Here is a 57,671-nt window from a genome sequence, read left to right on the forward strand (position 1 = left end):
GGGCCTCAAGCCCCCAATCCCTGCAATCTCAAATGCCGCCGCAACCGGAAAACTGACTCCTGCTCAATCGCTTAGAGCCTTGTTCACGGACGACTAAAGCCGTTCGGCACGCCTTTTGCGTAGTTCGCTGGTAAATTTGGGAGAACTGTAGGTGCTAAACGTAGTGCTGGATGTTCCGCCGGGGATGTCCCGATCGGTGTTGAACTACGTCGGGCCGACGTTGCCGGGATGAATGTTACGCGGCCCTCGAGACGTGGGCAACGGGCTTGATCGTCATGCGATCGTGGTGAGCTTGAAGGGCTGCACGCAGAACCGACAATTGCTTATGCGCCTTCAATCGTCGAAAGCCCTTGTTGGCCTCGATCATGCCGGCCGCGACCCATCGCAAGGCCATACCGGCATCCCGCCAGCGTTTGACGTTGCGCGTGACGCGGCGAATGGTGCCCATCATGTTCTCGGCGATGTTGGTACAGGCGAGCGATCGACGAAGCTCCTTCGGCAGCTTCAACCGGACGACAGTCAGGATTTCGTCGAGGCCTTCGAGGATGCTGGCCGCGACGCCGGGCCATTGCTGGTCGAGGCGACGCGCGAGATTGCGGATCAATTTTTCAGCCTTGTCGGCGTCATCGAGCTCCCACGCCTGGCGCAGCACCCGACGGGTGGGCGCATGATGCTCTTTCGGCAGGCGTTCCATGATGTTGCGCGCCTTGTGGATCTGGCAGCGCTGGATCGCAGCGGCCGAACCGAAGGTGCGGCGGATCGCCTTCGACAACGCTTTCGCGCCGTCGGCGATGAACAGTCTTGGCATCGTCGGGTCGAGCCCGCGCGAGACCAGGTTGTCCAGCAGGGCCTGAACCGTTGCGGCATTCTCGGTCGCCCCTTCCACCAGCGCCAGCGGATGCTTGTTGCCTTCGCCGTCAACTCCGATCGCGGCGACCAGCACGAGATCGTCGCCGAGATGCAGCCCGTCGATTTGGACCACCAGAAGGTCGAGCGCGGACAGATCGGCAGCCATGAAGTCAGCCAGCCGCGCCGCCGACAGCGCTACGAACCTCCGCGAGGCCGCCGACTTCGAAACCCCCGATCCGGGCGGTGCCGGCACGTCACCTTCGGGCAGCCGGACGGCGCGGCCGAACCGGCGCGTCGACACATTGATCAGCATCAGGTTCATCGCCCAGCGACCGAGCCAATCCTCCTGCGCCGCCGTTTCCCAGCTCGGGATCGTGACCTCGCCGCCATCCACGCCCCGGACCCGCGGGCGCTCGACCTCGATCTTGCCGCCGTGGAAGCCGATCCGTCCCCGCGTTCGGCCCCAACGGTGCGCCCGCCGCGCCGCGTCGCGATCGTGGCGCGGCCCGCAGGCCGCCGTGACATCCGCCTCCATCATCGTGCCGAGCGCCTCGATCCCTGCCGCAAGGCAGAACCGATCGAAGCTCGCCCGCACTTCTGCAAACGCTTCGTCCACAGCCCCGGTCGCCGGCGAACCAGCCGGTGTGATATCTCTCGTCATGGCGTTGCTCTCCTTTGTGGAATCAGCACCCCGAGCCTACCGGCTCAAGGTGGGCAACGCCGACCTCTTCAGAAATTCAACAGAACCCGGGACATCCCCTGTTCCGCTGGTCAGCCAACAACATGACTATGACGGTCAATTGAACATGCGACGAAACTATGCCGGAAATATACGACCGCATGGGAATGACAATTGTTGGTATGCTTGCGCTTGTATGCTGTCGTACTACTTTCGCCCGGGGCCTCGGCTGGGTCTGCCGTCCGTTTGGCGGGCTGACGTAGGCATCAACGGTTACCAGTTTGATTGGTTGGCGCGCACCGAAGAATTAGAGAGGCTCGAAAAGCCAGATGACGGATTTACGCGTGATTTTATCGCAGAGACGCTGACCACACGAGGGCCAATCTGGGCTGCGCTGCGTCTGCCGTCACGCTCCGGGAACGAAATACAACCGAATGGGCATATAGTAGTGTTGACTGGTCTGATAGGAAACATGTTGTGCTACAATGATCCGTCTTACCCAGCGCGTGGAGTGATCTACTTCTGTGATTTTTTATTCGTCGACCTTTTCGTCAAGAATAGCGATTGGCTGTGAACACCCCTCGGGGCCGCAGGGCTCTCCGCTGCGAACCCCGAGCGAAGACACCTCAGTCCTGCTTTCGTGTCCGATTGGCGACATGTAAGTCCGGAAGCCGCCGCCGAGGGCGCGAGTGGTTGGCCGGGCATGGCGTTAAAGAGCGCTGCTTTTTGCCTCCCTTCATCGCATACGGTTGACGCGAGCGGTACTCAAGCAAGTCAAGCGCCCCGTCCCGCGACACGGGACGTGGGATCGTCGCGGAGGAGGGCCGGAACCCTGCGGCAAAGGCGTCAACTCGTTTGCGACCGGTTGCTCGGGCCAGGTCTTTTCGCGGCTCGACCCAACTGCAGGAGGGTCAGCCGCCGTGAGGCCTTGGGCGTCCGTAGCATTGCGGTTGCTAGCTGCGCAATGGTCGCTCAAAGCGGGTTTCGCGGGTGACACGACTGGCTTCGCACCAACCGTCGCGATAAGAAAAGGAGGATTAGCGAATGAGGTTTCCGCCATAGCGAGCGCTGTTCTGGCTGACAGCGGTGGGCAGATCATTGCACGGCTTTGTCGCAGCGCGCCGGAGCTCGAATAGCCTTTAGCCTGTCGCGGAACGTCCCGACCGGACGTGGCTCCCCGAAGTGAGCAATTGCTCAGCAACGACGACGAAAATCAGATCCAGGCACTCGATGCCGAGCAGCCAGTTTGCAGATGATGCGTGGAGTGCCGCAGCGATCGTACGCGCGCGATAGTACAACGCTCTTGCTTGCAACACTTGATGTCGCGCCAAGTGCGTCATCAACAAACCTACCGAAGGCATCGAGCCCAGTGCCTGAAGTCACCGATAACGCGGCCGTCGAGAAACTCGCCAAAGACGTAGATCGCCGGACCGCCGAGCCGTCTTGGTCTGGCAGGTCTTCGTCCTTTCATCGATTGAGGATACAATTCCGGTGTCGGACCGCGTGCGTCCGGCGTGGAAGCGACGCTTACCGATTCAGCAACGATGGACGACACAGACAGCATCCGTTTGAGAATGTCCAGTGTCCAACAGCCGCAGCGCTTCTGTCAGGTTGAGAACACCTGCCGCTTTTCGCCGAACCCAAGGTTTTCGATACGTAATCAGCCGCTTAAATGAGGGCATGCCATTGGCACGGCCGTTGCTATTGAGATCCGGCAACACTGTTTGGCTGAGTACACGCAGATGCGCAAGACGAGCGATGCTCTTCCGTCCTCAGGGCCGCGTGCCTCGATCCTGAGAGAGAATGCCGGCGCGTCCTCCGCGCGATCTGAGAACGCTCGAAAAGATCTTCGCTCTTCGTGCACTAAACGCGCCCAAACCAGTCAATCAGCTCCACACCAATGGCGCGGGACAGGTGACGTCAACGATGGTGCTGCACGGAAGTCTAAAGCGACGATCGAATATTGATGTGCGCTAAGTGAGTGAGCCTGAGGGGACCGGATGCATCTCATACTCGAAGTCGTCGGAGAGCAGGCTGAACCGCTAGGTCGTAACGCTAGACAGGCGTTTGGACCAGAAGGTGGCTCCCTGGGGCGGGGGCTCGGCTGCAACTGGCAGCTTCCCGATCGAACCAACACGCTGTCAGCACGCCACGCACTGATCGCATTCAATGGCATTGGCTTCAACATCACCGACACCAGCACTAATGGTGTCTACATCAACACCGTTGACGCGCCGTTAGGACGTGGCAATACAGCACCGTTGGCCGATGGCGATACACTCTACATGGCGCATTACATCATCTCTGTCATGATTGAGAACGATCCTGTCGAGGAACGTCAAGGGCTCGGCCTGACAGGCTCGAACGCAGTGCGTCCCGGCGGTGCAACACGGACCTTGCCGTCGCCTTTGCTCACCCAAGAGGTTCTAACAGCACATGATTCGACTGGCGGACTACTAGAGGGCGTTGCGAATGTTCAACTCGACCCATTAATGGCGCCTGCTAACACCGAATTGTTCTCCTATTCAGCTGCGGAAGGGAAGCCGCAAGCCGTCGTTTCGCCCCGAGCGACTCATCCATTGTGCTTGCCTGAAGACGAAACGCTCGCCAACGACACAGGCTCTGTCGAGCCGAATGTGCTGGCAGATGTTCCTCCGCGGCCCTCGAGCTCGGCCATCGCGGACGTGCATCCGTTGGGCAAACTTCCACGAGTTCTGTTGTCGTCGGCGGCCGCCCCGCTTGTCGAGCCATCGAATTCGCCTCCACGGTCGCTCTCGGATGAAAGTTGTGCACCGTCGAATGCTCGACCTGCATCACCCATTCCCGAGGACCTCGACCTCAGCGATCTGTTGCCGGGAGCCGCCTCGTGCCGGATGCCATTGGTGCCCTCGCAGCGAGAAAATGCGCGTCTCGATAAATCGAACGAAGCGCTGCACATCGCGCCGAAGCAGCTCGCTCCTCCCTCGACGAATGATCTCGGGAAATTACGGGATCCTGGCTCGAGGTCGCCCTCGCTCGATGAGCGGGACCTTGATCGGCTGGCGAGCCTGAAGGAAGCTGCTGCGCAACGCGTCGTCGCCTCTCCCGAGGTGAGCAACGCGACAAGGAGCAGGGCGCCGCAGTTGCCGGCGACCTCTCCATCCGACGCAGACGAACTCCAGGCGTTCTGGGACGCGCTCGGATTCAGTCCGGACCTTGTGCCACCAGCGCAGCATCAAGAGTTCTTTGCCGAACTCGGCCGTGCGATCGCCGAGATGGCGAACGGCCTGCATTCGATCCTGACGGCGCGGGCCACGGTGGAGAATGAGTGCCAAATCGGGTCGGTGCAGACACGCGCTGGGAACGACAATGCATTACAGTTCATGAAGAGCAGTCACGCCCTGCGCGAGGCGCTCGCAAAAGATCACGGAATCCTGCTGCTCTCCCGGTCTGTACGCGCGGGCTTCGACGACATAAAGGCGTATGAAGTCGCGGCCATAGCGGCGATGAGGGGGGCGGTCAGCAATGTGCTAACACACATGAGTCCTCAGCGTATCGAGAGCGACGGTGCTAATAGCGGGCTGTTCGGAACACGCATCACTAAGGCCAAATTGTGGGACAGATTTGTGGAACTGCACGCATCCATGATCAGTGACATTGACCGAACTGCTCGCTCTTACATCGCTGAAGAGTTTGCTAGAAGCTACGAATCGCAATTCTCCGCGCCTGGCCAGAATGCAGGGAAAACGGCGTAATGGCGCCGTCAAACACACCTCAGCGGTTGTCCGCCCTTGCCGGTGCATTGCTGTTGGCTGCTGCGGCCAGCAGTTGTTCGACTGATAAGAGCTCGAAGACGACGCCAATCAAATTCGTGATCGAGGCCGATGAGCTCGTCAATCCAAACGCGCACGGCAAACCGTCGCCGGTTGTGGTCCGTATCTATGAGCTGAAGTCAACCGCGAGTTTCACGCAAGCGCAATTCTTTGAGCTGTTCGACGATGGTGCCAAACGCCTCGGCCCCGATCTGGTGGCTACGCGTGAGTACGAGCTGTCCCCTGGCGGTAGAGTCGATTTCGAACGCAACACGCCGATCGAGACTCGAAGTGTCGGTGTGATTGCCGGCTTCTCCGGCAACGATGCGCAGTGGCGCACAACTGCCGAAATCAAGCCTGATCGTGACAATAGGATTTTGGTCAAACTGACCGCACAGGCTGTTACCATCGAGGAGGAGGCCAGCCGAAACTGGTGGAAAATCTTCTGACCGGCTCGTGGTGACCGCTTACGGCCGCCGGGCAGATACATCATTGGCAAACTCAGCGAAGAGGCGCTTGAAATAGTGTCTACGACAAGCAAACCGATCTGGTCCGAAGGAATGTTGGTGCGGCCGCAGCACTTTCAGCAGTACGACCGCTGGATCGAGCAACTGGTCGAGAACCGCGTTGCTGGTTTGGTCGGCTACGGCTGGGGCGTTCGAAAAATTGCCTTTGACCGCAATCTTCTGGCGCTTGGCCAAGTCGCCCTGACTGAACTTGAAGCCATTATGCCCGACGGCACGGCCCTTCGTTTACCTGAGCATGTCCGCCTTCCGATCGGACGAATCCCTCCACCCGCGGCGAGAAACCTGCTGGTCAAGATCACGGTGGGTACACGCCGGCAGGCCGGCAGCGACGTCGCTTCCGGGGATGCACTTGCGCGCCGCCACGATCAGGAGGTCTTGCAGGTCCGGAATGCGAGCGCGCCGGAAAAGGCTCCGATCGACATCAGGGTTGCGCCGCTAATAACACATCTCATGTTCGACGGCGAGGAACAGGGTGATCTGATCACGCTTCCTATTTGCCGCATCCGTGAGATCGCTCCGGCCGGTGCGATCACTTTATCCGACACCTACGTTCCGCCGGCCATCGACATTCATGCAGTCCAGCCGCTCATCGCGCTGTTGAACGAGGCCAGATCGTTGCTGCGGACGCGCGCAGAGGCGCTTGCTGCGCGCGCGGATCCCTCGCGCGCGACGACAGACGGAGCGGGACTGATTGATCTTATCACTTTGTCGATTGTGAACGGGGCAGAAGCCGAGTTCGACCACTTCGCAGCAACACGTGGGCACCATCCTGAAACCCTCTTCCGCGCGGTGCTTGGTCTTGCAGGGCAGCTGTCGAGTTTCGTTGGCGACCGCCGCCCACCGCAAGAGATGCCTCCCTATCGGCATGAGGATCTCGAGAGCTGCTTCACGCCGTTGTCTGATACTCTGCACAAGCTGCTGTCTTTCGTGATCGAGAGCACCGCAATATCGCTCCCCTTGCAGGATCGAGGCTACGGCATCCTGATTGGGCTGATCACCGACCGTACCTTGTTCCAGAACGCTCGTTTCGTTCTCGTCGCTGTGGGAAGCGTACCGACCGAGAAGTTGCGTAACCAGCTTCCGGCGCAGATGAAAGTAGGCTCGGTCGAGCAGATTCGCGATCTCGTTAATCTTCAACTCCCGGGTGTTCCGATTCGCGCCCTCGCGGTGGCGCCACGCGAGTTGCCTTACATCCAGAATGCTGTCTATTTCGAACTGGACCAGTCGGTGGAGCTGTGGCGCATCTTGCCGCGCTCGGCGGCCTTTGCTTTCCACGCCAGCGGTGACTACTCGGATCTCCACCTCGAGTTCTGGGCCATCCGTGGAAAACGGGCGTGATGGGCTCGAAACAGATGGATGAACCAACAGTCATTGGACGAAGGCCAGTCGGTCCAACCCGTAACACTCAAAGCGGGCAACCTTGCGCTTTCGTTGCACCGAAGGTCGCGGCTCCAACGGGTCCTCATACGTCGTCGCCTGTATTTGAATCAGACGAGGTATGGGCAGAAGACCATACCGAGATAGTTGTGCAAAATCTCTTCGAGCCAAAGGCAGTGGAGGACGCCTTAGTCGCGGCCGCGACCCCGCTCCTTTTGGTCGTCGCGCAGCTTCGTGTCGTCAACAATGCCGATATCTCCGCGCTGCGTCGCGGGATTGTCGAGCAAATCCGTCGCTTCGAGGAGCGTGCCACCAAAGAAGAAGCGGGCGGAGGCGATATAAGAGCCGCCCGTTACGTGATATGCGCGCTGCTGGACGAGGCGGTAATGACCACGCGCTGGGGCGGTGAAAGCGCATGGAGTGACAACAGCTTGCTCAACCAGTTCCACAACGAGACGTGGGGAGGCGAGAAGGTCTTCCAAATACTCGAGCGCGTCCAGGCAAAGCCGGCCAAGTACCTCGCGTTGCTTAAGCTCATCAACATCAGCTTGTTGATGGGATTCGAGGGCAAATATCGCGTGATGGAAGGGGGGCGCGAACGGCTTGAAGACCTGCGTTCCGACGTTCAACGTCTCTTGCGGGGCTATACCAGGGCACCACCCGCCGAACTATCGATCCGATGGCGCGGCATCAAAGTACGTACGGGCGTGCGCCCCTACGTGCCATTGTGGACCATCTTCGTCGCTGCCGCCTTTGTTATGCTGACCGGCTACAGTTTCGTCCGTTGGCGACTATCGGACGAACTCGCGCCCCTCGAGCAGCTGCTCTTCGTGATCGGGCAGTCCGGGCGGCGTTAATGTGGAGGTGCAGATGTTTGGTGCTCAATTCGCGGCACTCTTCTCGGTTCGAGGCATCACCACGCTGATCGCCTTGTTGCTGGTCAGCGCGTTCATTTGGGTAGGCGGGCCTTACCTTGACCTGTTCGGTCAACATCCGTTCGGCTCGGTGACTGTTCGCGCCGCCACAATCGCCTGCTTCTTTCTGGCGGTGGTCGTCATCATCTTTGTCCGTTCTTGGCTGGCGCGCCGTGCCAACCGGCGGGTCATCAAGTCGCTGATGGAGAGCGAAGGCCTCGTCACGACCTCCAAAAATCGTAGTCAGGAGGAGGTCGAGCTGATCCGGGCACGCTTCGAGGACGCGCTTAAGGTCCTGCGCGATGAGGTGTTCGCCGGCAAGATCGGACCAAGCTCTCTCTTCGAATTGCCCTGGTACGTCATCATTGGGCCATCGGGCGCCGGCAAGACGACGATCCTGCGCAACTCGGGCCTCCAATTTCCGTTGGCCGAACGGCTCGGCGCCCACCCGGTGGCGGGCCTCGGCGGCACGCGAAGCTGCGAGTGGTGGTTTACCGAAGAAGCAGTCTTGATCGACACGGCAGGTCGTTACACGAGCCAGGATACGGATGCCGAGGTCGATCGTGCGGCGTGGCACGGCTTTCTCAATCTTCTCACAATGCATCGACGCCGGCGGCCGATCAACGGCATCTTGGTTGCGATCAGCCTGTCCGATCTCTTGATGCGCCATGAGAACGGGCGCAGGCTCGCCCAGTCGATTCGATCGCGGATACAGGAGCTTCTGAAGACGTTTGGCATGCGCATTCCGGTCTATGTTGTGGTGACCAAGTGTGATCTCGTGCCTGGCTTCGCTGAATATTTCGACGATCTCGACGATGAGGGCCGCGCGCAGGTCTGGGGCAAGACCTTTCCTCTCGAGGGGCCAGGCGATCACATTGATGACGTCGTAACCCGTGAGATCGAGGAACTTGCCGAGCGGCTCGAGGGCCAATTAGCCTTTCGCATGCATGACGAACGTAATCCCAATCGTCGTGCAATGATGTATATATTTCCGAAAGAGTTGCGGAGCATCCGGACCGCGGTCGCTGGCTTCGTGAGCGAGGTATTCCGGTCGAGCCGCGTCGAAGTACAACCGATGCTGCGCGGAATCTACCTGACAAGTGCTGCCCAGGAAGGGATGCCGATTGAGAGGATCAGCGCTGCGGTCAGAAGGAATTGCGGTCTGCGCGCAGTCCTGCCCACGTCGTCAATCGGACCGGGAAAGGGATTCTTCATCAAGCAGTTGCTGGCCGACGTGATCTTTGCCGAGCAGGGACTGGTCGGCCGCAATCTCAAACTCGAATGCAAGCTCGCGATGAAGCACTATGGTGGCTATTTCGCGGCGGTCATACTGGCGGTAGCCGCATTGACCCAGTGGTACGACGCCTTCGCCCGCAGCGAAGCGCGCATCACTGAAATCAAAATGGCCGCACAGACACTGCAAGGACGCCTCAAGGAAGTACGCGAGCCGCTGGACCTGAAGCAGCTCTTGCCGACCCTCAATGCCGCGCGCCGGCTGCGTCTGGCTGCCGGCGAGAACACTTGGTACACTTGGCTCGGTGCCGTCGGAATTTCGGCGACCCCGGTGCTCGTGCCAGCTGCGCAACAGGCCTATGATCAGATTCTGGTCGATCGCCTGCTGCCGGTTTTTGCCAGCAGGCTTGCCTTTCGCATCGAAGACCTATCGCGTATTGGCAATGATGCTCTGCTGGACCAAGCCAAGGAAATGTTCCGCACGTATTTGAGGCTGAGCGATCCGAGGCATTTCGATCGCGGCAAAGTCGAACAGGCTGCGCGTAGCGAAGTGGCGCGTGCATTTGCGCTCGACGAGACATCAGCGGGCGAGCTAATGGAGCATTTTTCACGCCTCATAGAGTTGCTGCCGAAGCCCATCGCGAGTGACCGGACATTCGTAGTTGCGGTGGGCTCGCGGCTGATGGAACGTCCCCCGGTCGAGCAGATCTACGCCCGGCTTTTGCGCGAAGGCGCTCAGAACACGCAGCTCCGGCCAATCCACCTGGTCAGTCTACTGGGGGCGGGCCAGCTTGAGATAAAACCCCAGGCTGTGCTCCCTACTTTTGACCAGCAAGGGCTACCTTCTTCGGACGGCACTGCGATCATCCCGGGCATCTTCACACGAGATGGTTGGATCGATTTCGTGCTGCCGCAGCTTCCAATCATCGTCCAGGACGAGCAAAGCGGCGACTGGGTCCTCGCCGGTAGCTCGTTCGACGAGGCGGATACACAGCAGGTGGTGCGCAAGGTCATCGATCGCTATGTTGCCGATTACATTCGCATTTGGACAAACGCGCTGAGCAGCGTCCGCGTCCGCAAGTTCGACGATATGCAGCGCGCCTCGGGGATCCTGCGCGGGTTGGCCGGCCCGCAAAGCACCCTGCAGCAGATCATTTCCCTCGTGCGCGACAATACGAACCTGCCGCCGCCCGGAGAGCAGAACGCGGCCAGGGCGGGCGAGACAGCGGTCAGCATGTTCTCTGCGGCACCCGGCGACGGTTCCTGGCCGGGAACACGAATTACGGAAGCCTTCCGGCCTCTGGTCCAACTCGGCATAGGCGGGGCCTCGGGAGAGCCGGCCGGTATGGATCGCATCCGGGATCTTTTCGGCGGTCTGTATGCAACGGTGGCCGGTATCGCGACCGCACCGGATCCCGGCCAGGCCGCATTTCAGCTCGTTCAGCGGCGCGTCAAGGACCCGAACAACGATGCCTTCGGCACCTTGCGCGCCGACTCGGCGCTACAACCCGAGTTGGTCCGGACCATCATGAACGACATCGCGCGTTCAACATGGAGCGTCTTGCTTCAACAGGCCCACGGGCATCTCAATGCCGTTTGGATGTGGAAAGTGGTGCCGGTCTGCCAAACTGGCATCTACCAGCGTTATCCATTTTTCTCGGGAGCGACCGAGGACGTAACATTAAAGGACTTCAGCGATCTCTTTCGTCCCGCTGGCATCCTCGATGACTTTTTTCAGGATTACCTGTCGCCATTCGTCGTCGAGGGCAGGACCGGCCTTGAGCCGGCGACGATTGACGGCGCGGCGGCGCCGATCCATGCGGATGCTCTGGCTCAATTTCAGCGCGCGCGAGAAATTCGCAAGTCCTTCTTCAGCGGTTCTGGCGCCGCACCGGCCGTGAAGTTCAGCATCAAGCCGGTCTACCTCGCCCCCAAACTGCTCCGCGCGACTTTTGTCATGGATGGCAGGGAGATCGTCTATCGTCATGAGCCGTCCCGTGCCTACGACATTGAATGGCCGACTCGAAACGATGCAAGCACGGCCTCCATCACCCTTGTCTTAGTGGATGGGACTGAGGAGAAGATAGAGCGCTCAGGCCCTTGGGCTCTCTTCCGTCTCCTCGACGCCTCGCGGCCCGCCTCGCGTGGCGCTCCCGACCGCTTCACCATCGCGATCGGTGGATCTCACCGGCCCAAGGTAACCTATGAACTGCGGGCGGAAAGTGTAAGCAATCCCTTCAGTTTACATGTCCTTCGTTCGTTCCAATGTCCGGATCACCTATGATAGGAGCGCCGTGAGAGTTCTTTTCAGTGTTTTTGGGAAGAGCCGCGAAAATGACGGTGGCACCACCGTGGAGCGAGCGCTCAGCTCGGCCGCAACGCTCGCACGCCGTCGCCCGGTAGCGGCGAGTGAGCTGCGCGACACTTCCCAGCTTTGCCGCAACCGCATCGATACGAAAGTGCTGTATCAGGAGCTCAAGGGACTGTTGGCGGTCCACATTCTGACGGGCATCGTCCTGCCTTGCGCTCCAGCGGAACAGGCTAACAAGGATGCGAGTGCGATCGTCGAACGTTTGGGCGAGGTTGCATTGTGAGTACGGCCGCCTTGGGATACGTGCTGGGCGGTCGTTTCGACCTAGTAGAGGTCATCGGCGAGGGCGGCACCAGCACCGTCTATCGCGCGATTGATCGGATCGGCCTATGGGCGCGTGAGCAAAATCCCGAGGTCGCAGTGAAGGTCATCCAACCGCATTCGAAGATGCGCCCGAAATTAGTGCAGTTGCTGCACGGCGAGGCGCGCCTTTTGCGCGACTTCGTGCACCAGAATTTGGTGCGAATCTACGATTCCGACTACGACGGCAAGTACCATTACATGGTCATGGAGCTCTTAAAAGGCCGCTCGCTAGCGCAGATCCTGGCCGATCGTCAGGGACAGCCGCTGTCACCCTCTGTATCCTTTCATATCGTCAACGCCGCCGGGCAGGGGCTCACCCACATGCACAACTTAGGTATCGTCCATGGTGACCTCAAACCGGGAAACATCTTCATGACCTCGACGGGCGAGATCAAGATTGTGGATTTTGGGACAGTCGTCACGCTGGGCGGCCCGCCGCAATGCGACAGGGCGAAAGCTGTGCTGGATCAAATTGGACTCCTGACACCGGCTTATGCTTCCCCAGAGATGCTGATGGGTGAGCCACGGGCGGAAAGTGACGATGTCTACTCTCTCGCGGTGGTCGCGTATCTGGCCCTGACCGGCAAGCACCCGTATGCGCGGTGGCCGGCCGACGAAGCACTCAAGGCAAATCTCAGACCGGCGCAGTCCCCGATTATTTCGTCAGCGCAATGGCGGGTGCTCGCTTCGGGCCTTGCCCTAAATCGCCGCGACCGGATACAAACCGTCGGTGAGTTCGTTCAAAGTCTTGGTCGGCCGCCCTGGTTCTACCGATTGTGCGGTCAGCGTATGCCAATGTCCGAGTGAGAGTAGGCGCGCGCGAAGTTACTCGCAGAAAAAGCCCGAATGCGACGTCATGAGGAGCGCACAGTCTCGCTCTTTTGGGTGCTCATCGGCAACTGGAGAGAGGATCTCTTTCCGCTGCCAGAATTCGCTGAAACGCCGCAGTTCAAATTGTTCGATAGCCGCGGAGGAAGTTTTGGCGCTCGGATTATGGCGCGGCTGACCCGTATTGGAATTGGCCGGCTAGTGTTCCGATGCTGACGAACGATTCACGAATCGGCTCAGACCTGCCAATCTGGGCCGATGAGGACGATCGGACGGATTTCGATCAGCTGTGCTGATCGCGAAGGATTGGAGGGACTGGTCCGAAACCGGAACGCGCCCCAGAAGGTGGTTTGGAGAGCGCAGATCGTGCTTTTGGCCAGCGATTGCGACGGCCGTGGGCAAGAGCCTTCTGACAATACGCCGCTGGCGCCGCCGCTATGTTGGCAAGGGAGCGGACAAGCTTTTGAAGGACGCAACCCGGCCTTCGCGCGTCAAGCGGTTGAGCCCTGAGAAGATCAAGAAAGTGGTGCGGACGCTGCACGAGAGGCCTTCGAAGGCAACGCATTGGAGCGGCGCAGCATGGCGGCGGCAGCCGGCATTTCCTACAGCAGCGTCCAAGGGATCAACGGATCTGGCGTGCGGCGGGCTGAAGTCGCATCGACACGTTCAAGGTCTCGCGCGACAAGCACTTCGCCGCGAAGGTCGAGGATATGATCTGGCTCTATCTCGATCCGCCGGACAGGCGCTGGTTCTCTGAGTCGATGAAAAAGAGCCAGATTTAAGCCCTCGACCGCCCTCAGCCTGGCCTGCCGATGATGAAGGGCCGCGCCGGAACGACGACCCATGACTATAAGCACGATGGCACAGGAGCTGTTTGCAGTGCTCAGCATGCTGGACGGCAAGGTCATCGGGGCGTGCATGGCACGCCATCAGCATCGGGAGTTTCTGCGCTTTCCAAGCTGATTGACCAACAGATCAGGGTCTCGACCTTCACCTCCTCGTCGCCAACTATGCCACGCATAAGACCCCGGCCGTGAAACGCTGGCTCAAGGCACATCCGCGCTTCCACATGCACTTTGCGCCCACCTCGGCGTCCTGGCTCAACATGGTTGAGCGCTTCTTTGCCGAAATCCCCCGAAACCGCATCCGCCGCGGGAGCGTCGCTGAGCTGAAAGGCCCCATCATGCAATACCTGGAAAACCACTATGCCGATCCCAAACCGTCCGTCTGGAACCAAGTCTGCGAGCCAAATCTTCGAAAAGTCGCCCGGGCGAAACAAGCGTTAGATTCACGACATTAGATCAAGCGATCTCTGTATATGAGCGACACGTACGAGGCGAACACATCCGCTGCCAGGGAGCCAAACCCTGGCCTTGGCCCGCGCCGGGAGGCAAATCGATCGCTTGTTGCACCGGGAATCTGTGAGCTGGCCATGCGGATAGTTTATAAGATGGCAATGCCGATCGTCTGCTCCACTTCAGACTTGCAGCCCAACCGTTCCTTTGGCAAGCTTAGCGTCGATGGATGACAAGGATGCAGCCGCCTGGTCCCGTTTCGGCTGTGTACCGCTCACCCTGGATGTAGAAGCGAGGCATTGGAACTTCAGGGGTCGGCAGAAGTCTGAACGCTCGCAGTATGCCGATCAGGAAGTCGTCGGCCACGCGGGGGCCGTGAATCCAGTCATTGCCGACGCTCGCCCCGATATCGGGGAATGGCTCGATTTCATTCATCTGCTGGGCTCGAGGCAGGGGCTGCAGTCCCAACTCGCTGTATCCAGGGGTGAGAATAAAGTTTTTGCCTTCCGGATTATTTGGAGTCACGGGCACCCGCCCTGCCCACAATACCGCAGCATAGCGCATACCGTTGATGAGCACACTTTCTGGCCGCAACACCGCCGGAAGGAGGCCGCTTTCGCGCAATTCCGCGATCAGTGGGTCCGGCGCTAGGCCGCCCCTCCAACCGGGGAGGACATAAGCTCCGAAGTCACGCTCGGCTTGCCTAGCCCCTGCTGCCAGGTACGGGCGATCCGACGGCATTGTGGGCGCCAGTGGTGATGACGATGGCCCGGTGACTTCGAAGCCCTGAAACATCGCACCGCGCGTACGGGCCCAGTCCTCGAATTGAACGTGGCGCTGAAAATCCCGAAGCATATCTCGCAAATTCAGGAGACGATTACGAATTCCGCCAATCGCGGGTGCGTAGCGCCCTATACAGTCGGCTGCATAGGCTTGCACGTCGGCATCCAACGACGGCAGCGCAATCCGGTCCACCATTGGGGGTCTGTTGGTCTCGCGGATCCACTCGAGGAAGTCGTACAAATCCCCTGCAGCATGGTCGGCGCCGCGCGAACGGCGGTTCGGGAGCTTCTCTCTAAGCCAATCCCAAAAGTCCTGATGAAACGGCATGTCCACCTCACACGGGCCGCGCACCTGATTGGAGCCCCTGCTGCTTTCGCCGCCACCGCTGCTATCGCTGTTGTCGGTGATATCGTTGCTATTGCGGCTACTTGACGAGGGCCCGGCTCCATCAAAGCCCTGAAACATCAGACTCCTCTCACGTGCCCACTTCTCCAAATGCAGGTCCCGAAGCATATCTCGCAAGTTCAGGAGACGATTACGAAACCCGCCAATCTCCGGTGCATCGCGCCCTATATAGTCGGCTGCATAGGCTTGCACGTCGGTATCCAATGACGGCCGCGTAATCCGGTCGGCGATCGGGGGTCTGTCAGTCTCACGGATCCACCCGAGGAAATCGTGCATATCGCCTGCTGCAACGTCGGCGCGGGGGGAGCGGCGCTCCGGGAGCTTCCAAGCAAACCAGTCCCAGAAGTGCTCATAAAGCTGCATATCCGCCGCATAGAGGGGGAGCCACTGATCCGAGCCGCCGCTGCTGTCACTCACGCGAACCTCGGGTAAAAGGTGCAACTGCAGCGGTAAGGCATGCGCGCTCGATGCGAAGCGCACGTCGCGTGAGTTTGGTTTGGGAGCCGTCCTGCCAGATGCTCCGAATTGAAAAGCAGCACGATTCGCCACCGCTCCAGCTTGTTTGCGATCAATCTTAACCGCCGACACTTCGTCGTTCGGCAGGGCGATGGATGTTGCGATGACGAATCCGACGAGATTGACCATCGACTTCTCGAGACCGGTTCTCGCGTTACGAGTCGATCGCGGCCGTATAATCCCGATCGACGAGAAGCTCAAGTCGGCGGCCATCTGCGGCGCACCCTCTGCCCCTCGGATCCTTTCCTTGTCTGCGCAGGGACCGGAGCCATGTTGTCTTGCCGCGTTGCAGTGTCAGCGCTTCGATAGCTTCGGGATTGTCTCGGGCTCGCCTCCAAGGCGGTCCGAAAACAGCAGTCACAATCCTCAGTGCCGCGTCTAGCCTGAAGTGGTGATAACACGGCCCCTTAGGAGCTCAAGGACGCAGCGCGTTTCTGAAGTGCACAGGCTAACACACGAGATGCCCAGAAGTGAACCAGACCAATCTGCACTGTCTGTTCGGTCACAAACACTTTTGTTTAACGATCGACATGTCTGTTTGCTGCGCGGTCTTAGAACCGAAGTACCGGTTCAATGCTGTGGCCCACCAAATAGGCTCGCCATCAGCCGTCGAAAGGCCTCTCTGTGGTGGCCTCACGCGGCACGTTCCGTGCTGATCGTCGTGGACCGGTCCCTCTGCAGGTTAGTTCGAAAAATAGCTGATCTTGTCGAGCGATGAATCATGAGATGCCTCCGAAAGACCTTGTTAGGGTGCGTTCAGCTCGATTGTTGTTCAGAGTCTGACAGTGTGGGGCCGTCGCCCTTGTCAGGTTGAACACTTGTTCGGTACATCTCAGCTATTTCAAGGCGATCAATAGCTCAAATCAGGAGACGTCATTGGCACGGCTGTTGCTATTGAGATGTAGCGACACCAACTGGCAAGGACACGCAAAGGAGCAAGGCAAACGATGCTCTCTTTCACTTGAACCCGTGCTCATCGCCTTAAGAGCGAAAACCGGCGTATCTGCATCTGAGAGCGCATACACCAAGCGCGCGGGTCTGCCGATCGGCTTTGCAACTATGGTGCGAAGGAAGAGAGCAATGTTCGCGCCGCAGGAATTCGAATGCGACACCCGGATGTCGAATCCGTGCTGATAAGCAAGGCTCACGTTGTGAGATCCAGCTTGCGCTCCGAGCCGCTGCAGAGAACGATGAACTCTTCAGAACCATGCGCCAGATGCGCCGTTCGGACATTCATAACGGCGCCCTAGGCGATTGCGATACACGATGGATGGCAACGAGACACCGGGCCGGCCTTCCACCATCTCGCCAGCAGACGGCGGGTGTCGCTTCAGGGCTTAAACTGCCACGATCGAGCCGGTCGGCGAGTTCGTCCCGCATCTCGGCAGGCCGTGTTCGGCTTTATTAAGTTCTGCTGTCGGCGCAGTTTGCGGCCGTAACGACTAAGCTAGGTGAGATATCGCTAGCATTCAGTGTTTCGGGCTCACAAACGACTTTCGCTCCCCAGCACCCGTGACAAGCAAGCCTAACACTGCCTGAGTTCGACATGGTGCACAGATGAACAACGACTCCAATCTCAATATTGATCTGGACATTTGCAGCAAGCCCAATATTGAGCTCGACGTGGAGGGGTTCGAGGGCACGGAGTGCATTTCACTGCCGTTCAGTTACGTGATCTATGCCACCACATCGAACAATGTCGATACGGGCTTTTTGATAGGCGAGCGCGCCAAGCTGTCTGTCAAAACCGCGTGCGGGCGATGGCTTGCCTCGGGCCTGTGCGCCCAAGTCGAGGAACTCGATCCGACGGTGACTGGCCTACGAGTGCTCCAGTTCGTCCTACGGCCGCGCTTTGCCGTTGCCGAGCTCTCCATCGCGAGCCGCATTTATGGCCCTGGCCAACCCATGGGCGTCGATGACATCATCAAACAGCAGTTGAACAAGGTGAGCATCAGCGTTCCCACCGAATACAATCTCGATCGCTATCCCAAGCGAAGTTATGTTGTGCAATACAATGAAAGTGATTTGATGTTCATTTCCCGCCTTTGCGAACGAAACGGAATTTTTTACTTCTTCAAACAGGAAGAAGACGGTGACATCGTCGTCTTCGGCGATAAGAATCTGGCCTTCCCCAAGGTCGGGTTCGGCGCCAAGTCGGCGCTTCTCTATGCGCGCCAATACGAGCGCAAGACATCTCGAGGCGTCGACGAAAGCGCCGTTCGGTCATTCCGGCAGCGCCGGGTTCTCTCGACAAAGACCATCGCGCTCCACGATTACGATGAAACCGTGCCTTCCGTCGTGTCCGTCGATAAGCAGGTCGGACAAGGCAGCGGTTTCTTGGGCAAAGCCTCGCGCTTCGGCGGGCATTTTGCGAACGAAGCAGAAGCGGCCACGCTGGCCCGGATCCGAGCCGAGCAGATCTGCGCCGGCCAGACAATGTACATCGCCCACAGCGACGCACCGGAGCTGCGAGCTGGCGTGATCTTCGAACTGCAGGGCCATCCCCGTTTCGATGGTGAATATCTCGTCATCGCCGCGGATCACTCGGCCTATCGCCCGGCACCGACCGGATTCCGCGCGTTCGCTCAGGATGGGCGTGCCTACCAGAACATGGTCCATTGCATCCGCTCGGACGTGCCTTATCGACCGGTTGTGATGACGCCTGTGCCTCTGGGCGTCGGCCTCCACACCGCCACAGTCGATGGAGAAGCTTGGAACGGGCGGGCCGAGATCGACGACCACGGCCGCTACAAGGTGCAGTTGGCATTCGCCGAAGAACTGGCAAAAGGACGTGGCAGCGACTACGTGCGCAAGCTCGAACCTTATGTAGGTCCGAATAAAACCGGCTTGCATTGTCCGTTAGTCCCCGGAACTGAAGTTCTGGTCGGCTACTTGAACGGCGATATTGATCGGCCTGTCGTGATCGGGGCGGTCCACAACCCCGATATGAAGCCAGGAGTGACTTCGGAAGCGCCTTTGTTCAATCGCCTCAAGTCGCAATCTGGCGCCACGATCGAGATTTACGACGGACCTGCATGATCTTTTCACCTCATGGCGGCTTATGACCGCCTGGCGGCCAGCGACTCACGAGATCGACCCGCTAATGGAAGCGGTCGCCCATGCGGCACGCGCGACCATCCTGCCGGCAGTGTCGATCAACATACTCTCGCCGTCGACCGATGGCATTCGTTCGCAACGGCTTCGTGACGGACGAGAATTGCGTCTCAAATTATCCACGCGCTGTCTCGATCAGAAACAACGTGGTCCTCGCACGGTGATCGTCTACGCGTTGCTGGGCAATGCAGTTGTCGACAACCGCATAGGGTACCAGGTGAGGGGACAGGCTGTACTCGATGTTGCCACGCGTGCCTTTCTAGACATCGACTGTCAATTGGAACAGGTCGCCCCTGTCATGCCGTGACGGATTGCTGTCTTGATTGCGATGACTCTTCGCGTGATGGGTGCCGGTGCCTGGAGACCTGCCCAGCCCCAATTGACTATCACGTCCGGTAGGCCCGAAAATCCGTGTCGGTTGCACACGGCTCTTGGCACGGATGTTGCGAGGGTCATCGGGCAAGTATGTGCCGGGTATGCCAGAGACCGGGGAGACGAACGTGTCACTTGAAGCCTACATGACAATCAAGGGAAAGAAGCAGGGCGATATCTCCAAGGATGCGTCCAAGCTGGACAGCATCGGGCAGGTCGCCAAGGGGGCCTCTGATAAGCAAGGGAGGATCACCGTGGTCGCCTTCACCAGCGGCGTCGTCGTTCCGCGCGACACGACGAGCGGTGTCGCCACAGGCTCTCGCAACCACCAGCCTGTGCTATTCACGAAATTCTTCGATCGGGCCTCGCCGCTGCTATGGCAGGCGCTGGCCACCAACGAGGTGCTCGAAAACCTGGTCTGCGAGTTCTACCGCACCGATCCAGGGGGCATGCCGCAGCCGCAGAACTTCTTCAAAATAACCTGGAAGAACGCGACGTTAGTCGAGGGCAAGGCTTATGTGCCGCTGACAATCAATCCGCAGAACAACTTCTTTCAGAACATGGAAGACTGGTCGTTCACCTACAAAGAAGTGAAATGGGAGCACGTTCCCGGCAGCACCAGCGGCGAGGATAAATGGTGACAACGCCGCGACGTTCGCGCTGCCGCGGTTTTGCGGCGCCGACGCGCTATGCTCCCGCCAAACCAAGGGCGGAAATTTTGTCGCAAGCACCGTCCGGGAAATGGCGGATGCAGGGCGTACATTCGAGGCGTCGCGGAGCTCCCGGTTGGCTATGCCGGGTCTGCTTGATGGCAATGTGTAGACAGTGCTTGCTCAACAGATGTTAGATAGGCGGCTAGCATTGGCTACCATTGCTGATTGTTGCATTGAGGCTGAACCGATCGAGCAAGCGAGCTCATATGCCTGCTGATCAGACAAATTGTCCGACGTACAACGTCGACATGCGACAAAGATACCCCGGTCCCATTGACGGTTTTGGGCGTCCCATGTACCAAATGGGCTCGTGTTCGGACCGAGTATCGCGCGTGTAGCCGAACAGGGTCTCACAATCGTATTGTTGATTCTACGTCATGGGTCGTGATTGACGGACATGAAGAAGAATTGCTCGCGGAAATCGGCGCGCGGGGACGTGCACTGCTGGCCGTGTTGATGCGCTGCGTCGTTGCAGGCAGATGATGCCCGTGGTCTTTGGCCAGGCCAAAGGAAATGCCCATCGTTATCAATAACGCGGCGACGATGCCCATGTCGGTGCCGACCTATGTATAGCATCGGCGCAGTGCGGGTCGATCGTGGGTCGCGCTAAAAATACGTGAGACTGTCTCCGATCGGGCTTTTGAAGCAGCGATATTGGCGTCCGGCCAGGTTCAGCGGTCGAGACAAGAAATCACTGCCGCCGTCGGGAAGCCTGAAGTCGGACCCTACGAAACGAAGCGTCCTACGCCGCAAGCCGATACGAGCTGGTAGATCCGGCGAAGCGTCTCCTTGCCCGTGAACTCGAGGCGCGCTAAAATGGCGCATTGGAGCGGGGTTGCCGAGCTTGAGAGGCGGATCAAGGAGCGGCGCGCCGCATCGCCGGAAAGTGCAAGGATCGACCGCGCCCTGCTCCTGCAACTTGAGATGATCTGCCGCGGGTTCGGAATGCACCGTCAACGGACACACGCACCAAGCAGCGGCTGGTTCACATCGTGGTTCGGGAGATTGTTTGCCCTCACCCTAAGAGACGGTCGTCGACGTCCAGGCTCATCGGATTCACCCGAATCCGCAACGCCGCCCGCTCCGTGCTGGCGCATTTATTGCGTCTGCAATGAGGTGACGCAACAGCGCGGACTTGGCGCCTTGGTTGACAGCAAGAGCCGAGAATTCTGCCGCGATGTCGGCGGCGACACGAAGCGAGATCAGAACCATCTGCTCCAGTCCCAATCGCGATGTAACACATCGCTCGCGCGAAGCCTACGGCATCGATGCCACTTCGCTAACCTGTCGTAGGAGCGGTGACTGCCTTGGCCCTCACTCAATCTCGGCAGACGAGCGACACACATTGTGCTATGTGCTCTCTGTAGAGATCGCAGCCAGCCTTCGGTCAATTGATTCCTTAAAGCTCTCTCGCGCCTCGAATGCTCGCGAAGGAATCAGAAGTGATTCTTTCCGCTCAAGCCGATCAGCAGACACAGATAGATATGGGTAATAGAAGAAGAGCGTTAGGGACGATTTGCAGTCCAGACGAGCTGTTCAGCCGCCCTTAAGCTGCGGTATGAGAATAACGTTGACGCCTAGCGGATTGTTAAGGGTCACCTCCCTTGTCCCCGCAGCCAACTGCGCCATGTAGGAATGACCGTGGATGTAAAGACTTGTCGTTGCCTGCAACGGCCTCGGGAACGCGGCCATTCTATTCAGGACGCCAAGCAGGACGTCCGGGGCCGCTTGGGGACCATGGTTCCAGCTCGGGCCTACTATGTTCGTGAAATCATGATCTAATCTCCTAGTCGTCACATCGGACGCCGGACGTGACAGCTGCCGCGACAGGTCCAAACGACTCGACCCGCCGGCTAACGTCCGCTCGACCTTCCCTTTCGAGCCGCTAGGCTCCCCCACATTCCGCGGACCGAACGGGCCGGCGAGTTTCTCAGTCGGAGTTTTCTTCAACTCCGTAACGAAGTCCTCGCTCCATCGCGCGATGGGATATGCTTTAAGTCTCGCCATCATGTCGCGCCAGCGCGAAATGCGCTCGCCAGGCGACATCGACATTGCCGTCGAAATCTTGTCTGCGATGTCGTCGATGTTGTTCGGATCGACGAGCAGCGCCTGCTCCAGCTCTTTGGCAGCGCCAGCAAATTTAGACAAGATCAGCACGCCGGGATCTTTCGGATCTTGCGCCGCGACATATTCTTTCGCCACCAGATTCATGCCATCACGCAACGGCGTTACCAATGCAACCTCCGCGGCGCGGTACAGACTCGCAAGTGCGGCTTGGCTGAAGCCCTCTTTGACATAGCTAATCGGAATCCAGTTGTCCTTACGATGGCGGCTGTTGATGTCGCAGACGAGATCCGAGACATCGTTCTGCAACCGCTTGTAGATCGGATTCCCGATGCGGGACGGGATCGCGATCTGCAATAGCGAGATACTCCGCTTCAGATCGGGCTTTTGGGTCCATAGGCGATCTAAAGCATGTAGGCGTTCTTCGATACCCTTGGAGTAATCGATCCGGTCGACGCCGATTGCTATCCTTTCACTGTTGAGGCCGTGTCGTATGTAAGAGATCAAAGGCTCCGAGACGGCGTCCGCGCTCCATTGCGTGAACGTGTCCACATCAATGCCTATCGGAAACACTTGGCACCGGGTTTGGCAATGACCACAGGTCGCAACATAGCCGTTGATGTTTACCATGGGATCGGTGCCGAGATACTCGAGAAAGTTGGTCCGGTCCTCCTCGGTCTGAAAGCCGATCAGGTCGTAATCCAACATCGCCCCGATCAGTTCGTCATGATGGCGCACACTCTCTATTATAGCGCGCGGCGGCCATGGCGTGTGCAGGAAAAAACCGATGGGCTTTTTGATGTCGAGCTTGCGCAGCTCCTTGCCGAGAGCAAGGAAATGATAATCGTGCACCCAGAACGCCGTCGCCTCTTTGATCCGGTCCAGTTCTTGCGCCATGATGGCGTTGATCTTGCGATAGCTATCGTAATCCTCCTCCGAGGCGCCGGCGCGAGCCAAGTCTGCGCGCCAATGCAAGGCCGGCCATAGTGCCGAATTGGCAAAACCGTCGTAGTAGCGGCGATAATCCTCGGCGGGCACATCCAGCCTTACAAGCCTGCCTCCGCCGTGCGTCTCGGTAGGCGGCTCCTTCTCATGACCATCGTCCAATTGGCCCGAGAACCCCACCCAGATTGCTCCGGATTTGTGCACCACGGGGAGCAGCGCCGCTGCAAGACCGCCTATCTTGGGTTCATTGACATCGCTGCTGGCAACCCGGTTCGACACGACGACGAGGGTCACAAGTCATCCTTTTGCGTCTGAGCTACCGTTACCCTTCCGTTCAATAAATATGGCTTGATCATCGCCTCAAGAAAGATGAACCAAAATGACGCACGCGCTCAGGCATTCGGTCTTGCTACTTGGATCGCGCGGCCCATTCGGTAAGCTTGATCACTTGCGATCCGCAGCCTGGTACCCGACCGGCATCGACGATTTGCCTTCCTCGACTGCGACCAAACACAGCGCGTCGGCTAGAATGACGGGCGGGCCACGCAATGTAGTGATTCCGGCTCCCAGTGCACCAACAGCTTCGTCTCCAGAGGGCAGATTTCCAACGACAGCGAAGCGCTTGGTTTTCTGCAAACCGGAGCGCTTGTCCATTTCGGCAATCGCCGCAAACCCCGACGCAGTCTTCCATCTGGTCGCGCGAGCGGGTTCCGAGCCGATGAGGGCGCCACAGAAGCAAGTCGCGGCTTTCTTGATCAATCTCCTGCAGTTCGGATCGGCCATCTACGCCCCCCTCTGCTGACTTGGCTACCCACCTGATTTGGCAGGTGACACAAAGACGCGTCCGCATGGGCGGACCGAAAGTCCGTCATGTTTGAGAAATATAGCTAAGAAGCGACAATTGTCTCGGCGGGTCTTATGCCTATTATTGTAAAGCCGCGCACATTGGGTCTTTTGACGAAATGCGAGCGCCATCCGCCAGGGGCGAGCCTCGTCATTTCCGTTTTCGCGATGTTCGACCTGGCCAACCCGGGTGCGGGCCGTCTGGAAGGCGAGCAGGACCTCTGGGTTATGGCAGCGAAGGAGCTTCCGCCCGGCAACCCTCTCGACATCGGCATGCCCAAGCCGCAAGCGGAAGTGCTCATCGGCGGACATGCCGCGGCACCAGAGGGGCGGCTGACCGAGCGCATGATGTTGGGCTGGACCGTCGGGTCGATGCAGAAGCACCTTCTGGTGACGGGCGACCGCTATTGGCAGATGGCAGCCTCCGGCTGACGACCGACAGCCGTGCAACCGTTCCGTCAAATACCGCTAACGCGGCAACGCGCGTTGGGGGCTCGGCTACTGGCAACCGGCTCGAGCGACTTGATCGGCGATGAAAGTATCACGTCTAATAGACAATCACGTTGTTCTTCATGCGCTTTTGGGCGATGGTGACATCTGCATTTGGCAGAGCAGTCGAGCAGTGGACCAGGGCCGCTCATTATCCAACAAGAGACAAAGCCTCGGTCAAAGGCTGCGCTCTCCGGGGTGACCGCGGCACCGTCATGGCCAACTTCCCGTTCTTAGAGCGCGACCGAAATCGTTCTTGAAGTGGCAACATGCGGTCACGTCCCGCGTTATCATTGCTGGAACGAACCGTCTTTTTCAACCTATCGGATTTGATGTCCAGAGTCTCAGGAAGCATGCACGCGATGATCGGACGTAATTCGCGTTGCGGTTCAGACTGCCTCGATAGCGGCGCTCGCTAATGCACGACTCCTTACGGCGTCAACTCTGCTTCGAGAGATATCTGCCACCGTAATACTCTCGCGAGGCCTTCCGACACACCGTCTCGTAGAACTCATCCGCGTCTTCGATGGTGTAACCAGCACCAGCGAAGCAGCCACGTGCCGTCTCCTGGAGCGTATGCCGTATTGACGTCGTGTCTTCGTAGACGGCGTTCAGACACGCGATGATGACTATAACGTCCTCCTTTGGAAGGCGTGGCTGTCCACTCATCAAGCGCGCGTGATTGATGCAGGCAACGGCATTGGCGCACGTGAACGAGTCACCCAGCCCCGAGCAGTCTTCGAATCCATTGCCTTGCTCGTTCAACTTGACGTGCGCGATGGGCAGATATTTCATGTCATCGATGTCCGGGTGGTTAAAGTCCTGGCCTATCGCGCGATCATGACCCGCTCGCCATTTCTGAAACCAGGTGTCGAGTTGGTGCAGTCCTGGCCCAACCCAGCTTTTGTTGCGTTTGAGCAGATTCTTATTTGGATCCTCGAACATAAGAGTCGCATCGAGCCTGTCGGTTTCCGCCCGTGACAGCCAGCCGTGCTCGCGCAAGGTCTGCATCACGACGTTCTCAGCGTGGCCCCAATGCGGATCCGCAGCGTACACCTGCCTGAAGTTCAGGATGGTCTGCCCAGCCGCGAACTGGGCCTCCTCTCTGAGGCCGCGGTGCTTCTTGAGCAGTGGCTCCAGCCTCTCGACGCATCGCTTGAAAGTTAGTCCCTTCTCGCCTTGGAAGGCGCCCCGGAAGTGCTGCACGCCCTTGTTCACGAAGGGCTGAGTGACCGATCGCGAAGTGTAGCCGTAAGCGCCAGTTGTCTCGTTAAGCACGCCCGTCAATGCGTACTTGTTCTTTCTGTCGTATAAGGGACTGTTCGTCAGGTCCGGATCCTTCGGCACCTTCGGCGGTTTATACTTGGCCACGCACTCGTCCTTGACAAGATGGCCCTTCATGCAACTCAGGTTCAGAAGTAGCGAAGCGTGCGCCGGCATGGAATCGACCAGGTGCGCAACGTGCACGTAAGTCGCCGCCCGGTAGTCGATCATCGTTACGAACAGGTTCATACCGCAGGTGCGGATTGGGTTGAGGGGACGTTCATTGAAACGCCGAGTGTCAGGGTCGGTGGCGTGATACGATGTGTAATACTCCCTCGCCTTCGCCAGAGCCAACCTGAGCCGTTCGTTACTGGTGAAGCCCTTCTTCCCGTCGTGCAGTGACGTGGTCGAAAGGAAGAAGTCGTTTGCGACCTCATTATAGGCGTAGCCCGCGCCAACAAGGCACAATCCGCATTTTACTGCGCTCGCAAAGTTTGGCCCGCGCCCCCTTTCGCCTCCACTATTCGTTCCCTTTTCGACCTGTCGCATTGCAGCGCTCCCCGAAGCTGGAGTTGCCCCGCCCCCGGCAAAGAGCCGATGAGGTGAAAGCCCCTCTCCATTGAGCGCAGTCATCGCATTCGCGGCCTCGGCCAGTCCGCCGACCATTTGCCAAACCTGGGAGCGAAGCGTAGCAAGTGAATGGCCCGCTTGGTGAGACGCACTGAGTGTACTTGGGGCCTCTGCCTGGCCGCCAACGATCAGCCAAACCCGGGAACGAAGAGAAGCAAGCGAGATTTCGTGGAACGCGGTCATCGCACTTAAGGCCTCACGCCGTCCATGAACGATCCACCGGTTGAGTCTCGGACGGCGCGGAGGCTGGTCTTCCCAATTCGCATCTCATGATGGTGAATCACTGATCGTGACGCAGGCTCACCGGTACGATCCCGGCACCCCTGCCGCTACATGCGCTCGATATAGTGGTCCGAACAGATCGACTTGATCGTACCGCGAGATCTCAAGCCGCCTAACGAACCGGTGTATATTCCCCGCGTATCTACGTTGTGCGTTGGACAATTCGTCCGACTCGCAGACCTCCTGTTCGAGCACCTCGTTGGCAGCAGCGACGAGCCCCGATCGAAGAACTTGGCGAAGAGCACCGGCTGGTGGTTGCGGGCCCGTGGCGACACCACTCGTCATGTCACGCGGAACGATGGTGAAGGCAATTCTTTCCTTCCGGCTTGCAGGCTTCCTTGGATATATCGCCTGCTTCTTCCCCTTGATTGTCATGTAGGCTTCAAGAGACACTTTCGTCGCCCAGTTTCTGGCATACGCGCTCAGCCGTTCGGTCTTGCTACTTGGATCGCGCGGCCCATTCGGTAAGCTTGATCACTTGCGATCCGCAGCCTGGTACCCGGCCGACATCGACGATTTGCCTTCCTCGACTGCGACCAAACACAGCGCGTCGGCTAGAATGACGGGCGGGCCACGCAATGTAGTGATTCCGGCTCCCAGTGCACCAACAGCTTCGTCTCCAGAGGGCAGATTTCCAACGACAGCGAAGCGCTTGGTTTTCTGCAAACCGGAGCGCTTGTCCATTTCGGCAATCGCCGCAAGCCCCGACGCAGTCTTCCATCTGGTCGCGCGAGCGGGTTCCGAGCCGATGAGGGCGCCACAGAAGCAAGTCGCGGCTTTCTTGATCAATCTCCTGCAGTTCGGATCGGCCATCTACGCCCCACTCTGCTGACTTGGCTACCCACCTGATTTGGCAGGTGACACAAAGACGCGTCAGCATGGGCGGACCGAAAGTCCGTCATGTCTGAGAAATATAGCTAGGAAGTGACAATTGTCTCGGCGGGTCTCATGCCCATTCTTGTAAAGCCGCGCACATTGGGCCTTTTGACGAAATGCGAGCGCCGTCCGCCAGGGGCGAGCCTCATCATTTCCGTTTTCGCGATGTTCGACCTGGCTAACCCGGGCGCGGACCGTCTGGAAGGCGAGCAGGACCTCTGGGTTATGGCGGCGAAGGAGCTTCCGCCCGGCAACCCTCTCGATATCGGCATGCCCAAGCCGCAAGCGGAAGTGCTCATCGGCGGACATGCTGCGGCACCAGAGGGGCGGCCGACCGAGCGCATGATGTTGGGCTGGACCGTCGGGTCGATGCAGAAGCACCTTCTGGTGACGGGCGACCGCTATTGGCAGATGGCAGCCTCCGGCTGGCGACCGACAGCCGTGCAACCGTTCCATCAAATACCGCTAACGCGCCAACGCGCGTTTGGGGGGCCCGACTACGCTGCGAACCGACTCGGCGCCGGCCATGAGGCTCTCCGCCGCAGCATGGCCGGCGAATTGGTGGCCCTGCCCAACCTCGAAAGCCCCGAGCATGCGATTCAGTTCATTGACACAAGCGCACCGCCTGCAACGTTCGGACCAATGGCGCTTGATGATAGGGAGCGTCTGCAATACGCGGGAACCTATGACGCTGCGTGGCTGAAATCAGTCGCGCCAGCTCTGGCGACCGACGCTGATCCGCGCCTTTTTCTATTCGCTCCGCCAGACCAGCGCATGACCGGCTTTATCTGCGGCGGAGAACCCTATGCGCTGCAGAACTTCTCGGCGGAGCATCCGTTCATTGAAGGTCGCCTACCGGCCTTTCGCGTGCGCTGCTTCATCGGCTGGAGCGATGCGGCGCGGGGCGTCTCGGAACTGCAGACGCGCATCGATACCCTGTGGCTGTTCGCGGGCGCCCGCCGCGGCATCATGATCTACCGCACCTCGATTGCCATGCAGGAATTGGACGGTGGTGACGTTGGCGACATTATGGTCGCCTACGAACGACAAAGTGAGCCCGCGCGTCCGTTAGATCATTATCTGACCGTCCGGCAGTTGCGGCTCGCCCCGGAGACGGCCGCACGCTATGCCTTTTCGGAACATCAACTCACCCCTGGGCCTTCGGTTGCCGAACGCGAGCGCCGCGCAACGCGGCGGCGCCAACTGGCCGAACAGCGTACAGAGCGGAAGATGGCCTCCATGCGCTGGGCGCTCGATCGGGAACTCGCGCGAATTGACCTTCCGCCTTCGCTGCGCCCCGCGATCGAGATACCATCCATCGAACCCTCGAGTATTCCGGAACTGTTGCCCGAAGAACTCGAGAGCGGCGAGATCGAATTGGCCGAGATCCTCGACGCGTTGGAGAAAGTACAGGAGAAGGCGGAATCCGACATCGACAAGCTCGCAGCGCAATACGAACCCGCACGCGCAGCCCATGGAAAGATTGCCGACGGAAACGCCGCATCGAACGATATCGACGCGTTGCTTGCCGCGCTCTCTTGCACGGACGCTGCGCCGTCGATGGACGCGACCCTAGAGGGAGATCTGCCGCTGCCGGTGGACATTGATCCGGCCTTCCTAGGCGATATCAAAGACAGGCTCACGCGCGCTAAGAACCGGCGCGGCAACCTCGTCGGCGCGGCACAGCAGCCGTTCGATGAGCAACAGCAACTCGAGCTTGCACATGCTCGTTTTTTTAACCTGGCGGCTGGCCGGCCGCTAGAGCCGATACGCAACGCTATAGCGGACGACGCCTTTTCACTTCCCGATATTCCGACGTTGGTCCTGCCGGAAGAAGCGCGCAGCGTCGCCCCGGAGGCGCCGCCGCGCCTGTCGATTGACGAGATACTGGCGCAGATCGAGAGCGCCGGTACACCGTCTGAGACCGCAGCACGTCTGCGGGCCGGCTTCGCCGATGCAGAAGCGGCGCTCAAAAAGGTCCTTTCTTCACTAGCCGCCGATGAGCGTCCGCCATTCGAGGCCTTGAGTGCAACCCGTCAAGCGGCAACCGCCGATGGACCCGAAGCAGCGATCGCCGCGGCCAAAACGGAATCTACGAAGGCGCTGACTGCCCTGCAGGCCGAGATCGACCAAGCGGAAGGTCCATTGGCAGCCGGCATGGCCGCGGCCAGGCTTGCCTCACCCAAGCCGCTCAGACCAGAAACCATGCTGGCGCCAGCTGTCGCGCGGGCGCTGGGGGATCTGGTGGAAGAGGAATTTCGGCGCGGCGGCACGGTTGCCGGACGCGATCTGGCCGGCGCCGACCTCTCCAGGCGACGATTCACGAACGCGGACTTCTCCGGTGCCTTTCTCGAACGCGCGAATCTAAACGGGACCGATCTCTCCGGCGCCAAACTCATGAAAGCCACACTATCAGGCGCGGCGCTCATCAACGCTGATTTAAGTACGACCGACCTGACCGAAGCAAATCTTGGTGAAGCCGACTGCCGCGGAACGCGTTTCGCGGGGAGCCTGCTTGTGCGAAGCAATCTTCTCGGCGCGCGCATGGCGGGCGCTTCCTTCGACCGAGCGCGTCTTATCGAGCTGCAAATTTTGGGGGTGCCGATGATCGCGGCAACCTTCCGCTCAGCGCAGCTGGATCAATGCTGCTTTATCCAAGCCACCCTCCATAATACCATTTGGGAGGACGCCATCCTCCGGCGGGTGCAATTCATCGATTTATCGTTGTCCGGCGCGAGCTTTGCTAACGCGCGAGTCGAGCAAACCTGCTTTCTCAGGGTGACAGCGCCCCAACTCGATCTCAGCAGCTCGCAATTAGACCAAGTCAGCTTCATCGGCGACATCGATCTGCGCGACGCCCACTTCGGCCGCAGCAGCGCCGAGGCGCTTTCCTTTCAGGCAGCCGACCTCAGCGGCAGCGACTTCACCCTGGCCCGAATAAATGGTGTCTATTTTGGTAAGTCGACTCTCGCCCGCGCCTCCTTCCGAATGACATCGCTGAAACGCGCGGTCTTCACCGGCAACAATCTGCGCGGCGCCGACTTCTATGCCGCCAACCTACTCGAGGCACATCTCAATCAGACCGACCTGACCGGCGCCAGCCTGCGCCATGCAAATCTCTATGGTGCCGACCTGATGGGCTCTGCTTTAGTCGCCGCCGATTTGAGCAACGCCAATATCGATCGTACCGTTATGATGGTCCCGCGTCATGTCAGTTGATCTGCTATTGCAGTCGATCGCCCATAATTTCCCCGTACGCGACGCTCGCATCGATGGCCAGATGCTATCTGGACTGAGCCTGAATGATGGCGTTGTGCTAAGTTCCTCCTTTCGCGACAGCAGCTTCTCGGGCGCCTCCCTGACTGGCATGATGTTTCATGACTGCGACTTCAACGCTGCTTCCTTCGCCGACGCTCGCTTCGAAAAATGCACGTTCGTTGGTTGCCGTGCTGCCGGATCTGACTGGCGACGAGCAGGCTTCACCCAGTCGACGTTCATGTCATCGGATTTGGGCCTTAGCGACTTCAGCGAGACGCGGTTTACCCAGACGACAGCGATGCGTTGCGTCTTGGACCACACCGTCCTGCGCGGCGCGATTCTATCTCAAAGCGCTATCATGGATTGCGGGCTTGCCGAGGTCGTGCTCGACAATGCCACGCTTACGAACGCCGCCATCACGCAAGCTGATTTGCGTAGTGCGCGGGTCACGGGAATGCGTTGCGACACGATCGTTTTCTCGGAATGCGATCTGTCGGAGCGAGATCTCACCGGGCTGATGCTTGCCCGAGCGAACCTGAGCGGCGCCAAGCTCAACCGCACAAACCTGTCCGGCGTCGACCTCTCCGGCTCAATTTTGACTGGTGCGAGCCTCGTGGGTGCCGACCTCTCCAACACGACCGCCCCGAACACACTTTTTGTTAGGGCTGACCTGCGAGCGGCCCAGCTGCGTAATGCCAATTTGACGCAGTGCGTTTTCACAGAGGCGCGCCTCGATGGCTGCGATCTCTCGGGCGCACAACTGGAGATGGCGGTTTTCACGGGTGCATCGGCCAGGTTCGTTTCATTTGCCGGTGCCGACATGTCCTACGCGCTGATGCATCATGCCAAGGTCGATGGCAGCGACTTTTCCGGTTCGCGCTTTCTGCGCACTGACTTTCATTGTGCGTCGACCGGCGGCCGTCTATTCGTGCCCCAGCAAGGCAACGCACTGCATACCGTATCTGAACGCGCTATCGCCGAACTCTACGATGCGAGCCGCATCGTCCCGTTCAAAGGAGGGTGTTAACCGATGACCTTTGTCAATGCAAATGGCCCGATGCCGGCGGTGGATTACGGCTTTCCCGACGTCTGCAACACACCATTCGGCCCTGTCGTCGTGCCTACCCCCTATCCGAACATCGCGACGAACACGGCGGCCATTCCCACGCAGTCTCGTTGTCTCATCATGTGCATGCCTGCGCACAACATGACGACCGAGCGTCCGGTATCGTACGGTGACAATGCGGGTTTGGCCCTCGGCGTCATCTCTGGCCTTGTCATGGGTCCTGGGCGCGCCAAGGCCGGGTCCGACAATTTGTCGATCGGCGGGGCCCCGGCAACCAAAATGGGGATGCCGACGAAACAGAATGGAGCCAATCCGAACGCGTTCGGAGTTTCACTATCGCCCTCTCAAACCCGCTTGATGGCGCAGCGCTAATGCGCCGACAGTCCTACGATTAGGGAGCCTACTATGCCAAATGCCTACACGCGACTGTTCGTCCCAGAAACACCAGTCTCTCCCGTGACGAAATCAACCTATCTGCGCCTCGGTTCTTATTCGGAGGAAGAGGCAAATATTGTCACTGGACTGACGACGACTGTCGACCAGGGCCTTGCTGGCACGAGTCAGTACGAAAGCGACAACACCGGCATGCTTGCCTTCACCAATACGGACTTTCAGGCAAACGTTGAAGGTGCCGCATTGATGAAAATCGGTCGCGGTCAGACCACGGAGGTCATGAACGGCAACTCCCAACATAAGGTCTCGGAAGGTACTTATGATATCTCCGCCGAGAAGGGCATATCAATCACGGCTGGCGCTAACGGGACGCCCGCCGATATCACGCTCACGGCCTCGAACCGCGTCAAGCTAATCAACAAAGGCAACAAGTCGGAAACTACCACCGGTGACGTGGAAAAGCGGACGATGGGCAACACCAAGGAGCTCTTCCTAGGCACCAAATTCACTTGCATGAGTGGCGCAGCTACCAAGCTGACGATGGCCCACAAAGTATCCATTTTTCTCGGAGAAGCCTTCACGTACAAGGTCTCCCGCGAATGTTGCGTCAATCTCAGTGATTTTAACTCGATAACGGTCGGCAACAGACTTGATGTTGTCCAGGGAAACGACATCAAGCAAGTGATCGGAAACTCGACCAAATCTGTCTTTGGCCCCGACTTCAAATCGGCCGATAGTGATACCAAGATTCTCAGAAGAAGCAATTTCAAACTCGCGCCAGTTGACGATTTGAAGGTGGTCGGCCGCGACGGCAAGGTCAGCAAGACCAGCGTGTCCGTCACAGAAGAAGAATTGAGAAAGGGAAAGCTGAATACTGAACAGTACGATGTTGTGAACCGAACAGCGGAGATCGTGTCCAGCACCGGCAAGGACGAAGTCATACAAAAGAATTCGATAAATTTCATGTAGCCGACTGGAGAGCGGGAATGACGATGACAATCCGCGTCACAAACAGCGACAGCTTGGCGATGGCCGAGCGCTTGCTTGAACCTGGACATCACACAGCCCATGTAGTGTCAGTCAGCGATGACGGCAGTGTGATGGAGGTCGAAGTCGCTGGCGCTCGTCACACGGCGACGGTGGCTGTTGGCTGCCTGATCCGGCCTATACCACGGGACAGAGTGCTGCTCTTCGCTAACGTGGAGCAAGCCTTTGTCGTGACCGTGCTCGAGCGGGCGGCTTCCAATGATGGCATGCTCGGCTTACCAGGATGTCGCAACATATCGATTGAGGGCGAGACCATCACCGTCGCCGCGCGCCAGCGCATATCCTTGCGCGCCGATAGTATCGATCTGCAGGCTACGTTGTTTGCCGTGCTCGCGAACAAAGGCACCTGGATCGGCAAGCTCTACACGTTAATCGCGGACCGTGTCCGATGCTCGGCGCGGACCCAGGAAACGAGCGCCGAGTTGCTTACGGTGAAGGCTGGCGAACGTGTCTCGGTGATCGAGCGTATCGACTCATTGCAGACCGAAACCCAGGTTATCAGGGTCACCGGCATTGCCTCCGAGATAGCCCACAGCAAAGTCATCGCGGTGAGCGAGGATCTACGCCTCGACGGCAAACGCGTGACGGTTGCATAATGCGCATGCCGACCACTGGCGTGCCCGGCCCGACCCGACAAGATCGGCTTAGGACGGCGCAGGAGTTTATTGCGGCCGGCCGTCTCGAGGAAGCGGAGGCGCTGTTGGAGCAGGTCGTCGCCACAAGCGATCCGGATACGCTCAGTGCAAAGGCCGCAGTAGCGCTCGCACGGCAACGCACGGAATCGGCGTTCGAGCTGCTGGTGGAGGCGGCGACCGGTCATCCCGATCACGCTGGGCTTGCTACTAACCTCGGGATCGCCTATGTGCTGCTCGGCAGGTTTGACGAGGCGGTTATTTGCCTCAAACGCGCAGCGGCGCTCGCCCCACGCAGCCAGGAGATCAAGCTCACGCTGGCTCATGCGCTGGAGAGCCGCGGTGACGTTGCTGAAGCCCGCGCGATTACAAAGGCTGTTGTCCAAGACGAGCCGGGCAATGCGCGCGCCCTCCTTCAGCTCGGCACACTCGATATCGGCTTGCGCGATTACTCGTCGGCCGAGATCGCCCTGCTTCGTGCCCTGGAGCTTGTTCCCAACGATCCCGATACGCTGCGCAATTTGTCGGTACTCTTGTTTGAATGTGGCCGCTTCGAGGAGGCGCTGAATGTTGCGGAACACGCGCATCTGCGCGCGCCGCTCGACACGGCCGGGCTCTCGCATCTGGCTTATTGCCGTGCCGCGATGGGACTTTGGGCGGAAGCGGAAGCAACCTGCAGGAGATTGCTCGCCTATGCACCGACCCATCTTGGCGCGCGCGAAATCCTTACCCGCGTCATGATTGCCAATGGCCAGGAGGAACGCGCAATTGCGGAGCTCACAACGTTCGTACGCGCGCACAAATCGCGCCCTGCTGCTGCGCTTCTTCTGGCCGACATCTTGCGGTTCGTTGGACGGTTTGATGAAGCCCTAACGCTCGCCAGCTACGTCTCGCGAACGCAACCTCACGATGAAGCGGCTAAATCTCTCGCGACCGCGCTTGAACTGACGCTCGGTCGCTTCCCGAGGCCCGAGCCGGCTGCCTTGGGAGTTGGGATGCGAGTAATCGTGCCACCGAGGACTGGCGCCCTCGAATTCATCGCACTCGCTCGTCTCTTGCGTCGGGCGACGAGCCAGCAATATGTGCATGTTGTCGCGGAGCCACGTTACCAGGCTCTTCTTAGGAATGTAGCCGAGCAGGCCATTCTCGATGAGCCGAGGTCCGGGCTCTCAACTATCCCGCTGCAATCCTTATTGCGCATTCTGTCGACGGACTCGCGGAACATTGCCGTTGATGTTCCCTACCTGCGGCCCGACGCCGAGCTGTCAGCGAAATGGCGGGATGCCTTGGCCGCCTTTCCAAGGCCTTGGGTTGGCATCGTGTGGGAGGGCGGCGCTCTCGGCCTATCGATGGAGCAGATCGCCGCCGTGATTCCTCACTCGGTGACGCCGGTCAGTTTGATGACCGACGCGCGACGGCATGACATGAGGCGATGGAGCCGTCCGATCGATGTTGGTGTGCATATCGAAGAGCCTGCGGAATTCATTGCGGCGATCGCCAATCTCGACGCCGTGGTCGGGCCCGACAGCTTCGCCATCCATATCGCCGGAGCGCTCGGCCTTAAAGGGGTAGTCTTTGTTCCGCGCGGTTATCCCTGGTATTGGGCTCAGGCGGATGGCAAGCCACTGTGGTATCCTTCATTCGAGGTTGTCGTGCAGGAGCGGCTCGGCGATTGGTCCGGCCCGATCGACGACGGTCGGCTTCGGCTCGAGACCCTGCTGCGCACACAAACGATTGACTGAGCGGCAAGCCCTTGCTCGTCGGTGGACTGGGGAAAATGTCGACGAATGGGTTTGGTGGCGTACCAACAGCAGCTAGCTGAGAAGCCGAGGCAAGCCGAGCAAGCGGCGCAGCCGCGGTGAGCAGCGCGCCCCCCGAGATCATCCGCAGGAAATTACCCTCACGCCTCTTCCGACAACCTGGACGACCTGTTCGAGAAAGCCGCTGAAAAGTCTGACCGGCAGCGAAGACCCTGAGAGAGCCTACTCTGTCTTCGTAAGTTGGCGAATGATCTCGGGCGTCTGGGACGTATGATTAGAGCAGACGACGCATCCTTGCGCGCACACGCCGAAAGTATTGACTTCATGACCACCACATGATTGGCGCGATGGGCATGTTTCTTCGATTTCGCAAGGGCTGCTGGCTCGATGGTCGGTGTCAAGTCCTTGCCCCTCTAAGGCCGACGATGATCTCATCGAAGCTGCCTGTGGTCTGAGTCGGAGAACTACCAGGACTGATGGTGACAAGCTTCGAAAGCTTGCAAAACAGTTCATTGAGGACCTGAAAGACCTAGCAAGCTGCTGAAAAAGTGGTTTTGCGAGTTGGACGGAGTGTGATTCCGTGCATGTGTCTGATTCCGTTCGGCTGGGGGACGCGATGCGCGGGGCAGATCAGCGGTCGGAAGGCATATACAGCTACCTGCCGTTGGAGCAGCGCGTTCCAGCGGATCACCCGTTGCGTGCGATCCGCGACTTGGCCGACGCGGCGCTGAAGGATCTGTCGCGACTTTGCCAGACTGTACGCCCGCCATGGCCGACCGTCGATTCCGCCGCAGCGGCTGTCGCGGGCGCTGCTGCTGCAGGCGTACGGCCCGTTGCCGTTCTCGATCATCAGATGCCCCATGTGGCAGAGCTTGGCCTCGTTGCCAGCGGCCTTGCGAAACAAGCGGGCGTCGGGGTCGTTCGAAGAACGCGTGTCGTGCTTGCGCTTCTCGCCACGGAAGTCGCGCTCGACATTGCGTCCCTGACCGCTGCCCGACTGCTTTTCGCTCCACATGGCCAAGCTTCGCAAGCAACGGTTCTTACCGCTGGATCCGAGCGTCGAGCCGCGACTGGAAGGCTCGTGTCGCGAACGAGACCTGCTGCTCGGGCGCAGCCCGGATGCGTTCTTCGTGACCTGTGAGGGGCATCGTCTCGGCGATTGCGGGGCGCGTTACCACTTCGCGCATGTATACCAGCAGAGCGGGCTAAGGCTTCAGTTCGTTCGGGTTCTGCGACGCTCGAATAAGGGGTTGGCATTTCGAAGTACGCCGGAGCGGCTTGCGATCTGGACTCGGCCGCGTTGTACGCATGTCAGTTCGATGTCGGCGAGGCGGTCCAGATCCGCCACCACACGTCAATCCCTCATAGGCCCTCATCCCGTTCGCGCGCCTTCGGTGCAGCGCCGAGACCAGCCTGTTCAACTGATCGCTCTTCTTCCTCAGGTCGCCAGTGGCCGTCGACCAGTGCTTTTCGCTGACGAGATTGCGCTCGCGCCAGGCGGTCGAGAGTTGCTCCAGCATGCTCGACTTCTCGTCTTTGGTCGAGTGCACCTCGAGACAGTAGTTGCCCAGCCCGGTGGCCTGCGTTCGCCGCCTGACGCCTTTGAGCGCTTCTGCGAGACGAACAGCACCATCTTCTCGTGTGCGAGGCAGTTGGCGATAGTCTGGATTCTTGCCCCGGCGGGCCGAACATACATAGTCCGCGCCGCGCTTGGGGCAACGACAGTAGCGATCTGCAAAGAATCGGCCGAGAGCGGCGCGAACAGTTCGATCGGATCGATGATCTCGCCGATGGTTCGCGCATCGATGAAGCTCGCCCCGGACCATCGTAGCTGTGGGTCGGGGGTATCCATCGGGTGACGCGCGACGGGATTGGGCTTGAGCAAATCTGTGCGGTCGACGAGATCCTTCCACATCAGGTACTTAATGAAGGACAACGTCGCGAGCGTGATCGGCTCGGTGACTTCCCAGCCATTGATGCTCTTAATGTGGCCGCGGACATCTTCGAGCTGGCGAGGCGGATCGGCTCACTCTGAAATGAGTGGGTTTGAGTTGGGCCGGTGCTCTCCGACTTGTCGGCCGAACTCAATCCGCGGGCTGCTGAAATACGAGCTTAAGAAATTCGGCGGAAGCTGATCTGGATGATCGGGCTTGCAACGATGCTCATGGGCCTGTTTGCCTCACTGTCGGGTTGCCGCATCGCCAAAACAGTCGTGTCGGTGACGGCAGCCATGCGCCAGCTCGGCGACGGCCGGTGCGATGTGGTTCTGCCGGCTAGGGGTTCTAGGAAATAGCCTCCATGTAGAAGGTACCGAGTCTGATGTCTTTCGAATGCGGGAGCTTCTCCTTCTGCACGATCAACATGTTGCCTCAGGCAATTTTAAGCGTGTCGCCGCCGATCTCCCGGTTGCAAGGGCAGAGCTCATGAGTCTGTATCGCATCCAGAACGCGTAGCGTGTCCTTTGGGCTCCGGCCGACATTGAGGCTTGTCGCATAGACATGCTGGATCGTGTTCTCAGGATCGACGATGAAGGTGTAGCGATGCGCGATGCCATCACGCGAGCGGACTCCAAGGCCATCGACCAGCGCGCCCTTGGAGTCGGCAAACTGCCAGATCGATAGACGGTGCAGGTCCTTGTGCTCACGCCGCCAGGCGAGCTTGCAGAACTCGTTATCGGTCGAGCCACCAAGTACGATTGCATTGCGATCGGCGAAATCCTTGGAAAGGCGGGCAAACTCAGCGATTTCGGTTGGGCAGACGAATGTAAAATCCTTCGGGTAAAAGAAGATGACTTTCCATTTGCCTGGAAAGCTCCTCTCAGTCAGCGTCTCGAAGGCGCTCTGCCCGTTCTCCTGGTGCAGGTGAAAGCCGGGCTTCACGCCTGTGATGTCGAACGGCGGCAACTTACTTCCAATTCCAGACATATTGTCCTCACAGCAACATCGCGTCACGCGGAACTGCGTTCCGGGACTAGCCAAGCAAGCGATATGCCACCCGATCAGACGGCAAGTACCCACCGTGCCGGTCGACATCCGCCTTCGATGGCGGTGTCCTCGAACCCGATCTGCACTGTATGATCTCCTCAATCGCCTTGGGCTAAGGCCCGGCGTTCCCCGTTCTGCGCTCTTTCGCCGGGCGGTCGTAATGGAACAAACGCGCCAAGGCTTTGTCCGGTTTCCGTCAAAGCCCTTGCCGCTGTCGTCTCCGGCACGGCATCCGGTCTCGGACGCCGCGCAATTAGTCGAGCATGGTCAGGCGCTTGACGCACCCGCGAACGAAATGGCATGCCGGTTGCTAAATGGATGCAGCAACAACGAGTGAGGGCTGAGGGCACGCCGACGCCGATGGCGAGCGATGGCCTCCTTCCCGAAACCCGTGTGCCCACGTTTCTGAGAGAGAAACAGCCTCGCGCGTTCGGCGCGAAAAAGTTGGCAATCGGTTGATGGAGAGCAACATGTCTTCGCTGAGACAAATCGCGTTTTATGGCAAGGGTGGCATCGGTAAATCGACGACGTCGCAAAATACGCTGGCGGCCCTTGCTGAGCTGGGCCAAAAGATTCTGATCGTCGGTTGTGATCCCAAAGCAGACTCGACCCGCCTTATCCTGCACGCCAAAGCGCAGGACACCATTCTGAGCCTGGCGGCGAATGCCGGCAGCGTCGAGGACCTCGAAATCGAGGACGTCATCAAGCTCGGCTACAAGGACATTCGATGCGTCGAGTCCGGCGGTCCGGAGCCGGGGGTCGGGTGCGCCGGAAGAGGCGTGATCACTTCCATTAACTTCCTGGAGGAAAATGGCGCCTATGAGAACATCGACTACGTCTCTTACGACGTGCTCGGCGACGTCGTCTGCGGCGGCTTCGCGATGCCTATCCGCGAAAACAAGGCACAGGAAATCTACATCGTGATGTCCGGCGAGATGATGGCGATGTATGCCGCCAACAACATCTCCAAGGGTATTCTGAAGTATGCGAATTCCGGCGGCGTGCGCCTCGGCGGCCTGATCTGCAACGAGCGGCAGACCGACAAGGAGCTGGAGCTTGCAGATGCTCTTGCCAAGAAGCTCGGCAGCAAGCTGATCTACTTCGTGCCGCGCGACAACGTCGTTCAGCACGCGGAGCTGCGCCGCATGACGGTGCTGGAGTACGCGCCAGATTCCAAGCAGGCGGATCACTATCGCAATCTCGCGACCAAGATCCACAATAATGCTGGACAAGGCGCTATCCCGACGCCAATCAGCATGGACGAGCTCGAGGATATGCTCATGGAGCACGGCATCATCAAGCCCGTCGACGAGAGCTTGGTCGGCAAGACCGCCGCCGAGCTCGCCGCTGTTTCGGCATAATTCATGTTGTCGTTGTCGGCCTTCTCGATCCGGGAAGGCCGACATCGTCCACTCAGATGCTGGGGGACCCTCATGATTGGTACACAAAGGAAATTGGCCGATACGGTGTTACCTCCTCTATCGGCAGCTCACGTCGCCGAGCAGCGCGATGGAAGTAAGCTCTACGGCCTTCTGACTGGCAGCCATCCAACAGAAGTCGACATCAGCGATAATTACGATTTCGATCGCCATGTGCTCGCTTGCGTTCTCGCCGCATCCGCTATGGATGGCGGCCAACTTCCCGAACGGGCTGGCCTGACTAACCAGGAGCTCAATGCGCTCCTAGTGCAATACTTCCCGTCCAGCCCGGTCAGAAGGTGTACTTGGCGCGAACAGCCCGCGTTAGCGGCTCCTGACGAGACAATTATGGTGCGCGACCTCCTGCTTGCGCAACGCTCCACCCATAGCGAGGTCGGCGGCTGGTTGGCGACGATGATCGCGCGGCGCGCCATGGAGCCCAATCACTTGTGGGAAGATCTCGGTTTGCGGAAGCGGGACGAATTGTCCCGCCTCCTGACGCGCCATTTCGGGCCGTTAGCGGCTCGCAACTCCAAGAAGATGCGCTGGAAGCGTTTCTTCTATCGCATGCTATGCGAAGATGACGGTCTGGTGATGTGTACTACGCCGGTCTGCACGGAATGCAATGATTTTGATCTTTGCTTCGGCGAGGAGAGCGGAGAGAGCCGGATGGCAGGACGACGGCGTGATCATCTGCGTCGTCGCGATGACTCCGTTGAAAAGACCGGCTCACCAACCAAGCGCTGGACCCGCGATTGCTTGGCCGCTCCCAGCGCATTGTGATCGGCAAGCATTCAGGGCTTGCCGCGATCACTTCGCTGTTGTCCGAGTTGCAGCTATCGGTCACCGCCGAGAAAACCGAACCATCATCGCGCGCGTCCGCAAGCATGCCACGAGCACAAAGGCCGGTTGCCCAGCAACGGTGGTGGCAAGCTGGCGCGATATTCACGAGGGCTCCCTCGCCAACGGCGGGTGATCGGTTGGTCAGCCATGCGCGCCGCGCGATCAGGTTGAAACATTCGGCCCGGATGGTTTCTGGGCGCGGATCTCTAGATGAAGGTTGAGAATGATGACGGACGGCATCCTTTCGCAATTGAAGAAGGCCTCGGCAGCAGAGGAGTTTTTTGCACTGCTGGGCGTCGAGTACGACGAGAAGATCATCAACGTGGCGCGGCTTCACATCCTGCGTCGCATGGGTCAATATCTTGCGGGTGAGGAGTTGACCGGTGCATCCGATCCTGACATCGCCTTGCGTTGTAAGGCTACGCTTGAGCGCGCCTATGCCGACTTCGTTACGTCCTCCCCGATCGAACAGCGCGTGTTCAAGGTCCTCAAGGATGCGGCAGCGCCACAACCGAATGAGCATCCAGCATTGGTCCAGCTCGGTTCCTTGGAGTGAATCGAGTTTATATCTCGTGCTCTGGACCGTGAAAGTCCGGAGCTGACATCCCTAGGGCTTCCAATTCAAACGGAAGTTGCGGTGGCCTCGTGGATCCGCAGCTTTAACACTCACTCCGCTCTCCTTAAATGCCAATCACGACTGAGCGCTGGTTTGTCCATCCTTTCAAGCTCCTATCTCCTCCAATGTACGCCGGCAGCGGGAAGCGCACATTTGGCGAGGAAAGCCCACCAGATTCGGATGACTGCCTTGTGTCGCATTCCGGACACGCCTCGACTCGGCTATCGAATGGTCCGATCGTCGTGAGAGGCAGCCAACCCAATTTCCTTCAGCCAGAGTCTGTATTGGCGCCCAATTTTAATCGCCTACGCAATTGGTACGACAATTGCTGACATATGCTCAGCCAGTCTGGAGAAGCGCATGCACATCTTGGTCCGCATCGATGTTGGTTTTGATGTCGCGCAGGTTCGCGCGCGCTGCCTGTCGGCACCGTGATGCGTCGCGACGCCAAAGCGATGGCCGCATATTCCGACCCGGCTCAGCTGAAAGCTGCGCTTGATCCGCGCCAAAGGTTCGTCGACGATATCACCCCCGTTGGCCGATCCATGGCCGAGGTTTCGCCGGGGCAGTCCTTGCTCTCCAGCGCCGGTCGCGCGGCGCCGTTGACGGGGGGGACCCCGGCGCTCGCGCCCTCGCCAAGAGTTGCGGACTTGCCGCTGCGATCGGCGAGAGATCGAGCGCATTCGGAGCAATGGATCGCGTTTTCACAGGCAAGCACGCGGATAATGATATCAGCCGAGCCTCCGCCATATCCTCGATCCGTTCCAGTTCGGTTGCATCTCGAAGATGAGGGGGACAAATCGATCGGCTCGCGTGAGCGGCGTGGAGAACCCGAGACGCGTGCTTCCGGGCTCGTCGACACATCGAGCAATGTCTGTCTCGGCCCCGCGCTGCTGGCAGGCGGCGCCGACTGAATGGCGGCGGGCACCCGGCCGAACTTTTGACTGAAGCAATCCTCAAGCGCGAATTCAAAGCTGGGGGCGGAGCGCGCTCCGCTGGCGAACCGCTACTGAACAACGGATGGGAGTACAGATGATGAGCACCGCACCCAAAAGCGCAGCTCCGGCCGCGGGTGGTGGTCGCGCAGCGACCAAGAGGGAGCTACCCGAACGATTTAAGGCGTATAAGCACGTCTGGGTCTTCATCGAGCAGGAACGCGGGGTTGTGCACCCCGTCTCCTGGGAGCTGATGGGTGCCGGCCGCCGGCTCGCTGACAAGCTCAACGTCGACCTCGCCGCGGTTGTCATCGGCCCGGTCGGGGAGACAACGGAGCAGGCGGTCGCCGAATCCTTCTGTTACGGCGCCGACCTCGCCTATATCGTCGCGGACCATCTCTTGGCCGACTATCGCAATGAATCTTATACCAAGGCCCTGTCAGAGCTGGTCAATACGTACAAGCCGGAAATCCTACTCCTAGGGGCAACTACACTCGGCCGGGATCTCGCCGGCTCAGTGGCCACCACACTGCTCACCGGCCTAACTGCCGACTGCACCGAGCTCGCTGTCGATCCCGACGGCTCGCTTGCAGCGACGCGGCCGACGTTTGGCGGTTCACTGTTGTGCACGATCTACACACTCAACTATCGTCCACAGATGGCAACCGTCCGCCCGCGCGTGATGCCGATGCCCGAGCGCGTGACGGGGGCCGTCTGGCGCGTCATCTCGCATCCGCTCGGGCTTGTAGAAGAAGATATCGTCACAAAAGTCCTCTCGTTCCTGCCGGACCGCGATTCCAAAAAGTCCAACCTTGCCTATGCGGACGTGGTCGTCGCTGGAGGGCTCGGTCTGGGATCGCCTGAGAACTTCCAGCTGGTACAGCAACTTGCGGACGTGCTTGGCGCCGAATACGGCTGTTCGCGGCCGCTGGTCCAAAAGGGCTGGGTCACCTCGGAGCGACAAATCGGCCAGACTGGGAAAACCATTAGGCCAAAGCTTTACATCGCGGCCGGCATTTCCGGGGCGATCCAGCATCGCGTCGGAGTTGAGGGTGGCGACCTCATCGTTGCCATCAATACCGACAAGAACGCCCCGATCTTCGACTTCGCCCATATCGGTATCGTCACCGACGCCATTCGACTGTTGCCGGCATTGACCTCTGCATTCCGCGCGCGGCTGTCGCCGCACTCGCACGACCGCATCGCCGGCTAGGGAGCTTGTTATGATCGAGGAAAAATTCGACGCGATCGTCGTGGGTGCTGGCATGGGCGGGAATGCGGCGGCGCTTACGATGGCCCAGCGTGGCCTGAAAGTGCTGCAGCTGGAGCGCGGGGAGTATTCGGGGTCTAAGAATGTGCAAGGAGCCATCCTCTATGCCGATATGCTGGAGAAGCTGATCCCGGATTTCCGCGAGGATGCACCGCTTGAGCGGCATCTGGTCGAGCAGCGCTTCTGGATCATGGACGAGCGTTCGCACACCGGGCTTCACTATCGCTCCGATGATTTCAATGAGGAGAAGCCGAACCGCTACACCATCATCCGCGCTCAGTTCGATAAATGGTTCTCGCAGAAGGTCCGCGAGGCCGGCGCCACGGTGCTGTGCGAGACCACGGTGACCGAGCTCCTCCAGGATTCACTTGGGCGGGTGGTCGGGGTGCGCACAGACCGCGATGGCGGTGAAATCCATGCAGATGTCGTCGTGCTGGCCGAGGGGGTGAACGGAGTGCTCGGGACGGGTACGGGGTTAAGAGGGCGGCCGAAACCGGATAACGTGGCACTCGCGGTCAAGGAGATGCATTTCCTGTCGCGCGAGACAATCGATGCTCGCTTCAGTCTCAAAGGCGACGAGGGGCTCGTCATCGAAGCTGTCGGAACCATCTCCCGCGGCATGACCGGCATGGGCTTCATCTATTCCAACAAGGAATGCATCTCGCTCGGTATTGGCTGTCTTGTTGCCGATTTCCAGCGTACCGGCGAGACGCCCTACGGCTTGCTCGAGGGTTTCAAGCGTCACCCCTCCGTTGCGCCGCTGATCGAGGGTTCGGAAGTAAAGGAATATTCCGCGCACTTGATCCCCGAAGGTGGGTACAAGGCGATCCCGCAGCTTTGTGGTGAGGGCTGGGTCGTCGTCGGGGACGCCGCCCAGCTCAACAACGCCATCCATCGCGAGGGGTCCAATCTGGCGATGACGTCGGGCCGTATCGCGGCGGAAGCGATCTGTCTTATCAGATCGCGAAAGGATCCGATGACGGCGAAGAATCTTTCGCTTTACAAAAAAATGCTGAATGACTCCTTCGTAATCAAGGACCTGAAGAAGTACAAGGATATGCCGGCACTGTTGCATACCCACTCGCAGAACTTCTTTCTCACATATCCGCAGCTCTTCTCGAAGGCGATGCAGGATTACGTGCGCGTCGACGGCACACCAAAGCTCGAGAAAGAGAAGCTGACGCTGAACTCGTTCATCAAGGCGCGATCGTGGAGTGGACTGTTCAGCGATGCCGTCCGCATTGCCCGGGCCTGGCGCTGATCACGAAGCAAAGATAACGACGATTGACGGAGCCAGAATCAATGCCGTGCGAGCCATCCCAACGTGTCGAGGACAAACTATTCTACAACCGTTATCTTGTTGATTCCGGCCGCGCCCATATCAAGGTGCGGCCGCACACCACGCCATCGTCGCAGCTGCTATCGATGCTGAAGGCTTGCCCAGCACGGTGCTACGATCTCAACGATAAGGGTCATGTTGAGGTTACAGTCGACGGGTGTCTCGAGTGCGGCACCTGCCGGGTGATTTGCGAAGGAAGCGGTGATATCAAGTGGAGCTACCCACGGGGCGGTTACGGTGTGCTATTCAAGTTTGGTTGAAGCTTCAGGGGAGCGCCTGACTTTGGCAGGATGCGGCGTTGTCGCGATGCAACGAGATGCGCGGGACTCGAGATTTCACCCGGGCACATTCAATCGGGGCAACGGGCAGGCCCTTGCATGGTGGACAACCGCAGCTTCCCAGCTTCCCCCATGATATTCCCGAAGACAGCCAAATCGAGCGGATCCAAAACAAGGGCGCGACGCATTGTATCGCGGGGATATATCGCCGGCCGGAGAGCATTATGATGATTCGAGTACAAAAGAGCAGGGCAGCCGCTAACGCGCGGGGAGCAGAGGTAGGCCGTGAGAGTTCGGTTGTCGACATCCAGGCATGCATAGCCGAACTGAGAAGCTTGCCGCGCGAGAAGCTCGCGGATGCGGTGTTCATGCTCTCGATGAATGCAAGACGGCAGGGCGAGTTGATCCGACAGGCGATCGAGAAGCGCGCCGAGGTCGACTTGGACTTTGATCCGCCGGCGAATGCGGATTTGGCGACCTATCTCGCCAATGATGCGGTCTCGACCTTACGCCACCACGTTGTTGACCTTCCGGACTTGCTGGACTTCTTGGTTCAGCAAGCGCCTGACGTCTGCTTCACCGTCCATCGGGAGGAGGCCGTTTTGCTGCTCGCCGCAATCATTCGCGAACAGCGGCTCGAAGGAGTCCTTGAAGGCCTCAGGCTCGCCGGGCTGCTGAATGAGCCAGCGAAGGGTCGTCATGCCGGGATCGGTTCGAACGCGGACTTGAGGGGAGCCGCCGACGGCGTGTGAGTGTTCAGGGCGCTTTGAGGATAGTCCCTGCAGAGGGTCAAAACCGCGTCGAAAGTCGCGGCGTAGTTCCTTCGTCCTCCGTTTGACGTTTATCGCTGACGCGGAGCCGCTATGCACGCCCGGTCGCAGTCCCCGGCCGCGTCAAGCTCGGGTCTTTATAGTGAGCACAAGATCACAAGATCCGCAGTTCTGAGCTTTCTTGCTCAGTTGCAGCACGCGCGGTGCGCTGCTGGCGGATCACGGAACCGTTCGTTAACAGCCTAGCAAGGGAAATCACGGCAGAAGGCCAAGCAGCGGCGAGGCGGACGCCGCTTTTGCGCAGATGGCAGCCTTGCCGGGCGCAAGTTGATCCATGTTCACTTTAGCGTCCGGTTTGGCGCCACGTCCTCCCGACCATGCTCAAAGGAGTAAGATGGTCTCAAACTCTCGTAAGCGCGAACGGCGCAAGACACAAAGTCGCGAGCTCGGCAGGAACGATGCCATCTCGGCCCTGATTCTTGGAAACCATGGACTCGCGGTTATGCCAAGACGCCGCCTTTTGAGTTTGAGAGAGAGCGGCATTCGCCTCAGAAGAATGATGGGGTTCTCCAGGGCCTGACAAGACAAGGGCGTGGCACGGAAACAACAATCAAATTCCGCCGGGTAGCCCAGGCGACCTTCAGCAGACCGGCGACCCACAAAATGCTCCAGGCCATGGCGACCCTCCGTTTATGGCAGGGTCGTGCCCGCGGCTGATGTAATGATGAGCTGCAGGCCGACCTTCGCCAGGGCTCGCGATTCGCTTCGATCAGGCAGCGGCCTAACTGCTCTCAAAGATCAGCTCTCCGACGTTGTTGGTTCAGCGAATTCACACGATCGACAAAGCAGAAAGCCGTCCGTTCCGTTCATGCGATCGGCAATGTTGCGAAAAGTCGCCCCTTCGAAGAGATCCTTGTACCTGTCGCGCACGAGGTTGCCCAAGACGTGTCGTCGGTCAAAATCCATGCAGCAGAAAGTAACATCGCCGTTTGGGAGAAGAACATTACGATATTGCCGTTCGTCAGGACATGTCAGTGTTCCAACGATTGGCTGTCGTACTTCAACCATCTCAAGCTCGCCGCTGCCAGCCCTCCTGCGCGGCGGACGCAAGCGGACCAGCGCTTCGTCAGGAATGATGTCGACAAGTTCGGGATGAACCTCGCCCATGACTATGAAGAGCAGTGATGAAATGTTGGCGTCGACAAGTTGGCGCATCAAATCGACATAGTTGCGCCTGACGAGACCGCTATCCATGTACGTGCCGTCATCAACAACCTGCACCAGGAAAACGCCGAACTGCAGCGCACGTAAGCGTCTTAGATCCTGCCCATTCATTCCGGCCAGGGTTGTGAAAATCCGAATTCCATGGCCACGCGCGTAGGCATGCTCAACCATTTCGGTGCAAGCCGGATTGAGCCAAGGCTGCGAATACCCGGAAAAGCTGATGTCGACAGCTGCTGGTACGCTCGCCAGGCATCGCTTGAAATCTTGCAGAGAAAGATGCTTTACGTCGGATCTCGCTCTTTGCCGTTCAGCAAACCTGTCCTGCGAGCAATAAGAACACCCGACGACACAGCCCGTTGTCGTACTTATCTCCAAGACCCTGCCGCCAGCGACTGCAGAGCGCAGCTCCTGTAGCGTCATCGATTTGATATTATCCACTTCCGCGCTTCCCCGTTTGCAATAAGTGATCTTGAGGATGACCGTCGAGCTGTATCCCTCATGCCAGTTCGCTCATGCATCATCTTCGTTCGTCGCCCATCAGCGCGACACGGCACCGCTGCAAGCGCGCTTGCGAAAGATGAAGAAAGCGCCACGGCTCTCTCCCGCCTAGTCCAGCAGGATCGGGCGGCTGCCGTGTGCGCTTGCATTGATTGATTTGGTCTAACGTCTCGTTTACTTCAACTAGCATCACTCATGCCAGGCGGTGCTTTCCGTAAGTCGACACGTTCGCGATGAATGTCGTCCCAATTGCGGCAACCGAGGCGCAGCTCTGCGCGATCGATAGAGTACAATATGACCTTACGTACGATTCAAGCTCTTTCGGAAATGAGTTGAATTGCGGGTTTCTATGAAATGTGACGGCGTTGCCGCTGCCCCGAGCACCACGTCATCGTGATCGTGGTGGTCGGAATCCGCCGCGCGACGTTGGGATTGCGATTGCGAGCTCCCTCGGCCGCAGTCGACAACCGAAAATCTCCATCGTGCCTTCATGCAGCAAATCGAGAATTTCAACGGTCGAAAACGCAGTGAACATAGGAGTGAGCTGGCGCTATTTGCGCGACTTGGGCTAAATAGCCAACCTCGATTCCGACTGTGCTCAAGCGAAAAGATGGTCGCTATGGCCCGTGAATTACCGCATTCAGATTACACACTTGAAATCGATAGGCGACTCGAGACTGAATTAGCGACGAGAGACGGGACCAAAACTGGCGCGCGAGCTGAAGAAGCGGTTTCCCATGCTTCGAGTCAGAATCTATGACGCGCAAACCGAGACTCGAGAGGACGTCTAGCTAGGGCGATCGATCGCAGCCACCGACCTGCTGGCTTCTTACCGACAAAATGGCGTTTGAGATCTACATCGAGGCCACCACGGCAAACCAGGCCGGCGGCGGCATTGGTAGTACAAGCTTGCCCACCCGAAAGAAGAACAACGCATTGGACGTATCTGCTCCGCATCTGTCGCGAGCCATCCGTCGATTTGCGATCGATTGGTTTCACGCGCCGGGAAGCGCTCTTGCATTCATCATCGACACTTGCCGGCTATGTGTGTGGCCTCTCGCCTGCACAGCTTGCTGAGAACCGCGAACAGCTCGCCGAAAGCCTCAAGGATTTTCGCGAGGCTCTCGCGTTGGGCGACATCTCTGCGGTTGAAGATGACATTGTCGATGCGTTGGATGCGTTTCAAATCGATTTAGATAGACGGAGCGTAGCGTATCCTAAGCTAGGCATTGAGGTGCTGAGAGGCTATGTGCGAGCCCTGCAGGCAATCGAGCAGCGCAACGCTGGTGAGCCCGTACCCACACCACAGCCCTTCGCGGTTTCGATCACAACCGCCTCTGGGACATTGAAGGAAGCCTTGGAGGGCTGGAAGAAGGAGCGCGAGAGACCAGAGGGCACCGTGCATGAGTACGGCAGAGCCATCGACATGTTCGTCCAGTTGCACGGCAATCTCTCGATCCTAGAAATAAAACGCTCGCACGCTCGCACGTTTCGCGAAGCGCTGCAGCTAGTACCCAAGGCGCGCAAGGGCTCGCTTCTAAAGGCGTCTCTGCCTGAGTTGAGCGAGTATGGGCATGCGCATCCTACAGTGGTCGACTAAACGAACGGCCACGTGAGACCTTGCAATTTGAAACGCCAGCAGAGAGATTTAATGCCTGTGTTGCGTCAACCGGTTGAGCCGGCAAGGGCAGAACGGAAATGGCCCAGAGGAGACCGAGGGTCAGTTTCTGACCCAAAGGCGAAGTTTAGTCAGAGGTTGGCCGGTTCTTTGTTTGCCAAGCCTTGCGTACTTTATGGGCCGCGTAAACGCAGAACTGTGTGAACATCCGGTCGTCAAGCATGGATTGAGTCACCTCGCTTAGAGGCTTGTTGGGATGCCAAAGTGCCTGCTGTTTTGAAACTCGCTGAACGTCGCTGAGCATACTGTCCTGTGCGAGCCTAGCTTCCATTGGATACTGCGGGTCTTGTTTGACTCTGTATTCGGATAGAGCACGGAGCGCCTTCTTTGCGGCGTCCAACTCCTTGATCTCAGGATCATCGAAAATGTCGAACAGGGTTTCGATTGAAACTCGCCGGTTGCGCAGTAGGATGCCCCCTTTTCCCATATATCGAGACGTCCCAAAGTCACAGAAGACAGGAGTGGCAACTCCAATGGGGCCGACCCCCTCCAAGAAGTACCCGTCAGAGTAATGATAGGTGAGGTTTGGAGCGGGAAAGCGCAGCAGCACGTTTCCTGCGTGGGGATCGCCATGAACCAGACCGGCGTCTGCGAGCTCATTCAGGGCCTTCGCGTATTTTTGCGCCAACATAAGGCGGGTGTCTGCGTCAGTCCTCTGATCTCGCAAGATTGTTCTCAAGGAGGGTCCGCGAATTACCTGCATTGTCGAGTAGAAGTTGCCGTTTGCAACGCCGGCCGCGTAAACAGGTAGGACTGTGGGTATCTCCGCTTCGGCGAGCTTTTGGGCCTCAAAGGTACCCTGAATAATCTTGTCACGGTCGTCCGATGGCTTAATCCGCAACCAAATTTTCAAGGCTTCCTCTCGATCCAACCACTTATTCTTGGCTTTGAAAACGACCCCACTTGCTCCCATGCCGAGCACACCGAGAAACTCATGGTCCGGAAATGAAAGAAGCGTGCCCTCTTTGAAGAGACGCCCGTCTTCCAAGCGAAAAAACTTCATCCAGTCCTTTTTCATTTTCTCAGCCCTCGGCTCGAAAAGCTTATCCCGAAAAGGCAACCAACACAGCCGCTATTGGCCCTTTTGGGGCCTCGCCCGATGTTCGACTTGTGTCCGTAACACGCAGGTGGTCTCAACCGGTCGCCGCAACACTTTATCTTAGAGGAAAAAGATGGAGTGTGGGATGGAACGGAGATTTCATAGAGGTTTTACCGCGGCAGAGAAGACGGAGTTATGGGATCGCTGGAAGCGCGGGGAGTCGCTGAAGGCGATCGGACGAGCTTTTGGCAAGCCGTCATCGTCAGATCTATTTTCTGGTGGCTCCGCATGGTGGGATTCGTCCTGCGGAGCGGCGTCGCTCCAGGTTGGCATTGACGCTTGCGGAACGCGAGGTGATTTCCAGAGGTGTTACGGCCCATCGATCGGCCCGGTCAATCGCCAAACTGCTTGGCCGCTCACCCTCGACGGTGAGCCGGGAAATGAGCCGCAATGGCGGATATGATCGCTACCGGGCGACACTTGCGGACGAGAATGCCTGGGCGCGATCTCGTCGCCCAAAATGTTGTAAGTTAGCGACCAATCCACGGCTTCGGCGGGCAGTGGCAAGAAAGCTCAGATTGGATTGGTCACCCGAGCAGATAGCCGGTTGGCTGAAGAGAAGACATCCTGAAGACGAGTGTAATCAGGTGTCACACGAGACCATCTATCGCTGCCTGTTTGTCCAAGCGCGAGGCGTGCTCAAGAAAGAGCTGCTTAGCCATCTTCGATCGAAGCGCTCGATGCGTCGCTCCAAACCGGTTGATCCGAATGGCGATAGACGGGGGCATATCAAGGATATCGTCTCAATCCGTCAGCGACCGGCGTCGGTTGAAGACCGGGCGGTACCTGGTCATTGGGAGGGCGATCTGTTGTCCGGGCCGAACAACACTTACATCGCGACCCTGGTCGAGCGTCATACCCGTTACGTGATGTTGGCCAAGGTGGCAGGCAAGGACACCCGGACGGTAGTCACCGCGCTCATCAAGCAGGCGAAGAAGCTACCAAAGGAGCTGTATAAGTCCCTGACCTGGGACCGGGGCAAGGAACTGACGGATCATCGGCGCTTTACGTTGGCGACCAACATCGACGTCTATTTTTGCGATCCGCAAAGCCCGTGGCAACGCGGGTCGAACGAGAACACCAATGGCCTGCTGAGACAGTACTTTCCTAAGGGCACCGACTTGTCGGTGCATTCGCAAGCCCATCTGAACAAAGTGGCTCGTCAGCTAAACGAACGACCACGTGAGACCTTGCAATTTGAAACCCCAGCAGAGAGATTTAACGCCTGTGTTGCGTCGACCGGTTGAGCCGGCAGCACCAAAGCGGACATCAGAAACGGCCATGCAATGGGACCCGCTGAGAGGCATGACGATATCGCCTAGGATTTCACACTGCTGTCGTCAGCTGGGCGGCGGCGACGACCTTTAGCCGAAGGAACTTGAAATCGCTCTGAGCTTGCGACCGGCTTAGGGTCCCATATCGCAAAAGGGGACCCATTTTTCAAACTCGCATGGGACCCAGCCGCCGGGGCGGGCGCTTTCTTCCTTACGCAGCACGAGCCGAACTCCGAGGCTTTCCGCCGTGGCCGGCAAGTCCGATACGTTTAACCTCACGAGGTGGTGGCGAGGATCACCAAGAACGTTGCGTCTGTTGTCGTCGACCCTACGCGCGCTCAAGGATGTTGCTTACGGACGTGGCGTGCCACTGACCACCGCGAGCCGTCGCGACCCCTCGGGCATTCAGTGCAGCGGCAATGTCCCTTAGCGTGGTAGCGCCGGCTTTCTGTGCCTCGCGGATGATGGGCAGAACGTTGGCGGCGAACTTGTCAGCCGAGGCCGACACCGTCTCTACCGCGCTTTTACGCGCCACGTGGAGCCTTGGGTTACCGAGGGTCACCCCGCGAGCCTTTGCTGCCGCGAGAGCCTGCCGGGTCCGTGTGCTGATAAGCGCGCGTTCCTTCTCGGCGAGAGCGGCGAACAGGTGAAGCACAAAAGGGTCGACGTCGGGGCCGAGTTCGGCAACCAGGAAGGGCACCTTGTGAGCCATGAGCCCAGAGATGAAATGGACGTCGCGGCTCAGACGGTCGAGCTTCGCAACGCCTACGTGGCACCTGAGCTTACGTGCGGCGGTCAGCGCGGCCTTGAGCTGCGGCCTACGGTCCAGTGCATCGGCTCCCTTCCCGGTCTCCACCTCCACGAACTCCCGAACCACTTCGTATCCCTCCGAAGCCGCGAAGTGAGAGAGGGCGTGCCGTTGCGCCTCTATGCCCAAACCTGAACGGCCTTGGCCGGAGGTGCTAACGCGGATGTAGATGACAAGGGGAGTTGCGGGCACGTCGGGGGTCCTCCAGAGCCGATCTGTAAAGAATCTATACGACCGTTTAGGATCGTTACAACTGTTTACATCCGTCGAAAGGCCGGTACTGTGCAACTTGCAGTAGGGGGCGACGAGCGTGGCGCTAGTGGGCGCACGCTTGCTGAATTGTGCATGTTGCGAGCGGTATCGAGTGAGACGTCTGCGTTCGTTAGTGAGCCGCAGGTCATTGTGCCATTCTTGAAGTGGGCAGGTGGTAAGCGGTGGCTTTTGAGAAGCTATCCCCACCTCTTCCCCGAGAGCTTTGATACCTACATCGAACCGTTCCTAGGTTCAGGCTCAATCTTTTTCGGCCTCAATCCCCAGCGCGCAATCCTCAGCGACCGAAATGCGGCTCTCGTCGAGTGCTATGCGGCTATCAGAGAGGACCACAAGCGCGTTGCGCGCCACCTAGCGCTTCACGCCGCAAGTCACAGCGCATCGCACTACTATCAAGTTCGCGCGCAAAGTCACCGGACATCAGCCACAAGGGCGGCAGCATTCGTGTACCTAAATCGGGTCTGCTGGAATGGTCTGTACCGAGTGAACCAGCGCGGCCAATTCAACGTTCCCCTCGGGACAAAGACTGCTGTCCTGTTGGATACCGATAACTTCTCGGAGGTGGCGAAGCGCCTTGCCGCAGCGACGATAGCGGCTGCCGACTTCGAAAATACTATCGAGGCTGCCCGCTCGTCAGATTTTATATTCGCCGATCCGCCCTACACAGTGAAGCATAACAACAATGGCTTCATAAAGTACAACGAGGCTTTGTTCGAGTGGTCCGATCAATTGCGTCTGAAGTCGGCGCTGGAACGCGCTTCCGAACGTGGCGCACTTTTTATGCTCACGAACGCCGACCACAGCTCCATCCGAAAACTCTATCAGGGTACCCGCATCCGCAAAGTTCGACGTTTTTCTGTTTTATCAGGAGATGCGAGCTTTAGGGGCGAGACCTCCGAGGTTGTCATCACAAACTACTGAGATTGATCGTGCAGCAGATTGAACGAGGTTTCTGGTGGCTTTTGAATGTCATGACGTATGTCGTGCCGTTCTCGCGAGAGTTCAGGAAGTGTTCTGCTCGCGATTTCAGAGAGGCCTTTCAAGAATTGGCTATCACTACATTCTTTTCCACTATGCCGCTGTGGATCATGCCTTTGCTCGGTCCCATCATCTTCAAGACGGACGTGAGCTTCTCCCATGAACTGGTCGGAACGATCACGGGTGGGGAGCTGTTTGTATACTGCGCCGCTCTCGTAGGGCCGCTGATTTACATCATTACGCGGCGGTATGGAGAGATCACTGAAGACAAAAATCGGTTCGCTTTCAACATTGCTTTTCCGCATGGTGTATCATTCGTGCTGTTCTCCGCGCTGATCTGCCTGTTTGCCGGTTTTGCGTTCAGCTTGATGAAGAACCCTATCTTCCTGCCGCAGGACAGCCCCGTTCACTTCAATCCAAATGGGATATTTTGGACGTCCATCATCGTTTACGTTTTTTCGTTGTACTGTATCTTTACCGCTTCGGCGTATCGAAATGCCATGACTGAGTTTGTTCGGGATACGCCGCGAGAAGAGGATGCTTTCTCAACTCAATTCGAGAACCGCCCCAATGCAGGATGAACTCGAACTGGTTGAACCAGATCCGATACAGTACGAATTTAGCTGCATCCGTGCCTCGCAGCCGATTGGCGATATCTTCGTCGCGTCCATTCCCTTCAAAACGCTCATACGTATGTCGTACTTCGATGTGCGGCGCGTCTTGCAAGAAGAGCGGGACATCGAGCGATACCTCGGCATACAGCGTCCGCTCGAAGACAGGCGCGTGCGGAGCTTGTCCGAGTACGTGAACTACAAGGACGCATCATTTCCGACCTCGATCATCCTTGCAATTGAAGAGGATTACGCGCTCTTCAACGACAAGAAAAACACTATGACCGTTTCGAACAAGCGGCCCGAGGAGGAAGCTCCGTCCATTGCCATCGGTCATCTGGCCAGAGTTTTGGATGGCCAGCACCGAATTGCCGGATTGAATGCGTTCAGAGGGGCTACCTTCGACGTTCCGGTAACGATATTCGTCGGCGCTGACATCTCCGATCAAGCGCACATCTTCGCTACTGTGAACCTAGAACAGACTAAGGTTCAAAAGAGCCTAGTTTACGATTTATTCTCGCTCGCACGCACGCGCAGTCCCCAGAAGACGTGCCATAACATTGCTGTAGCGCTGGACCGTGACAAGAAGGGGCCTCTTCACTCGCGGATCAAGAGGTTGGGCTTCGCCACAGAAGGTCGTGTGTTCGAACCGATCACACAAGCCACTTTCGTTGAGGCCCTGATGCCGTATCTTAGCTCGGCACCGAAAAAGGACCGAGATGATCTTCTGCGCGATAAGCCATTGGAGAAGGCCGTTGACAGCGACCTCTACCGCATGCCGCTGAGAAACCTCTTTGTCGCCGAGCGGGATTTGGAGATCACCGAGACTGTCTCGAACTACTTCGATGCAGTCAAAAGGAGGTGGCCAGTGGCATGGGACGATCAGGGGCGCGGCATGATGTTGAACCGTACAAACGGTTTTCGAGCACTCATGCGGTTCTTCCGCCATGCGTATCTAGATATCGCTGCTCCAGGTGACGTGCCCTCAGCACAAAAATTCTTTGACCGCGTATTCCGTCCGCTAGAGCTCAAGGATGAGGATTTCACCACCGAAAACTTTGTCCCCGGTACGGGCGGTGAAGCGCGCCTCTATCGCGTTCTCCGGAAGGAAGAGGCACTCAGCTGAGGCCCGGTGTATTGCTGGTGGTAGCAAAAAGTGGTAGCAGAGCTACCGCAGCCAAGCCGTTTTTTGCTGGTTTTTCAACGCTTCGCGAGGGCGCGCTTCGTTTCCCCTAGGGAGCGCCATCAATTCTCATATTCAACGCACGCGTCCGGCAAAATTGTTGGATGATCTTGGCTGCGCAATGGTGGAGAACCTCGGTCAGATCGAGGCGTCCAGCAGTGATCACGCCGTCTCTTGCCTCTGCTGCCCCCATGCAGTCTTTTGCGGTCGGTCAGGAGTCAATATCCGGCGCCGATATTCTTTCGTTCGCGGATCGGTATTAGAGCAGCCGGATGACGAACGAGAGATGATCGCGGTCGTGAAGTATTGACCGAGCCCAAGCATCACGGCGCAGGCCTTATCGGCGTTCTGAAAACTTCTCGAAAGTATCCATCAATTCGGGCTCGGCGCTCGGCTGGTAGCGGTATTCCTTCGCAAGATGCAGCAACGTGAGAGTCAAATCATATCGGTTCGACCTAACCGAAATCTCCTCCGTCACCTCGGGGAACCATACTCCCGGAGGATGGGTGCCGATCGCACGGCCAGCCCCGTCGAATTGTTCGCGAACGGCTAGACTCCCCGCTGGAAGCATAAATGTCTGCTTGGCGGTGCGAATAAACCGCCCTGACCTAAATGCCGCATCGCTCGCCTTTGACCAAATGGCTCCGCCATCGCGCGAAACGACCAGGATTGCGCGGCGCTCGGTGTATTCAAGCCATCGCATGATAGCAGCAACGAGTGAAACTCCGTAGCGCTCGGCGCACGCACTCAATTCATCTACGCCCGGCTTGTCGGTCGATGACACCCGCTTTCTGAAATCGTCGAACGGCATGAGCAAATACGCGGCAAACTCGTCGGCTTCCTTCTCGATGCCAATGCCGGCGCGCTGGATGACGACTTTCTCGTCACACTCGATCCCGTCGGGCAGCAAATGCCTATGAGCCAAGTAGTGGCCGAATTCGTGCCCCGTCGTAAATCTTATACGTCCTGGAGATACGTTTGCATTGTTGTAGATTATGGCCCATCCGTCGCGCGGCTCGCCCAGCGGATATAAGGCGCCCTCAAATCCGGGGAGGTTACCCCCCTTGATGGCCTTGAGAGGATCCTTTGGAAAGCGGCTTGCCGACACCTCCATCGCAAGTTTTTCGACGTCGACCGGAAATCGCTCGTCGCCGAGAACTGCGCGCAGCAAGTGGGTCAATTCGGTTGCCCACTTTTTATGACCGATGACCGCGCCGACGTCAGTCATTTCTTGATCATCAGATCCAACATCTGCCTGACTTTATCCTTGGTTGCGGGATCCACCGTCCGGTATTTGCGATAGAAGGCGAGATCCTGTGCGGTCTCCTTCTTCTGATCCTTTTCATCCATCAGATAATCGCTGGTCACGCCAAGTGCCGCAGCAATCCTTGCTATTTTTTCCGCCGATGGTCTTGGCGGATTCTTGTTCTCGAGCTCCCAAATGTAGCTCTTCGACGACTCAGTCTTGTCGGCCAGTTGGTCGAGCGTGAGCCCATTTTCCTTCCGGAGAGCTCGGATCTTTTCTCCGAACGTTTGCGCCATCTCATTTTTCTCCAAGCGATTCAACGAATTAAGTAAGTTCAGAGTAGCGATACCAAAACTCCTTGACAATGGAAACCCGCGTTCCCATGTTCGGAGTAGGCATACTTTGTGTGCCATTTTTCTAATCGTGTTTTTTTGGGCAGGATTATTTGGGTCATGAGTGACGGCATCGATACCGCGGTTGCGCCGCAGCCGCCTGCGGCGGGTCTCGCCGGCAGGAAGATCGGGCTCGCGCTGTCCGGCGGAGGAGTGCGTGCCGCAGTCTTCCATTTGGGAGTAATCAAGCGCCTCGCCGAAGAAGGGCTTCTCGAGGAGGTCTCGACCGTGTCAAGGGTATCCGGCGGCAGCCTGGTGATCGCTGCGGTCATTTCGCACTCGGGAATGTCGTGGCCATCATCGCGGCGCTACCTTCAGAACATCTATCCGGAACTGCGC

Annotated in this window: 43 protein-coding genes and 3 pseudogenes (1 of these 46 running past the window's edge); 33 read left to right on the forward strand and 13 right to left on the reverse strand. The window is 58.6% G+C overall.

All coding sequences use genetic code 11. The features are described from left to right. Positions 1 to 235: 235 nt before the first annotated feature. Entirely contained in the window at positions 236 to 1,510 is a 1,275-nt protein-coding gene (locus ABIB91_RS36190) for an IS256 family transposase (protein ID WP_317245153.1), read from the reverse strand. A gap of 145 nt (positions 1,511 to 1,655) precedes the next feature. Here ABIB91_RS36190 and ABIB91_RS36195 point away from each other — a divergent pair, with 145 nt between their 5' ends. The 9 genes and pseudogenes from ABIB91_RS36195 (at position 1,656) to ABIB91_RS36235 (ending at position 14,172) form a co-directional block, all read left to right on the forward strand. Continuing rightward, positions 1,656 to 2,102, forward strand: coding sequence for a papain-like cysteine protease family protein (locus ABIB91_RS36195; protein WP_354171647.1), 447 nt, complete (start codon positions 1,656 to 1,658; stop codon positions 2,100 to 2,102). A gap of 1,426 nt (positions 2,103 to 3,528) precedes the next feature. After that, positions 3,529 to 5,262, forward strand: a complete 1,734-nt coding sequence (tagH, locus tag ABIB91_RS36200) for a type VI secretion system-associated FHA domain protein TagH (protein WP_354171579.1) — start codon at positions 3,529 to 3,531, stop codon at positions 5,260 to 5,262. Then, a complete protein-coding gene (gene tssJ / locus ABIB91_RS36205) occupies positions 5,262 to 5,768 on the forward strand; it encodes a type VI secretion system lipoprotein TssJ (protein ID WP_354171581.1) in 507 nt (168 codons plus the stop codon). The genes tagH and tssJ overlap by 1 nt, the downstream gene beginning before the upstream one ends. Before the next feature lie 75 nt (positions 5,769 to 5,843). Further along, on the forward strand, positions 5,844 to 7,184 hold the full coding sequence (gene tssK, locus ABIB91_RS36210) for a type VI secretion system baseplate subunit TssK (RefSeq protein WP_354171583.1): 1,341 nt from the start codon (positions 5,844 to 5,846) through the stop codon (positions 7,182 to 7,184). 188 nt (positions 7,185 to 7,372) lie between these two features. Next, positions 7,373 to 8,080, forward strand: coding sequence for a type IVB secretion system protein IcmH/DotU (gene icmH, locus ABIB91_RS36215; protein ID WP_354171585.1), 708 nt, complete (start codon positions 7,373 to 7,375; stop codon positions 8,078 to 8,080). A 13-nt stretch (positions 8,081 to 8,093) separates the two neighbouring features. After that, complete coding sequence (tssM, locus tag ABIB91_RS36220) at positions 8,094 to 11,654, forward strand: type VI secretion system membrane subunit TssM (protein WP_354171587.1); 3,561 nt, start codon at positions 8,094 to 8,096, stop codon at positions 11,652 to 11,654. Between the two features lie 10 nt (positions 11,655 to 11,664). Continuing rightward, positions 11,665 to 11,964: a hypothetical protein gene (locus ABIB91_RS36225; protein WP_354171589.1), complete on the forward strand. Its 300-nt coding sequence runs from the start codon at positions 11,665 to 11,667 to the stop codon at positions 11,962 to 11,964. Further along, positions 11,961 to 12,851: a serine/threonine protein kinase gene (locus tag ABIB91_RS36230; protein WP_279682258.1), complete on the forward strand. Its 891-nt coding sequence runs from the start codon at positions 11,961 to 11,963 to the stop codon at positions 12,849 to 12,851. Before ABIB91_RS36225 ends, ABIB91_RS36230 begins: the two co-directional genes overlap by 4 nt. 279 nt (positions 12,852 to 13,130) lie before the next feature. Further along, positions 13,131 to 14,172: pseudogene (locus tag ABIB91_RS36235) on the forward strand (IS630 family transposase). A 211-nt stretch (positions 14,173 to 14,383) separates the two neighbouring features. Here the strand turns inward: ABIB91_RS36235 and ABIB91_RS36240 are convergent. Next, a complete protein-coding gene (locus ABIB91_RS36240) occupies positions 14,384 to 16,000 on the reverse strand; it encodes a hypothetical protein (RefSeq protein ID WP_354171591.1) in 1,617 nt (538 codons plus the stop codon). A 1,428-nt stretch (positions 16,001 to 17,428) separates the two neighbouring features. On the opposite strand from ABIB91_RS36240, the gene ABIB91_RS36245 reads away from it, so the two are divergent. The 3 genes from ABIB91_RS36245 to ABIB91_RS36255 all read left to right on the forward strand — a co-directional run bounded on the left by ABIB91_RS36245 (position 17,429) and on the right by ABIB91_RS36255 (position 19,998). Next, entirely contained in the window at positions 17,429 to 18,910 is a 1,482-nt protein-coding gene (locus tag ABIB91_RS36245) for a type VI secretion system Vgr family protein (protein ID WP_354171593.1), read from the forward strand. Positions 18,911 to 18,974: 64 nt separating this feature from the next. Then, a complete protein-coding gene (locus tag ABIB91_RS36250) occupies positions 18,975 to 19,292 on the forward strand; it encodes a hypothetical protein (protein WP_354171595.1) in 318 nt (105 codons plus the stop codon). A 193-nt stretch (positions 19,293 to 19,485) separates the two neighbouring features. Continuing rightward, on the forward strand, positions 19,486 to 19,998 hold the full coding sequence (locus tag ABIB91_RS36255) for an Hcp family type VI secretion system effector (RefSeq protein ID WP_354171596.1): 513 nt from the start codon (positions 19,486 to 19,488) through the stop codon (positions 19,996 to 19,998). Between the two features lie 422 nt (positions 19,999 to 20,420). Here ABIB91_RS36255 and ABIB91_RS36260 read toward each other — a convergent pair whose 3' ends face one another. From ABIB91_RS36260 to ABIB91_RS36270, 3 genes are all read right to left on the reverse strand, one after another. After that, complete coding sequence (locus ABIB91_RS36260; protein WP_279682266.1) at positions 20,421 to 20,621, reverse strand: hypothetical protein; 201 nt, start codon at positions 20,619 to 20,621, stop codon at positions 20,421 to 20,423. A 985-nt stretch (positions 20,622 to 21,606) separates the two neighbouring features. Beyond that, positions 21,607 to 23,373 (reverse strand): alpha,alpha-trehalose-phosphate synthase (UDP-forming), encoded by a 1,767-nt coding sequence (locus ABIB91_RS36265; RefSeq protein WP_354171597.1) that lies wholly within the window; start codon positions 23,371 to 23,373, stop codon positions 21,607 to 21,609. Between the two features lie 150 nt (positions 23,374 to 23,523). Then, entirely contained in the window at positions 23,524 to 23,862 is a 339-nt protein-coding gene (locus ABIB91_RS36270) for a hypothetical protein (RefSeq protein ID WP_354171599.1), read from the reverse strand. Positions 23,863 to 23,997: 135 nt separating this feature from the next. Between ABIB91_RS36270 and ABIB91_RS36275 the strand changes: the two genes are divergently transcribed. Then, positions 23,998 to 24,354: a DUF2169 domain-containing protein gene (locus ABIB91_RS36275; protein WP_354171601.1), complete on the forward strand. Its 357-nt coding sequence runs from the start codon at positions 23,998 to 24,000 to the stop codon at positions 24,352 to 24,354. Positions 24,355 to 24,849: 495 nt separating this feature from the next. Here the strand turns inward: ABIB91_RS36275 and xopAG are convergent, their stop codons facing one another. Both xopAG and ABIB91_RS36285 read right to left on the reverse strand, forming a co-directional pair. Continuing rightward, positions 24,850 to 26,223, reverse strand: a complete 1,374-nt coding sequence (gene xopAG / locus ABIB91_RS36280) for a XopAG/AvrGf1 family type III secretion system effector (protein ID WP_354171603.1) — start codon at positions 26,221 to 26,223, stop codon at positions 24,850 to 24,852. Between the two features lie 837 nt (positions 26,224 to 27,060). Further along, positions 27,061 to 27,399, reverse strand: coding sequence for a hypothetical protein (locus ABIB91_RS36285; RefSeq protein ID WP_354171605.1), 339 nt, complete (start codon positions 27,397 to 27,399; stop codon positions 27,061 to 27,063). A gap of 135 nt (positions 27,400 to 27,534) precedes the next feature. Between ABIB91_RS36285 and ABIB91_RS36290 the strand changes: the two genes are divergently transcribed. The 7 genes and pseudogenes from ABIB91_RS36290 to ABIB91_RS36320 form a co-directional block, all read left to right on the forward strand. After that, positions 27,535 to 30,681, forward strand: coding sequence for a DUF2169 family type VI secretion system accessory protein (locus ABIB91_RS36290; protein ID WP_354171607.1), 3,147 nt, complete (start codon positions 27,535 to 27,537; stop codon positions 30,679 to 30,681). Further along, the gene (locus tag ABIB91_RS36295; protein WP_354171609.1) at positions 30,671 to 31,747 is read left to right on the forward strand and encodes a pentapeptide repeat-containing protein; all 1,077 of its coding nucleotides are present in this window, start codon (positions 30,671 to 30,673) and stop codon (positions 31,745 to 31,747) included. The genes ABIB91_RS36290 and ABIB91_RS36295 overlap by 11 nt, the downstream gene beginning before the upstream one ends. Positions 31,748 to 31,750: 3 nt before the next feature. After that, positions 31,751 to 32,158, forward strand: a complete 408-nt coding sequence (locus ABIB91_RS36300; protein ID WP_354171611.1) for a DUF4150 domain-containing protein — start codon at positions 31,751 to 31,753, stop codon at positions 32,156 to 32,158. 33 nt (positions 32,159 to 32,191) lie between these two features. Beyond that, on the forward strand, positions 32,192 to 33,148 hold the full coding sequence (locus ABIB91_RS36305; protein ID WP_354171613.1) for a hypothetical protein: 957 nt from the start codon (positions 32,192 to 32,194) through the stop codon (positions 33,146 to 33,148). Between the two features lie 17 nt (positions 33,149 to 33,165). Further along, positions 33,166 to 33,822 (forward strand): DUF3540 domain-containing protein, encoded by a 657-nt coding sequence (locus tag ABIB91_RS36310; protein ID WP_354171615.1) that lies wholly within the window; start codon positions 33,166 to 33,168, stop codon positions 33,820 to 33,822. 5 nt (positions 33,823 to 33,827) lie between these two features. Next, positions 33,828 to 35,600 (forward strand): tetratricopeptide repeat protein, encoded by a 1,773-nt coding sequence (locus ABIB91_RS36315; protein ID WP_354171617.1) that lies wholly within the window; start codon positions 33,828 to 33,830, stop codon positions 35,598 to 35,600. A gap of 634 nt (positions 35,601 to 36,234) precedes the next feature. Continuing rightward, a pseudogene (locus ABIB91_RS36320) lies at positions 36,235 to 36,445 on the forward strand (transposase); the annotation flags it as partial. A 1,542-nt stretch (positions 36,446 to 37,987) separates the two neighbouring features. Here the strand turns inward: ABIB91_RS36320 and ABIB91_RS36330 are convergent. Next, entirely contained in the window at positions 37,988 to 38,542 is a 555-nt protein-coding gene (locus ABIB91_RS36330; protein WP_354171649.1) for a peroxiredoxin, read from the reverse strand. A 530-nt stretch (positions 38,543 to 39,072) separates the two neighbouring features. Between ABIB91_RS36330 and nifH the strand changes: the two genes are divergently transcribed. The 7 genes from nifH (at position 39,073) to ABIB91_RS36365 (ending at position 46,053) form a co-directional block, all read left to right on the forward strand. Then, on the forward strand, positions 39,073 to 39,963 hold the full coding sequence (nifH, locus tag ABIB91_RS36335) for a nitrogenase iron protein (RefSeq protein ID WP_279682290.1): 891 nt from the start codon (positions 39,073 to 39,075) through the stop codon (positions 39,961 to 39,963). A gap of 72 nt (positions 39,964 to 40,035) precedes the next feature. Beyond that, entirely contained in the window at positions 40,036 to 40,803 is a 768-nt protein-coding gene (locus ABIB91_RS36340; protein WP_354171620.1) for a nitrogen fixation protein NifQ, read from the forward strand. Between the two features lie 283 nt (positions 40,804 to 41,086). Beyond that, positions 41,087 to 41,419 carry a nitrogenase stabilizing/protective protein NifW gene (gene nifW / locus ABIB91_RS36345; protein WP_354171622.1) on the forward strand — a complete coding sequence of 111 codons (333 nt, stop codon included), beginning with the start codon at positions 41,087 to 41,089 and terminating at the stop codon, positions 41,417 to 41,419. 1,092 nt (positions 41,420 to 42,511) lie between these two features. Beyond that, on the forward strand, positions 42,512 to 43,627 hold the full coding sequence (locus ABIB91_RS36350) for an electron transfer flavoprotein subunit alpha/FixB family protein (RefSeq protein WP_502917067.1): 1,116 nt from the start codon (positions 42,512 to 42,514) through the stop codon (positions 43,625 to 43,627). Between the two features lie 10 nt (positions 43,628 to 43,637). Continuing rightward, positions 43,638 to 44,945, forward strand: coding sequence for an FAD-binding protein (locus ABIB91_RS36355; RefSeq protein WP_354171626.1), 1,308 nt, complete (start codon positions 43,638 to 43,640; stop codon positions 44,943 to 44,945). A gap of 41 nt (positions 44,946 to 44,986) precedes the next feature. Further along, positions 44,987 to 45,283, forward strand: coding sequence for a ferredoxin family protein (locus ABIB91_RS36360; protein ID WP_279682385.1), 297 nt, complete (start codon positions 44,987 to 44,989; stop codon positions 45,281 to 45,283). A gap of 242 nt (positions 45,284 to 45,525) precedes the next feature. Then, on the forward strand, positions 45,526 to 46,053 hold the full coding sequence (locus ABIB91_RS36365; protein ID WP_354171628.1) for a hypothetical protein: 528 nt from the start codon (positions 45,526 to 45,528) through the stop codon (positions 46,051 to 46,053). Positions 46,054 to 46,869: 816 nt separating this feature from the next. Here the strand turns inward: ABIB91_RS36365 and ABIB91_RS36370 are convergent. After that, positions 46,870 to 47,733 (reverse strand): radical SAM/SPASM domain-containing protein, encoded by an 864-nt coding sequence (locus ABIB91_RS36370; RefSeq protein WP_354171630.1) that lies wholly within the window; start codon positions 47,731 to 47,733, stop codon positions 46,870 to 46,872. A 1,075-nt stretch (positions 47,734 to 48,808) separates the two neighbouring features. On the opposite strand from ABIB91_RS36370, the gene ABIB91_RS36375 reads away from it, so the two are divergent. Beyond that, complete coding sequence (locus ABIB91_RS36375) at positions 48,809 to 49,393, forward strand: hypothetical protein (protein ID WP_354171632.1); 585 nt, start codon at positions 48,809 to 48,811, stop codon at positions 49,391 to 49,393. A gap of 145 nt (positions 49,394 to 49,538) precedes the next feature. Here ABIB91_RS36375 and ABIB91_RS36380 read toward each other — a convergent pair whose 3' ends face one another. Continuing rightward, positions 49,539 to 50,489, reverse strand: a complete 951-nt coding sequence (locus tag ABIB91_RS36380) for a protein kinase (protein ID WP_354171634.1) — start codon at positions 50,487 to 50,489, stop codon at positions 49,539 to 49,541. Between the two features lie 166 nt (positions 50,490 to 50,655). Here ABIB91_RS36380 and ABIB91_RS36385 point away from each other — a divergent pair. Next, a pseudogene (locus ABIB91_RS36385) lies at positions 50,656 to 51,817 on the forward strand (IS30 family transposase). Positions 51,818 to 52,172: 355 nt separating this feature from the next. Here ABIB91_RS36385 and ABIB91_RS36390 read toward each other — a convergent pair. Next, on the reverse strand, positions 52,173 to 52,844 hold the full coding sequence (locus tag ABIB91_RS36390) for a recombinase family protein (RefSeq protein ID WP_354171636.1): 672 nt from the start codon (positions 52,842 to 52,844) through the stop codon (positions 52,173 to 52,175). Between the two features lie 153 nt (positions 52,845 to 52,997). Here ABIB91_RS36390 and ABIB91_RS36395 point away from each other — a divergent pair, with 153 nt between their 5' ends. The 3 genes from ABIB91_RS36395 to ABIB91_RS36405 are packed head-to-tail and all read left to right on the forward strand — an operon-like array spanning position 52,998 to position 55,637. Next, positions 52,998 to 53,843, forward strand: a complete 846-nt coding sequence (locus ABIB91_RS36395) for a DNA adenine methylase (protein WP_354129055.1) — start codon at positions 52,998 to 53,000, stop codon at positions 53,841 to 53,843. 8 nt (positions 53,844 to 53,851) lie between these two features. After that, entirely contained in the window at positions 53,852 to 54,481 is a 630-nt protein-coding gene (locus ABIB91_RS36400) for a hypothetical protein (RefSeq protein WP_354129054.1), read from the forward strand. Then, on the forward strand, positions 54,471 to 55,637 hold the full coding sequence (locus tag ABIB91_RS36405; protein ID WP_354171639.1) for a DGQHR domain-containing protein: 1,167 nt from the start codon (positions 54,471 to 54,473) through the stop codon (positions 55,635 to 55,637). Before ABIB91_RS36400 ends, ABIB91_RS36405 begins: the two co-directional genes overlap by 11 nt. Positions 55,638 to 56,031: 394 nt before the next feature. Here ABIB91_RS36405 and ABIB91_RS36410 read toward each other — a convergent pair whose 3' ends face one another. Next, on the reverse strand, positions 56,032 to 56,922 hold the full coding sequence (locus ABIB91_RS36410; protein WP_354171641.1) for an ImmA/IrrE family metallo-endopeptidase: 891 nt from the start codon (positions 56,920 to 56,922) through the stop codon (positions 56,032 to 56,034). Then, positions 56,919 to 57,236: a helix-turn-helix domain-containing protein gene (locus ABIB91_RS36415; RefSeq protein WP_279682305.1), complete on the reverse strand. Its 318-nt coding sequence runs from the start codon at positions 57,234 to 57,236 to the stop codon at positions 56,919 to 56,921. The genes ABIB91_RS36410 and ABIB91_RS36415 overlap by 4 nt, the downstream gene beginning before the upstream one ends. A gap of 156 nt (positions 57,237 to 57,392) precedes the next feature. On the opposite strand from ABIB91_RS36415, the gene ABIB91_RS36420 reads away from it, so the two are divergent. Next, on the forward strand, positions 57,393 to 57,671 hold the 5' end (the start) of the coding sequence (locus ABIB91_RS36420; protein ID WP_354171643.1) for a patatin-like phospholipase family protein. Its footprint extends 933 nt past the window's final position; only the first 279 of its 1,212 coding nucleotides appear in the window; the start codon lies at positions 57,393 to 57,395; its stop codon lies beyond the right edge, outside the window.

The organism is Bradyrhizobium sp. JR4.3, assembly GCF_040547695.1.
Classification (GTDB): domain Bacteria; phylum Pseudomonadota; class Alphaproteobacteria; order Rhizobiales; family Xanthobacteraceae; genus Bradyrhizobium; species Bradyrhizobium canariense.

Bases quoted from the DNA above. Each gene is read 5' to 3' on its own strand.
- nifW (WP_354171622.1), top strand. From the start codon at position 41,087: ATGATGACGGACGGCATCCTTTCGCAATTGAAGAAGGCCTCGGCAGCA.
- ABIB91_RS36190 (WP_317245153.1), bottom strand. From the start codon at position 1,510: ATGACGAGAGATATCACACCGGCTGGTTCGCCGGCGACCGGGGCTGTG.
- nifH (WP_279682290.1), top strand. From the start codon at position 39,073: ATGTCTTCGCTGAGACAAATCGCGTTTTATGGCAAGGGTGGCATCGGT.
- ABIB91_RS36360 (WP_279682385.1), top strand. From the start codon at position 44,987: ATGCCGTGCGAGCCATCCCAACGTGTCGAGGACAAACTATTCTACAAC.
- ABIB91_RS36415 (WP_279682305.1), bottom strand. From the start codon at position 57,236: ATGGCGCAAACGTTCGGAGAAAAGATCCGAGCTCTCCGGAAGGAAAAT.
- ABIB91_RS36355 (WP_354171626.1), top strand. From the start codon at position 43,638: ATGATCGAGGAAAAATTCGACGCGATCGTCGTGGGTGCTGGCATGGGC.
- ABIB91_RS36340 (WP_354171620.1), top strand. From the start codon at position 40,036: ATGATTGGTACACAAAGGAAATTGGCCGATACGGTGTTACCTCCTCTA.
- ABIB91_RS36310 (WP_354171615.1), top strand. From the start codon at position 33,166: ATGACGATGACAATCCGCGTCACAAACAGCGACAGCTTGGCGATGGCC.
- ABIB91_RS36350 (WP_502917067.1), top strand. From the start codon at position 42,512: ATGATGAGCACCGCACCCAAAAGCGCAGCTCCGGCCGCGGGTGGTGGT.
- ABIB91_RS36300 (WP_354171611.1), top strand. From the start codon at position 31,751: ATGACCTTTGTCAATGCAAATGGCCCGATGCCGGCGGTGGATTACGGC.
- ABIB91_RS36285 (WP_354171605.1), bottom strand. From the start codon at position 27,399: ATGGCCGATCCGAACTGCAGGAGATTGATCAAGAAAGCCGCGACTTGC.
- ABIB91_RS36275 (WP_354171601.1), top strand. From the start codon at position 23,998: ATGCCTATTATTGTAAAGCCGCGCACATTGGGTCTTTTGACGAAATGC.
- xopAG (WP_354171603.1), bottom strand. From the start codon at position 26,223: ATGCGACAGGTCGAAAAGGGAACGAATAGTGGAGGCGAAAGGGGGCGC.
- ABIB91_RS36250 (WP_354171595.1), top strand. From the start codon at position 18,975: ATGGAAGCGGTCGCCCATGCGGCACGCGCGACCATCCTGCCGGCAGTG.
- ABIB91_RS36240 (WP_354171591.1), bottom strand. From the start codon at position 16,000: ATGGTCAATCTCGTCGGATTCGTCATCGCAACATCCATCGCCCTGCCG.
- tssM (WP_354171587.1), top strand. From the start codon at position 8,094: ATGTTTGGTGCTCAATTCGCGGCACTCTTCTCGGTTCGAGGCATCACC.
- ABIB91_RS36410 (WP_354171641.1), bottom strand. From the start codon at position 56,922: ATGACTGACGTCGGCGCGGTCATCGGTCATAAAAAGTGGGCAACCGAA.
- ABIB91_RS36195 (WP_354171647.1), top strand. From the start codon at position 1,656: ATGCGACGAAACTATGCCGGAAATATACGACCGCATGGGAATGACAAT.
- ABIB91_RS36245 (WP_354171593.1), top strand. From the start codon at position 17,429: ATGAACAACGACTCCAATCTCAATATTGATCTGGACATTTGCAGCAAG.
- ABIB91_RS36270 (WP_354171599.1), bottom strand. From the start codon at position 23,862: ATGGCCGATCCGAACTGCAGGAGATTGATCAAGAAAGCCGCGACTTGC.
- ABIB91_RS36330 (WP_354171649.1), bottom strand. From the start codon at position 38,542: ATGTCTGGAATTGGAAGTAAGTTGCCGCCGTTCGACATCACAGGCGTG.
- tagH (WP_354171579.1), top strand. From the start codon at position 3,529: ATGCATCTCATACTCGAAGTCGTCGGAGAGCAGGCTGAACCGCTAGGT.
- tssJ (WP_354171581.1), top strand. From the start codon at position 5,262: ATGGCGCCGTCAAACACACCTCAGCGGTTGTCCGCCCTTGCCGGTGCA.
- ABIB91_RS36260 (WP_279682266.1), bottom strand. From the start codon at position 20,621: ATGGGCATCGTCGCCGCGTTATTGATAACGATGGGCATTTCCTTTGGC.
- ABIB91_RS36365 (WP_354171628.1), top strand. From the start codon at position 45,526: ATGATGATTCGAGTACAAAAGAGCAGGGCAGCCGCTAACGCGCGGGGA.
- ABIB91_RS36395 (WP_354129055.1), top strand. From the start codon at position 52,998: ATGTTGCGAGCGGTATCGAGTGAGACGTCTGCGTTCGTTAGTGAGCCG.
- ABIB91_RS36295 (WP_354171609.1), top strand. From the start codon at position 30,671: ATGTCAGTTGATCTGCTATTGCAGTCGATCGCCCATAATTTCCCCGTA.
- ABIB91_RS36380 (WP_354171634.1), bottom strand. From the start codon at position 50,489: ATGAAAAAGGACTGGATGAAGTTTTTTCGCTTGGAAGACGGGCGTCTC.
- ABIB91_RS36305 (WP_354171613.1), top strand. From the start codon at position 32,192: ATGCCAAATGCCTACACGCGACTGTTCGTCCCAGAAACACCAGTCTCT.
- ABIB91_RS36315 (WP_354171617.1), top strand. From the start codon at position 33,828: ATGCCGACCACTGGCGTGCCCGGCCCGACCCGACAAGATCGGCTTAGG.
- ABIB91_RS36290 (WP_354171607.1), top strand. From the start codon at position 27,535: ATGCCCATTCTTGTAAAGCCGCGCACATTGGGCCTTTTGACGAAATGC.
- ABIB91_RS36405 (WP_354171639.1), top strand. From the start codon at position 54,471: ATGCAGGATGAACTCGAACTGGTTGAACCAGATCCGATACAGTACGAA.